Source organism: Solitalea lacus (assembly GCF_022014595.1).
Classification (GTDB): Bacteria; Bacteroidota; Bacteroidia; order Sphingobacteriales; family Sphingobacteriaceae; genus Solitalea; species Solitalea lacus.
In genome coordinates this window covers 3806087-3861900 of record NZ_CP091740.1, presented here as the reverse complement: position 1 = coordinate 3861900, position 55814 = coordinate 3806087, and the positions used below count along the sequence as shown (strand labels likewise).

Annotated in this window: 62 protein-coding genes, 1 tRNA gene and 1 pseudogene (1 of these 64 cut by a window edge); 52 read left to right on the top strand and 12 right to left on the bottom strand. The window is 38.4% G+C overall.

Going from position 1 to position 55814, the window contains the following annotated elements; genetic code table 11:
- The 3 genes from L2B55_RS16640 to L2B55_RS16630 form a co-directional block, all read left to right on the top strand.
- A protein-coding gene (locus L2B55_RS16640) for a hypothetical protein (protein ID WP_237847314.1) crosses the window boundary here: on the top strand, window positions 1-443 show its 3' portion. The gene continues 151 nt to the left of window position 1, outside the view; the window shows 443 of its 594 coding nt (coding positions 152-594); its start codon lies off the left edge, out of view; the stop codon is at window positions 441-443.
- A 23-nt stretch (window positions 444-466) separates the two neighbouring features.
- On the top strand, window positions 467-1825 hold the full coding sequence (locus L2B55_RS16635; protein WP_237847313.1) for a RagB/SusD family nutrient uptake outer membrane protein: 1359 nt from the start codon (window positions 467-469) through the stop codon (window positions 1823-1825).
- Between the two features lie 397 nt (window positions 1826-2222).
- A complete protein-coding gene (locus L2B55_RS16630) occupies window positions 2223-3335 on the top strand; it encodes a Fic family protein (RefSeq protein WP_237847312.1) in 1113 nt (370 codons plus the stop codon).
- A 113-nt stretch (window positions 3336-3448) separates the two neighbouring features.
- Here L2B55_RS16630 and L2B55_RS16625 read toward each other — a convergent pair whose 3' ends face one another.
- Window positions 3449-3889, bottom strand: a complete 441-nt coding sequence (locus L2B55_RS16625; protein WP_237847311.1) for a hypothetical protein — start codon at window positions 3887-3889, stop codon at window positions 3449-3451.
- A gap of 240 nt (window positions 3890-4129) precedes the next feature.
- Between L2B55_RS16625 and L2B55_RS16620 the strand changes: the two genes are divergently transcribed.
- Both L2B55_RS16620 and L2B55_RS16615 read left to right on the top strand, forming a co-directional pair.
- Complete coding sequence (locus tag L2B55_RS16620) at window positions 4130-4624, top strand: BON domain-containing protein (protein ID WP_237847310.1); 495 nt, start codon at window positions 4130-4132, stop codon at window positions 4622-4624.
- 14 nt (window positions 4625-4638) lie between these two features.
- Window positions 4639-5010, top strand: a complete 372-nt coding sequence (locus tag L2B55_RS16615; RefSeq protein WP_237847309.1) for a LysM peptidoglycan-binding domain-containing protein — start codon at window positions 4639-4641, stop codon at window positions 5008-5010.
- A 69-nt stretch (window positions 5011-5079) separates the two neighbouring features.
- Here L2B55_RS16615 and L2B55_RS16610 read toward each other — a convergent pair whose 3' ends face one another.
- Window positions 5080-6036: an acetyl-CoA carboxylase carboxyltransferase subunit alpha gene (locus L2B55_RS16610; RefSeq protein ID WP_237847308.1), complete on the bottom strand. Its 957-nt coding sequence runs from the start codon at window positions 6034-6036 to the stop codon at window positions 5080-5082.
- A 174-nt stretch (window positions 6037-6210) separates the two neighbouring features.
- A complete protein-coding gene (locus L2B55_RS16605) occupies window positions 6211-6597 on the bottom strand; it encodes a hypothetical protein (RefSeq protein WP_237847306.1) in 387 nt (128 codons plus the stop codon).
- A gap of 325 nt (window positions 6598-6922) precedes the next feature.
- Between L2B55_RS16605 and L2B55_RS16600 the strand changes: the two genes are divergently transcribed.
- Genes L2B55_RS16600 through L2B55_RS18945 form a run of 4 tightly spaced genes read left to right on the top strand, consistent with a single transcriptional unit; the run spans window position 6923 to window position 10707 of the window.
- Complete coding sequence (locus L2B55_RS16600; protein ID WP_237847305.1) at window positions 6923-7423, top strand: Riean_0653 family protein; 501 nt, start codon at window positions 6923-6925, stop codon at window positions 7421-7423.
- 50 nt (window positions 7424-7473) lie between these two features.
- Complete coding sequence (locus tag L2B55_RS16595; protein WP_237847304.1) at window positions 7474-8472, top strand: hypothetical protein; 999 nt, start codon at window positions 7474-7476, stop codon at window positions 8470-8472.
- Window positions 8435-10549, top strand: coding sequence for a T9SS type A sorting domain-containing protein (locus L2B55_RS16590; RefSeq protein ID WP_237847303.1), 2115 nt, complete (start codon window positions 8435-8437; stop codon window positions 10547-10549). Before L2B55_RS16595 ends, L2B55_RS16590 begins: the two co-directional genes overlap by 38 nt.
- A gap of 26 nt (window positions 10550-10575) precedes the next feature.
- On the top strand, window positions 10576-10707 hold the full coding sequence (locus L2B55_RS18945; RefSeq protein WP_255696498.1) for a hypothetical protein: 132 nt from the start codon (window positions 10576-10578) through the stop codon (window positions 10705-10707).
- Window positions 10708-11224: 517 nt separating this feature from the next.
- Here the strand turns inward: L2B55_RS18945 and L2B55_RS16585 are convergent.
- Together L2B55_RS16585 and L2B55_RS16580 are read right to left on the bottom strand one after the other, a co-directional pair.
- Entirely contained in the window at window positions 11225-14380 is a 3156-nt protein-coding gene (locus L2B55_RS16585; RefSeq protein WP_237847301.1) for a glycosyltransferase family 117 protein, read from the bottom strand.
- 113 nt (window positions 14381-14493) lie between these two features.
- The gene (locus tag L2B55_RS16580; RefSeq protein ID WP_237847300.1) at window positions 14494-17517 is read right to left on the bottom strand and encodes a protein O-mannosyl-transferase family; all 3024 of its coding nucleotides are present in this window, start codon (window positions 17515-17517) and stop codon (window positions 14494-14496) included.
- A gap of 363 nt (window positions 17518-17880) precedes the next feature.
- Here L2B55_RS16580 and L2B55_RS16575 point away from each other — a divergent pair.
- The 5 genes from L2B55_RS16575 to L2B55_RS16555 all read left to right on the top strand — a co-directional run bounded on the left by L2B55_RS16575 (window position 17881) and on the right by L2B55_RS16555 (window position 20798).
- Window positions 17881-17951, top strand: a tRNA-Gln gene (locus tag L2B55_RS16575).
- A gap of 85 nt (window positions 17952-18036) precedes the next feature.
- On the top strand, window positions 18037-19008 hold the full coding sequence (locus tag L2B55_RS16570) for a ribose-phosphate pyrophosphokinase (RefSeq protein WP_237847299.1): 972 nt from the start codon (window positions 18037-18039) through the stop codon (window positions 19006-19008).
- Between the two features lie 29 nt (window positions 19009-19037).
- A complete protein-coding gene (locus L2B55_RS16565) occupies window positions 19038-19634 on the top strand; it encodes a 50S ribosomal protein L25/general stress protein Ctc (RefSeq protein WP_237847298.1) in 597 nt (198 codons plus the stop codon).
- A gap of 120 nt (window positions 19635-19754) precedes the next feature.
- Window positions 19755-20315, top strand: coding sequence for an aminoacyl-tRNA hydrolase (gene pth / locus L2B55_RS16560; RefSeq protein WP_237847297.1), 561 nt, complete (start codon window positions 19755-19757; stop codon window positions 20313-20315).
- 129 nt (window positions 20316-20444) lie between these two features.
- The gene (locus tag L2B55_RS16555; RefSeq protein ID WP_237847295.1) at window positions 20445-20798 is read left to right on the top strand and encodes a hypothetical protein; all 354 of its coding nucleotides are present in this window, start codon (window positions 20445-20447) and stop codon (window positions 20796-20798) included.
- A gap of 498 nt (window positions 20799-21296) precedes the next feature.
- Here the strand turns inward: L2B55_RS16555 and L2B55_RS16550 are convergent, their stop codons facing one another.
- Window positions 21297-22913, bottom strand: coding sequence for an IS1634 family transposase (locus L2B55_RS16550; RefSeq protein ID WP_237847296.1), 1617 nt, complete (start codon window positions 22911-22913; stop codon window positions 21297-21299).
- A gap of 128 nt (window positions 22914-23041) precedes the next feature.
- On the opposite strand from L2B55_RS16550, the pseudogene pth (L2B55_RS16545) reads away from it, so the two are divergent.
- A pseudogene (gene pth, locus L2B55_RS16545) lies at window positions 23042-23509 on the top strand (aminoacyl-tRNA hydrolase); the annotation flags it as partial.
- Between the two features lie 129 nt (window positions 23510-23638).
- A complete protein-coding gene (locus L2B55_RS16540; RefSeq protein WP_237847295.1) occupies window positions 23639-23992 on the top strand; it encodes a hypothetical protein in 354 nt (117 codons plus the stop codon).
- Window positions 23993-24293: 301 nt separating this feature from the next.
- On the opposite strand, the gene L2B55_RS16535 is transcribed toward L2B55_RS16540, so the two are convergent.
- From L2B55_RS16535 to L2B55_RS16525, 3 genes are all read right to left on the bottom strand, one after another.
- Window positions 24294-25406, bottom strand: coding sequence for a Fic family protein (locus L2B55_RS16535; protein ID WP_237847294.1), 1113 nt, complete (start codon window positions 25404-25406; stop codon window positions 24294-24296).
- 753 nt (window positions 25407-26159) lie between these two features.
- Window positions 26160-27833 (bottom strand): glucose-6-phosphate isomerase, encoded by a 1674-nt coding sequence (gene pgi, locus L2B55_RS16530; RefSeq protein WP_237847293.1) that lies wholly within the window; start codon window positions 27831-27833, stop codon window positions 26160-26162.
- An 18-nt stretch (window positions 27834-27851) separates the two neighbouring features.
- Window positions 27852-28856 (bottom strand): alpha/beta hydrolase, encoded by a 1005-nt coding sequence (locus L2B55_RS16525; protein ID WP_237847292.1) that lies wholly within the window; start codon window positions 28854-28856, stop codon window positions 27852-27854.
- A gap of 341 nt (window positions 28857-29197) precedes the next feature.
- Here L2B55_RS16525 and L2B55_RS16520 point away from each other — a divergent pair, with 341 nt between their 5' ends.
- From L2B55_RS16520 to L2B55_RS16350, 35 genes are all read left to right on the top strand, one after another.
- Window positions 29198-31645 (top strand): outer membrane beta-barrel family protein, encoded by a 2448-nt coding sequence (locus tag L2B55_RS16520; protein WP_237847291.1) that lies wholly within the window; start codon window positions 29198-29200, stop codon window positions 31643-31645.
- Between the two features lie 295 nt (window positions 31646-31940).
- Entirely contained in the window at window positions 31941-32360 is a 420-nt protein-coding gene (rpsL, locus tag L2B55_RS16515) for a 30S ribosomal protein S12 (protein WP_237847289.1), read from the top strand.
- Window positions 32361-32392: 32 nt separating this feature from the next.
- A complete protein-coding gene (rpsG, locus tag L2B55_RS16510; protein WP_103790515.1) occupies window positions 32393-32860 on the top strand; it encodes a 30S ribosomal protein S7 in 468 nt (155 codons plus the stop codon).
- A gap of 78 nt (window positions 32861-32938) precedes the next feature.
- Window positions 32939-35047 carry an elongation factor G gene (fusA, locus tag L2B55_RS16505; RefSeq protein ID WP_237847288.1) on the top strand — a complete coding sequence of 703 codons (2109 nt, stop codon included), beginning with the start codon at window positions 32939-32941 and terminating at the stop codon, window positions 35045-35047.
- Window positions 35048-35177: 130 nt separating this feature from the next.
- Entirely contained in the window at window positions 35178-35483 is a 306-nt protein-coding gene (gene rpsJ / locus L2B55_RS16500; RefSeq protein ID WP_103790513.1) for a 30S ribosomal protein S10, read from the top strand.
- 335 nt (window positions 35484-35818) lie between these two features.
- Window positions 35819-36436, top strand: coding sequence for a 50S ribosomal protein L3 (rplC, locus tag L2B55_RS16495; RefSeq protein WP_237847287.1), 618 nt, complete (start codon window positions 35819-35821; stop codon window positions 36434-36436).
- A gap of 2 nt (window positions 36437-36438) precedes the next feature.
- Window positions 36439-37068, top strand: coding sequence for a 50S ribosomal protein L4 (rplD, locus tag L2B55_RS16490; protein ID WP_237847286.1), 630 nt, complete (start codon window positions 36439-36441; stop codon window positions 37066-37068).
- Window positions 37069-37076: 8 nt separating this feature from the next.
- Window positions 37077-37367, top strand: a complete 291-nt coding sequence (rplW, locus tag L2B55_RS16485; RefSeq protein ID WP_237847285.1) for a 50S ribosomal protein L23 — start codon at window positions 37077-37079, stop codon at window positions 37365-37367.
- A 12-nt stretch (window positions 37368-37379) separates the two neighbouring features.
- Window positions 37380-38204: a 50S ribosomal protein L2 gene (rplB, locus tag L2B55_RS16480; protein WP_237847284.1), complete on the top strand. Its 825-nt coding sequence runs from the start codon at window positions 37380-37382 to the stop codon at window positions 38202-38204.
- Window positions 38204-38473 carry a 30S ribosomal protein S19 gene (gene rpsS / locus L2B55_RS16475; RefSeq protein ID WP_237847283.1) on the top strand — a complete coding sequence of 90 codons (270 nt, stop codon included), beginning with the start codon at window positions 38204-38206 and terminating at the stop codon, window positions 38471-38473. Before rplB ends, rpsS begins: the two co-directional genes overlap by 1 nt.
- Before the next feature lie 6 nt (window positions 38474-38479).
- Window positions 38480-38833 carry a 50S ribosomal protein L22 gene (gene rplV, locus L2B55_RS16470; protein WP_237847282.1) on the top strand — a complete coding sequence of 118 codons (354 nt, stop codon included), beginning with the start codon at window positions 38480-38482 and terminating at the stop codon, window positions 38831-38833.
- A 19-nt stretch (window positions 38834-38852) separates the two neighbouring features.
- A complete protein-coding gene (gene rpsC, locus L2B55_RS16465) occupies window positions 38853-39683 on the top strand; it encodes a 30S ribosomal protein S3 (protein ID WP_237847281.1) in 831 nt (276 codons plus the stop codon).
- A gap of 35 nt (window positions 39684-39718) precedes the next feature.
- Window positions 39719-40141, top strand: a complete 423-nt coding sequence (gene rplP, locus L2B55_RS16460; RefSeq protein ID WP_014681266.1) for a 50S ribosomal protein L16 — start codon at window positions 39719-39721, stop codon at window positions 40139-40141.
- A 31-nt stretch (window positions 40142-40172) separates the two neighbouring features.
- A complete protein-coding gene (rpmC, locus tag L2B55_RS16455) occupies window positions 40173-40379 on the top strand; it encodes a 50S ribosomal protein L29 (RefSeq protein ID WP_237847280.1) in 207 nt (68 codons plus the stop codon).
- A gap of 15 nt (window positions 40380-40394) precedes the next feature.
- The gene (rpsQ, locus tag L2B55_RS16450) at window positions 40395-40649 is read left to right on the top strand and encodes a 30S ribosomal protein S17 (protein ID WP_237847279.1); all 255 of its coding nucleotides are present in this window, start codon (window positions 40395-40397) and stop codon (window positions 40647-40649) included.
- Window positions 40649-41017 carry a 50S ribosomal protein L14 gene (rplN, locus tag L2B55_RS16445; protein WP_237847278.1) on the top strand — a complete coding sequence of 123 codons (369 nt, stop codon included), beginning with the start codon at window positions 40649-40651 and terminating at the stop codon, window positions 41015-41017. The genes rpsQ and rplN overlap by 1 nt, the downstream gene beginning before the upstream one ends.
- A gap of 1 nt (window position 41018) precedes the next feature.
- Window positions 41019-41354: a 50S ribosomal protein L24 gene (gene rplX, locus L2B55_RS16440; RefSeq protein ID WP_237847277.1), complete on the top strand. Its 336-nt coding sequence runs from the start codon at window positions 41019-41021 to the stop codon at window positions 41352-41354.
- Window positions 41354-41902 carry a 50S ribosomal protein L5 gene (gene rplE, locus L2B55_RS16435; protein ID WP_237847276.1) on the top strand — a complete coding sequence of 183 codons (549 nt, stop codon included), beginning with the start codon at window positions 41354-41356 and terminating at the stop codon, window positions 41900-41902. The genes rplX and rplE overlap by 1 nt, the downstream gene beginning before the upstream one ends.
- A gap of 5 nt (window positions 41903-41907) precedes the next feature.
- Window positions 41908-42177 (top strand): 30S ribosomal protein S14, encoded by a 270-nt coding sequence (gene rpsN / locus L2B55_RS16430; RefSeq protein WP_237847275.1) that lies wholly within the window; start codon window positions 41908-41910, stop codon window positions 42175-42177.
- 87 nt (window positions 42178-42264) lie between these two features.
- Window positions 42265-42663: a 30S ribosomal protein S8 gene (gene rpsH, locus L2B55_RS16425; protein ID WP_237847274.1), complete on the top strand. Its 399-nt coding sequence runs from the start codon at window positions 42265-42267 to the stop codon at window positions 42661-42663.
- 18 nt (window positions 42664-42681) lie between these two features.
- A complete protein-coding gene (gene rplF, locus L2B55_RS16420) occupies window positions 42682-43239 on the top strand; it encodes a 50S ribosomal protein L6 (protein ID WP_237847272.1) in 558 nt (185 codons plus the stop codon).
- Between the two features lie 7 nt (window positions 43240-43246).
- Window positions 43247-43597, top strand: coding sequence for a 50S ribosomal protein L18 (gene rplR / locus L2B55_RS16415; protein ID WP_237847271.1), 351 nt, complete (start codon window positions 43247-43249; stop codon window positions 43595-43597).
- A 10-nt stretch (window positions 43598-43607) separates the two neighbouring features.
- A complete protein-coding gene (gene rpsE / locus L2B55_RS16410; protein ID WP_237847270.1) occupies window positions 43608-44126 on the top strand; it encodes a 30S ribosomal protein S5 in 519 nt (172 codons plus the stop codon).
- 4 nt (window positions 44127-44130) lie between these two features.
- The gene (gene rpmD, locus L2B55_RS16405; protein WP_237847269.1) at window positions 44131-44310 is read left to right on the top strand and encodes a 50S ribosomal protein L30; all 180 of its coding nucleotides are present in this window, start codon (window positions 44131-44133) and stop codon (window positions 44308-44310) included.
- A 4-nt stretch (window positions 44311-44314) separates the two neighbouring features.
- On the top strand, window positions 44315-44761 hold the full coding sequence (gene rplO, locus L2B55_RS16400; protein WP_237847268.1) for a 50S ribosomal protein L15: 447 nt from the start codon (window positions 44315-44317) through the stop codon (window positions 44759-44761).
- Window positions 44762-44771: 10 nt separating this feature from the next.
- Window positions 44772-46097: a preprotein translocase subunit SecY gene (gene secY / locus L2B55_RS16395; RefSeq protein WP_237847267.1), complete on the top strand. Its 1326-nt coding sequence runs from the start codon at window positions 44772-44774 to the stop codon at window positions 46095-46097.
- Window positions 46098-46120: 23 nt separating this feature from the next.
- Window positions 46121-46894 (top strand): type I methionyl aminopeptidase, encoded by a 774-nt coding sequence (gene map, locus L2B55_RS16390; RefSeq protein WP_237847266.1) that lies wholly within the window; start codon window positions 46121-46123, stop codon window positions 46892-46894.
- An 8-nt stretch (window positions 46895-46902) separates the two neighbouring features.
- The gene (gene infA / locus L2B55_RS16385; RefSeq protein ID WP_014681251.1) at window positions 46903-47121 is read left to right on the top strand and encodes a translation initiation factor IF-1; all 219 of its coding nucleotides are present in this window, start codon (window positions 46903-46905) and stop codon (window positions 47119-47121) included.
- Window position 47122: 1 nt separating this feature from the next.
- Window positions 47123-47239: a 50S ribosomal protein L36 gene (gene rpmJ, locus L2B55_RS16380; RefSeq protein WP_014681250.1), complete on the top strand. Its 117-nt coding sequence runs from the start codon at window positions 47123-47125 to the stop codon at window positions 47237-47239.
- 27 nt (window positions 47240-47266) lie between these two features.
- Window positions 47267-47644: a 30S ribosomal protein S13 gene (rpsM, locus tag L2B55_RS16375; protein WP_237847264.1), complete on the top strand. Its 378-nt coding sequence runs from the start codon at window positions 47267-47269 to the stop codon at window positions 47642-47644.
- A gap of 101 nt (window positions 47645-47745) precedes the next feature.
- Entirely contained in the window at window positions 47746-48138 is a 393-nt protein-coding gene (rpsK, locus tag L2B55_RS16370; protein WP_237847263.1) for a 30S ribosomal protein S11, read from the top strand.
- 63 nt (window positions 48139-48201) lie between these two features.
- Window positions 48202-48810 (top strand): 30S ribosomal protein S4, encoded by a 609-nt coding sequence (rpsD, locus tag L2B55_RS16365; protein ID WP_237847262.1) that lies wholly within the window; start codon window positions 48202-48204, stop codon window positions 48808-48810.
- Between the two features lie 106 nt (window positions 48811-48916).
- Complete coding sequence (locus tag L2B55_RS16360) at window positions 48917-49912, top strand: DNA-directed RNA polymerase subunit alpha (protein WP_237847261.1); 996 nt, start codon at window positions 48917-48919, stop codon at window positions 49910-49912.
- A gap of 105 nt (window positions 49913-50017) precedes the next feature.
- Entirely contained in the window at window positions 50018-50518 is a 501-nt protein-coding gene (gene rplQ, locus L2B55_RS16355) for a 50S ribosomal protein L17 (RefSeq protein WP_237847260.1), read from the top strand.
- Between the two features lie 95 nt (window positions 50519-50613).
- Window positions 50614-51357, top strand: a complete 744-nt coding sequence (locus tag L2B55_RS16350; RefSeq protein WP_237847259.1) for a tyrosine-protein phosphatase — start codon at window positions 50614-50616, stop codon at window positions 51355-51357.
- Here the strand turns inward: L2B55_RS16350 and L2B55_RS16345 are convergent.
- Entirely contained in the window at window positions 51354-52967 is a 1614-nt protein-coding gene (locus tag L2B55_RS16345) for a hypothetical protein (protein WP_237847257.1), read from the bottom strand. The two genes, L2B55_RS16350 and L2B55_RS16345, sit on opposite strands and share 4 nt — an antisense overlap.
- 7 nt (window positions 52968-52974) lie before the next feature.
- Window positions 52975-54369: an undecaprenyl-phosphate glucose phosphotransferase gene (locus L2B55_RS16340; RefSeq protein ID WP_237847256.1), complete on the bottom strand. Its 1395-nt coding sequence runs from the start codon at window positions 54367-54369 to the stop codon at window positions 52975-52977.
- Between the two features lie 297 nt (window positions 54370-54666).
- Between L2B55_RS16340 and L2B55_RS16335 the strand changes: the two genes are divergently transcribed.
- Complete coding sequence (locus L2B55_RS16335) at window positions 54667-55365, top strand: hypothetical protein (protein WP_237847255.1); 699 nt, start codon at window positions 54667-54669, stop codon at window positions 55363-55365.
- A 128-nt stretch (window positions 55366-55493) separates the two neighbouring features.
- Here L2B55_RS16335 and L2B55_RS16330 read toward each other — a convergent pair whose 3' ends face one another.
- On the bottom strand, window positions 55494-55736 hold the full coding sequence (locus L2B55_RS16330; protein ID WP_237847254.1) for a helix-turn-helix domain-containing protein: 243 nt from the start codon (window positions 55734-55736) through the stop codon (window positions 55494-55496).
- Window positions 55737-55814: the final 78 nt, after the last annotated feature.

Below are 55814 nucleotides of genomic sequence, written 5' to 3'. Positions count from 1 at the left end.
CCTGGAAGAATATCTCCCTGTCGGCTGGGCTGGCTTTTCGCCTGGGGTATTACTTTCACCAGCCTTCGGTGAACTACAGCACCCTGTTCAGCACCTGGAACGGCAATAAGGATTACGCCCAGCGCTGGCAGAAACCGGGCGATGAGCGAATCACCAACGTTCCCTCTCTGGTCTACCCAGCCAACCCCAACCGGGACGCTTTTTATGGCGGAGCGCAATCCTTGGTGGCCAAGGCCGATCATATTCGCCTGCAGGATTTGACGCTCTCCTGCGAGCTGAGTAAAAAGAACTGGACGGTTTTACCCCTGCAACAGCTCCGGCTGTACCTGTACGCCAATAACCTGGGCTTGTTATGGACGGCGAACCAGAAGGGAACCGATCCGGAAAGTCCCCTCTTGCCGGCTGCCCGAACGATCGCGATCGGTATCAATGCAACCTTTTAATGAAAATAGCTAAGCAACGAATCATGAAACATACAGTAAAAATAATGGTGCTGATCAGCCTCTTGCTGTGCAGCTGCACCAAAGAAATTATTGACAAGAAACCGGATAAAAGCCAGGTCGTACCCACCACCTTGTCGGATTTTCAGGCCCTTTTGGATAATGTGCTGGTCTTTGGCGTTCATTATTCCGGCATCGCAGAAGTGGCCAGTGGTGATTATTACCTCCATGCAGCCGACTTCCATGCCCTCAATGGGGTACCTGAAAAGAATGCCTTTCTTTGGCAGGGCCAGGTCTGGGACGGCGCACCGGTGGTGGCCGAATGGAATAGTTTCTATGAAAAGGTTTTCTATACCAATGTGGTGTTGGATGGCCTTCAGGCGGTAGCGGTGAGCAATTCCACGCAGGAAGCGTACAATCAGGTTAAAGGCATGGCCTTGTTTTACCGGGCCACCGCTTTTTTTCACCTGGCTCAGCTCTTTGCAGGCCCGTATGGCCCTACTGCCCCAACGGATTTGGGGATTCCGCTGCGCTTAAATTCAGACCTGAATGAACGATCGGTCCGGGCTACCCTGGAGCAAACCTATGCGCAGATTCTTACCGACTTACAGGAGGCACTTCGACTCCTGCCTGCCCAATTCCGCACGCCCTACAGGCCCTCAAAAGTGGCCGCCTATGCACTCTTAGCCCGAGTGGCCCTCGTGATGGGTGATTACGATAAGGCCCTGCAGTACGCAGATGAATCCCTGAAACTGCATGGGGTGCTGTTGGATTATAACTCGATTAATCGGGCCGCTACCTTTCCTGTTCCTAAGTTAAATGCAGAAGTGATTTTACAGGCTACCTGTGGCCGCTACGGAAGCTGGGAGCGGGCAAGAGGGAAGGTGGATTCCCTTTTGTATAAATCCTATGCGGCGAATGATATCCGACGAACGGCTTTCTTCATAGTTAACAGCGATGGCTCGGTAGCATTTAAAGGCATGTACTCAGGCTCCTTGAGTTTGTTTACAGGCCTTGCTACCGATGAACAGCTGTTGATCCGTGCCGAATGCTATGCCCGAAAGGGAAAAGCCCATGAAGCCGTCACTGATTTGAATACGCTGTTGGTGAATCGGTACAAGAAAGGCACCTTCGTTCCCCTTACAGCAACCGATCCAGACAACGTAGTGGAGCTGGTGCTAGCGGAACGAAGAAAGCAATTGCTCTTCCGGGGACTGCGCTGGATGGATTTGCGCAGGTTGAATCAAGAGGCCCGTTTTGCCATAACACTAAAGCGTACGATGGATGGCCTAGCCTACACCTTGCCGCCAAATGATAAGCGGTATGTATTTCCCATACCGGACTACATCCTTGCCGCCACGGGTATGCCCCAAAATGAGCGGTAGGATAGTCCTGCCGGTGCAAACGGATTAGTTAGGCAAATGAATCATTAATCAGTTAAACCAACCAAATTTAAACGGTAAGTAACCAGATGGTTTTTATAGAGCACAACCAGTAATCTTGTTTGCTGTATAGATTCTAGAGTCGACTCTTTTTAATCAAAGGTCGACTCTTTTTTTTGATGTCATGTAAGTTGATGAAGTAATAAAGGAAAGTGAAACTGTTGGATAGTTCAGAAGCCTGTAAAGCAACTAAAAACAAAGATATCCTGTCAATACTGAGGTGTTAATTTTTTCAACTTCAGATCTCAATGATCCTCAATAATTTTTTCTTGCGGTGAAAAAATGAATTATTCACCGCAAATTTGCGGTGAATAATTCATATGTTTACCGCAGAATAGTTATGGCAATGGCAAAATACATCTACGAGTATAAAAACTGGACAGCTTTTACCTGGCAAGACAAAGTCATAAATGCCGTTTTTGGAAATGTCCGCCTGATGCAGGGCAAAATAATTGGGCAAATGAACACCTTAGGTTTTTCTGCCAAAGAAGAAGCTACACTTACTGCCTTAACATTAGATGTAGTAAAATCATCGGAAATAGAGGGGGAAATGCTGAATTATAATCAGGTGCGTTCGTCTATTGCAAGGCGTTTGGGCATCAACACAGCAGGACTTGTTCCAAGCAGTCGCCATATAGAAGGAATAGTGGAAATGATGCTCGATGCTACCCAGCATTACAATATGCCATTAACTGAAAAACGATTGTTTGGTTGGCACGCAGCACTTTTCCCTACAGGATATAGCGGACCTTACAAGATTGAAGTGGGGCAATACAGAACGGGCGAAATGCAAGTGGTTTCAGGTGCAATGGGCAAAGAAAAAGTACATTACGAAGCCGTAAAGCCCGAGTTAGTAAAGACGGAAATGGACAAGTTTTTGGATTGGTTTAACAACGAAAACAGCCTTGACTTAGTGTTGAAAGCTGCTATCGCACACTTTTGGTTTGTCATTATTCATCCTTTTGATGACGGAAACGGTAGAATAGGAAGAGCTTTAACCGATATGCTTCTTTCCGGAGCAGAAGGAAGTGGAGAACGTTATTACAGTATGTCGAGTCAAATGTTGGCTGAACGTAAACGTTATTATGAAGTATTACAAAAAGTGCAGCACAGTTCAGGCGATATAACTGAATGGTTAGAATGGTTCTTGCACTGCCTCAAAAATGCAATTTTAGCCACAGAGCACACCGTACAAAAAATATTGCGCAAAGTTGAGTTTTGGAAACTACATGAACATACACCCTTCAATGAACGCCAACGCTTAATGCTTAATAAACTCTTTGAAGGTTTTGAGGGAAAACTACAAACTTCAAAATGGGCCAAAATCACCAAAACCTCTAATGATACCGCTTTACGGGATATAAAAGATCTAGTAGAAAAAGGTGTATTGCAACAAACAGTTGAAGGAGGACGAAACGTCAACTACGAATTAGTAAACTTTAATTTGGAATAACCACCCATTTCCGCCTTCCTTATTTGATTTTCAAGTGCAGTCTGGGGTTGGCCAGATATAAACAAAAAAACCGAGTTCTTTCGAACCCGGTTTCCCTTCTTCATATAACTAACCTATTTACTAGTAGCTTTGTAAACTTTCTCGTTTGTATTGCTGTTGCTTTGGCTAGCTTCTCGCTTAAATACAAACTGATGATCGTTTAATTCAATAATGTTGATTACTTCGCTGAAAATCTTATTATCAGGAATAGAGGATGATTCGGTAATTTTTACTTTGTTATCTTCAAGTATCCATGTTCCATAATAATCATACTTGGTTAATCCCTGAGTAACTGATTTTCTGCAAATCTGGCGGCCACTGGCATCCACCGAAAAATCATACGAAACATCGTATTTAATGAAATAACTGCTGTTAACAACCGGAAGTTCTTCACCTTTCCATAAATAGGTGGTAAGCTTCGTTGTGTCAATCAATTTTACAGTTTCATCTTTTTTGCATGCTACGGCAACAGTAAGGCCAATCAAAAGCAGGAGTGTGTGGTAAATTTTTTTCATTGAAAGAGTCGTAATTGTTTAATAATCAGATCCTGACCGTCAGAATCTGGATACAGCTTTATACGCCTTTCATTTAATTGAGTTTCAAAAAAAGTAAGAAAAATGGCAAAAAATATTGAATTTAACTGTTGGTAAGTGTTTGATTATTATTAGTTTATATTTTAAAATGATAAATAGTGGGTTAGAGTGGAAAATGTCTGAAATTCTTGCTAGATTGAAATAACTTAAATCTAAAAACGTATGCTCTCAAAAAAAATGAATTGGTTGTCATCAGTACTTTTACTGGTGATGATGGCCACAATAATGTATTCATGTGGCCCAAAAGATTCCGAAATTTCTACAGAAGTTGATAAGCAAATTGCTTCTTACGGCCCAGGAGTTAGCGCAACCGTAGAGAAAGGTGTAGTTACCATTTCCGGGGAACTGGGAGATGAAGCCAGCCGAAGCGCCATTGAGGCTTCTGTTAAATCTGTAAAGGGGGTAAAGTCGGTAGTGAACAATACTTCCGTGAAGATTGTAGCTCCTCCTGTTGAAATAAACCCTGATGCAGTATTAAGAACTACCATTGAAGAAGCATTAAAGCAGAAAGGGATTTCTGGAGTTACTTTGGCCATTATGAACGGTGAGGTTACATTAACGGGAGAAGTGAAAAAGGATGATTTGATGAAAGTTATGCAAGCTGCCAATGAGGCCAAGCCTAAAAAAGTAATCAATCAACTTAAAATCGTTAAATAAATAACACTACCATTATGGCCTTACAAGATAAATATCGGGAAGTGATAGATTTTGCCCGCGCTAATGGAGTGAACGATCTATCGGTGCAAGAACAAAACAATGTTTTATACTTAACCGGCACTGCTCCGGCTGATGCTGTTAAACAGCAGATTTGGGCTGTTTACGAGAAGTTGGACCCTGAAATGCGATCAGCTGATATGGTGCTAAATATTGGAGTTGCAGTCGGCGCAAGTACCACTTATACTGTACAAGCGGGCGATAGCCTAAGTAAAATAGCTGCTAAATATAGTGGAATAAGCTGGAAGGATATTTTTGAAGCCAATAGGGATCAAATATCTAATCCGGACTTAATACATCCGGGTCAGGTACTTAAAATCCCTCAATAGGCTTAAAAACAACAATGCCTTCCGAATTAATTCAGAAGGCATTGTTGCTTATATTATTTTACTTTGATTTTAGTGCTCGTTTACAACTCCCATTGAAGAGAATTTGTTGATACGTTCTGATATTACTGTCTCAATTTTCTTTTTGCCTAATTCGTTGAGATCAGTTAAAATTCGTTGCTTCAATGTTTCAGCCATTTGTGCAGGATCATTTTGCGCACCACCCAACGGTTCTTTTACAATACCATCGATCAGTTTGTTTTTAAACATGTCTTCGGCAGTAAGTTTAAGTGCATCAGCAGCTTTTTCTTTATGATCCCAGCTTCTCCATAAAATAGATGAACAAGACTCTGGAGAGATAACCGAATACCACGAATATTCAAGCATGTACACCTTATCGCCAATACCAATTCCTAACGCACCACCAGAAGCTCCTTCACCAACAATAAAGCACAGAACCGGAACTTTCAGTACCGACATTTCCAGAAGGTTGCGAGCAATGGCTTCACCTTGTCCACGCTCTTCAGCTTCCAAGCCCGGGTAAGCTCCCATTGTATCAATTAAGGTAACCACCGGTACATTGAACTTTTCAGCTAATCTCATTAAGCGTAAAGCCTTGCGGTAACCCTCAGGGTTAGCCATACCAAAGTTTCGGAATTGACGCTCTTTAGTGTTTTTCCCTTTCTGATGACCAATAATCATTACCGGTTTGCCATCAATAGTAGCAAATCCACCAACGATGGCTTTGTCATCTTTAACGGTACGGTCGCCATGAAGTTCGATAAAGTCTTCACACATCATCGCAATGTAGTCAAGCGTTTGTGGACGCTCTGGATGACGCGACATCTGTACTTTTTGCCAGCCGGTTAATTTTTTATACACGTCTTGTTGTGTTTGATCAATTTTAGCTTCAATTTCACGAATAGTTGCCGAAAAGTCTACCTTGGTTTTTTCCTGAGCCATTTTCACCTTTTCTAACTCTTCCATTAAAATGGTGATCGGCTTTTCGAAATCAAAAGTTGGTTTCATCAATTGTTTAAGTCTTTTTAATGTGAGCCAATTCTATTTATGGAATACACGATAGGAAAGCGCTTTAAACCAGCCTCACAATAGTTTAAAATGAGGGGTAAAAGTAAGAAACATTTTTAATTTCGAATATAGCCAATGCTATATGATTCAATTTGTTTTTTAAGTACCTTATTATTAGTTGCTTGAATCGTTAATGATTATTGCTCTGAATTTTGCTCCGCCTTTTGCGCTCTGAAATGAGTTGATCACATCTGTTAACCTGCCCGAGCTGATGGTTTTTGCGTCAAAAAGAATGCTGGCAGTAGCTAATTCATAGTTAAGGTTAACATTTAGTACTCCTTTCTGTTTTTTGAGTTCGTCAGAGAGTTGCTGAGCTTGTTTTTTATTGAGTCGTTCACCGGTGATTTTAACATAAAGCGAGTCTGAAATATAAAAACGATCACGCTTGGGTGGTGACATGATTATCACATTTTTACGACTTTGCCTAGGCGAAACGGCAAAGACTAATTGACCGATCAATGAAATAAGGATTATTACGGCCCAAATTCGATATGTTTTCATAAAGAAAGATTTCTCAAAATATTAAACTGATATTGTGTAGATATATTGTTTTCAGGTAACAATTTATTGGCAATTGTTGTCTGTAGGTAATTAATGTGTTAGATGTAGATGATTTTGCGGTTTAAAAATAACCCAAATTCGCAGGGTAAATATAAAAATAAAAACTTCTTATGCTTTTGTTTTCACAGTATTTATTTGTGTCTCATCAATATCTAAATTAATTTTCTTTGATAAAGTCTTGATTCATATATGAATTATATTCATATTGTTTGATTAAAAAACATCTATTATTCCCTATTTAATCTTAATAAAAACATTCGTCTTTATGAAAAACAACTTTAATAAAATTGTATGGCTAGTAGTACTTATCATTTTTTTTTACGCATGTAAGGATTTTGATGGAACTCGTGAAAAAGAATTTGGATGTAAGGTAAATGGACAAAAGTGGAATCCGTTTTCTGACGATTTTAAATTTAATCCTGTTGAGGCCCACAGCTATATTTATTCCGGGAGAAGAATATTCTATATTGATGGTTATAATTCTCCAAGCAATATAAAAATTGTAGGTTTTTTTATTTCAGATTTAACTACTGCTAAAGATTATCCACTGACATTATCCCCTTCTAATAATGTAGGGTCTATAAAAATTGGTGACAATGAATATAAAACAGACAATGTAAATATTGGCACTGTTTCTATTTATAAATTGGATACTGTACACCAAAAAATATCAGGCGTATTTTCATTTAAAGCAAAAATGGTTGATGGAAATATTACAGCTAATGTAACGGAGGGTTATTTTGATGTGAAGTACAAACCTTATTAATAATTAATACTAATCGATCTCCTACCACGCTACCTTAATCTACTAAACTTATGAATTTATTTAAACGTTTACCGAATGTTTCGGTATTGATCGCTGTGTTTTATTTTTTTTGCAGTTATTCTTATACATATGGTCAAATCAGTCCTTTTTCCGATGTAAGTGAAAGCACTTATTTACAGGAAACAGCCAACATACTTTTACCCATAGATAAAAGCAAAGTTCCTACAGGAATATTATATGACCGAGTATTTAATTTAGCAGGTCTTGAAAGATTTACAGGTGTTCTTGGTTCAGATACTTCGGATATAGACCATTTCCATCAGGCCTATTATGAATTGTATTCTTCAGCTTATAATACTTCAGGCTGGAAAACACCTGAACAATTAGATGCCGATTTATTAAGTTTATATCCTTCAACTACTCACCCCATTGGTATACTGTATTATAATTATAACAGTATTGATACTAATTCAGTCATTAATAACTTGTTTTATATTCAAAACGGTCAATTGTATGATGTTGCAAACCGTACAGTATCTCCTTATAACAGTAATATAACATTAATAGCCAGTCCTTTAGGAGAGGCAGAGGCGGAATGGGAAATAGGAATACATACATTTACGCTTGATTCAAGGTTTTTTCTTACCAATCAATCCTTAAATATCAATAATGTGAGTATCGACTTTGATGATGGAGCCGGTTATCGCTCACTTGCCCTTAATAGCAGTGTACAGATAAACTATGCTACAACCGGTTCGAAAATCATCAAGATGAACATAAATTTAGTTGGAGGGTCAGTGTTAAAAGCAATAGCAGGAATAAATATACGTACAGGTCGCCCTAATATAACCCCTTGTAATGGCTATGATAAAATAAATATAACTGGTTTGCCATTTAATGCCAGCCAATATGGAGGCGCAGCAACCACGCAGGCTACCGGCACAGCATATATTTATTATGCTGCTGCAAATTGCACCCCTAAAAGAATAACTAAACCGATTATATTTTTAGATGGATTTGATCCAAAGAAAAAAAAAGAAAGAGAATGAAAGAACACATCAGAGAATATGGGATGAATATATTAACAAAAAAGTAAGATTTCCCAACGGTACAGAATTGTTTTTAGGTGATAAGCTTCGAAACGATGGTTATGATATTATTATCTATGACTATGAAGATGGTGGAGATTTAATTGAGAAAAATGCATTAGCTGTGGTTCAATTGCTCCAAACGTTATATTCTCAATATCAAAATACTTTACAGGATGATTTTGTCGTAATTGGACCAAGTTATGGGTCGTTAGTGGCACAGTATGCATTAGCCTATTGTGAGAAAAACAATATAGGACATCACACCCGTTTGTACATTTCTTTTGACGGGCCACAACAAGGCGCTAATGTGCCAATTGGATTACAGCAAATGGTAGATTATTTTTTGCAGAAAGGATTAATAGGAGATATTTTTTCAAATGCAAAAAATGGTTTACACAGAACCAATGCCGCTCGACAAATGTTGGTACATCACTCTATTGCAAATTCAGAAACGCCGGCTCCAGATAATTTTAGAAACATTTTTAAATCTAATTTAACTGCAGTTGGGGAATATCCAACTATATGTAGAAAAATTGCAATTATCAATGGAAGTAACGACGCTCTTTCAAATACTCTCCTTGCTCCATGCGGGGAAATGGTACATTTTAGTATGAATAAGCTAATATCCTCCAATAAGAAGTTGAATTGGAATTGTTATGCTTCTGCAAAAACAAATAGATGTGAATCGTTAAATATGTTAACTGATGGGTGGTTATTAAGAAAAGTTATAGGTCAGCCTAAAGTTAAAATATTATATACGCAACCTGCCGCAAATAATAATAGTTATGATGCAGCTCCTGGCGGTTATTTTGAAGATACATTTAGCGAGTATGACGGTAAAGTTAGGTTTTGGGCTGCCATCGCTTTTGGCTGGATGAGAAAGAAGGAGTATCGGCATAATGTAAATGCTACTTTTATGCCTTCAGTGAGTGCTGCAGATATAAGACTGCCAAGTTTCAATCTTTCTTATAACTTTAAAAATATTAACCTTGCATGCGAAGGGCTTTCTCCATTTGACCGGGTATATGCTCCTCCTATAAATGAGCCTCACGTTTCAATAACTTCGAATAATGCCGGTTGGTTCGAAACAGAAATCAAGGGTAAACCAGGTCTAATACCCAATGGTTCAGTTTACGATGTAAATATAAGCACATCCGCTACTTGCATAGATTCAACACCTGTCACATTAACAGCTTCATCAAATGCAGGCACAGCAGTACAATATATATGGACCGTTGGTACAGAGTTAAAGATTGTGTCAGGTCAAGGAACTTCAAGTATTCAGGTCGTAAAAAATGTGCCCAATTCAACTATCTCAACTGTTACAGTTTCTGTAAATAGTCATTGTGGAAATGGTACTTTTTCAAAAAATATCACTGTAGGAGCTCCTACAATTTTAACATTATCGGGAACCTATACAACAGAAGGCTTTTCGGCCTATATTGATGAAAATCAAAGCCAGTTTTGCCTGAAAAGTTATATGTTTCCTGGTTTCTATAGTGGTGTGATAGCCCTAAACGACCAGGTGGCTACCAATTATAATTGGGAATTGGTAAGCAAATACCCAAGTACGGCTACTACCGGTATTGGCTTGGTACCAGGTACTACTAAAGATTACGAGGTGTATGTAAAGCCTCAAAACGGAATGGCCACTTACAGGTTAACTACCACCAATGCTTGCGGATCTTCTTCACGTGATTTTACGTTTGTGGCAGATGGAGATTGTCTTATTGCTTATGCAATGCAATCGCCTACCTCAGAGTCAATTACTATAGCTCCCAATCCTGCAGATAACTCTTTTACTGTTATACTGGAGGTAGGACTTCAATCTAATACCGAGACGAGCAATACAACTAAAACTGCAATGGATTATGATATTAAGCTTTATGATAAAAACATGCGGGAACTAAAGAAAGCCAAATCAAAAGGAGAAAACGTAACCATCACCATTGCCGATTTACCAAACGATATTTATTATCTAATCATTAAAGACGGTAAGAATACCGTAAACAAACAAATTCTTGTTCAACATTAACCCGAAAAACCATTAAAACAAATAACATGGAAAACAACGGATCATTAAACATCGATCCGGCTGATTTAACAGCTATTAAAGACACCTTACAGGTAATTCCGCATTTGCTGGAGCTAAAAATTGGCGAAAGCCCGCTAACAGCCCAAAATGAGGGATAAGTCGTTCGCTTTTGTGACCAAAGCATTTGAATATACCAAACAATATCCCGAGTTTGCTCGCTTTAAATATCGACGAGTTTGAGAAGGATATCAATACGCTGCAAACCCTGCGTGAGCTATTGATGTCTATGGCTCAGCTGAATATAAAGCTGGAAGGCTCCATACTGGTGGCCGGGTAGTGAAGACTATACTCTGCTTTAAACTATTACGGCTCGATAAAAGAAGGAGGCAAGGGCAATGTATCTAAATTCAAAAGTGATTTACAAGGAACTGAGCGTGCGTTTTCTGGGTAGAACTAAGTTAAGATCCATTCTTGCAAAGTTTCCTGTAATCTAAAGTGATTTTTCATTTCATCGAATGCATTCTGCATTCGGTATGGGTATATTGCTATGATGAAAAGGGAAGTTTCATTTAGAGAGGAAAGTTATGTGTATAATGAAGGCAATTTGAAAGAATTAAAACAAGAAAACTCCTGAGCGGTTAAATCAGGAGTTTTCTTGTTTACTATAAAAGTAATTTATTGCTGAAGCACTGCTCCAAACTTGCTTTCCAATGTTTTAAGTTCTGCGTGTAGTTTGTTGGCTACTGCGGTTTGCTTGTTTTGGCTAGCCATGTTGGCAAGCTCACTGATTAAGCTTAATCCTAAATTGATTTCTTCCCCAAAGCGGTTCATGCGCGGCATGCCTAAGGAATGGTAATAATCTAGCTGATTAATGATAAAGCCGTTCAGTACTTCAATTTGCTTGTTTGCTTTTTGAGGAGCCTTGCATTTGTAATATAAGTCGGCACACATCAATTCAGGAATCAGGTTGTAACCCACCTGGTTGCTGATGAATGGAATAGAGGCTGCCATTTTATCCAATGTTTTTACACATGAATCAACTTTGCCTTCGTTGTATAATGCTTGGGCTAAAATATTGAAGGTACTTTTGCAAGTGGTAGTCATGCGTGAACTTTCAGGATCAACATAGATCTTACCATCATTATAATTATCCCATTTAAATTTATTGTGCACATTGTTGTACAATACTTTGGTGTTAATACTGCCCTCACGACCTAAAATGGCATCGGTTGAGTCGCTCAGCATCGGAACCAAGCGGTAAGCAAAGCCTTCATTTTGGAAGTATTTCTGCAATCCATAGAAATTGCGATCAGGAACGGTAATTGCAAAATAGATAGGACGCTCCCAAAGGTTGTTAGCAATAATATCGAGTGCTAATAAATCATTTTTATATAAACCGTTTGATGCAATCGTCCAGTTTATACTAGGAACAATTTTAGCCTCCTCTGCAGCATCTACCACTTTATTCTTTAATACAGCGTTTTTATCAACCGTAATTTTAAAGTTTTTGGTAGGAAGATAATTAATCAACTCTCCACCTTGAGTTTGTGCTTTAGCATCTTGGCTGTCGCTGGCAATAAAGTCAACCACTTCCTTCAGCTCTGAATTTCCCTGAATGTTTTGCTCAAACAACGGTGTATAGTCGCGAATACCTGCGGCAAACTTTTCGTTCGGCAAAGAAATTTTAACTGGCGCAGATTCATTCATTTTTTCCTTCATCTGACGGCCATACCAGTCGGTACCTAATAAGCTTAGGTTAACAATACGCACATCCGGTCGAATATTTTCGACCTCCTGGCAATACCAAAGTGGATAGGTGTCGTTATCGCCATAAGTAAAGATGATCGCGTTTGGCTCACAACTGTTAAGATAGTTAGCTGCTAAGTCTCTCGAGGTGTAACGGTTAGAGCGATCGTGGTCATCCCATTCCTCTTTTGCCATTACATATGGTACTGCCACTAAGCATAGCACGGTTGCAACTCCTGCTGATGCCATCATGTTTATCCTTTTGCCTAAAAACTCATAAATAGCCAACACGCCTAAACCAATCCAAATTGCAAATGCATAAAACGATCCTACATAAGCATAGTCTCGCTCCCGAGGCTGCAATGGAGTCTGGTTAAGGTAAAGTACAATTGCTAAACCTGTCATGAAGAATAGCAAGAACACCACTGTGAAATCTTTAAGATTACGTTTATACTGGAAGAATAAACCAATTAAGCCTAAAATAAGCGGTAAGAAATATAAGCGGTTGTAAGCCTTATTTTCGGTAATGCTATTTGGTAAGTTATCCTGATTGCCCAAACGAACGGCATCTAATGGTTTAATGCCGCTGATCCAGTTGCCTTCATGGACAGCACCTGCTCCTTGCACATCATTCTGACGTCCTGCAAAGTTCCACATGAAGTAACGGAAATACATATAGTTCACCTGGTAGCCAATAAAGAAACCAAGGTTATCTGCATAGGTTGGCTCTCCTGTAATGCCCAGCCAGCTTTTGTAGAACTGAACGTGGTTAGGGTCATCACTGTAAATACGAGGGAAAGGGATTTTTTTAGAATATTGTGCAACAGGTTTAGGTCCGATTTCTTCGTATTTAGTTGCTCCTTTACGGTATTGCATTTCACCTTTTTCCTGACCGCTCATTTCTGAATTGTAATACGGGCCGAAGCCTAAAGGACGATCACCGTATTGTTCACGGTTAAGGTAGCTTAAGAAGCTATATGCATTTGAAGGATCGTTGTTATTCAGATTTGGGTTGGCTTTTGCTCTGATTACAATCATTGCAAAAGAGGCGTAACCAATCATGATAAACATTGTGCATAAAACAGAAACATTTAATACGTAATGATTGATTGCCGGTTTCCAATAAAATAAAACAAAGCCAACAATAATAAAGTACAATATACCTGCTAAAACTCCCCATCCGAAAATTAGCATTATGCCAAGTAATACAGCAGAAGCATATAGAAGGTTTTTGCTTTGATTAATACTGTAAAGCAATAAGCTTACTAATAATGCTATGAAAATAGCTCCAAACACAGCTACTCCACTGCCAAAGCTCATTCCTAAAGTGTTTACAAAGAATAAGTCAAATTTGGCTGCAAAGGCAATTGTTCCAGGAATTAAGCCGTACTGAACGAATACCAAAATTACACATGAAATAAGGAAGGTAATAATAGCGCCCTTGGTGGTTGCTTTATGCTTTTTGAAGTAATACACTAAACCTAAAGCAGGGATTGTTAATAAGTTTAATAAGTGCACTCCAATTGATAAGCCCATTAAATAGGCAATGAAAACCAACCAACGATCTGCATATTTTTCGTTAGCTTCGTTCTCCCATTTTAAAATGGCCCAAAATACAATTGCGGTACATAATGACGACAAGGCGTAAACCTCCGACTCAACAGCCGAAAACCAAAACGTATCAGAAAAAGTATAAGCCAATGCGCCAACCAAACCAGCTCCCATAATAGCAAAGGTTTGCGAGCCATTAACAGAGTCACCATTTTTTACCAATAATTTTTTAGCAAGGTGTGTTACGCTCCAAAACAAAAACATAATGGTTGCCCCACTTGAAAGGGCGGAGCCAAAGTTTGTCCACCAGGCAATTTGAGTTCTGTCACCAGCAAATAACGAAAGCACTTTGGAGATCATTAGAAACAAAGGTGCACCCGGTTGGTGACATACCTGTAGGCGGTAGGCTGATGAAATGAATTCTCCGCAGTCCCAAAAACTGCCGGTAGGTTCAAGAGTTAATGTGTAAACAGTAGTTGCAATAAGGAAGGTAACCCATCCCAAGAGGTTGTTTAACCTAGTGTAATTCGTCATAATATATGTTCGACTTCTGGTTTATTCTATATCAAATTCAAACCGCCGAATTTAGAAAATATTTTGGGCCTAAGTAAAAATAAATGAGCCGCAATTTTTTTGCGGCCCAAAACTCATGTTGTTATTTCAAATTTCTCGATAAACTCGCTTAGCCTAATCTCTATCTTTCGGCTTAGTTCAATTTGATTAAATGCTTTTGCCTGTTCTGCCAATGATTGCAATAAGTATAAGCCGGTCTGCACTTCGTTTACAGTTGACTGGCTGTATTTTGGTTTGATGGCATACAAGTGATTTAATTCTTTACTGATGTACTCACTAGTATCCTGTACGATTGCATTAGCTTTCTTAATGGCTTTGCAATTGTAATAAAGTCCCGAAGTATCTAAACGGGTGAATTGCATTAATCCAATTCCGGTATTGGTAATTGGTAAAATTTGCTCCATTTTATCTAGAACTTTTTCACAATCCTCCAGTTTGCTTTCTTTCAATAGTGCTTTTGCAAGTGTATTGTATGTGTCTCTGTACCAGCCGGCATTTCTTGCAAAAGTTGGGTCGATATAAGTAGTCTTATTGTTAATGTTGCCCCATTCATATTTGTTCATCAAATTGTCATATAACACATTGGTGTTAACCCGTCCTTTTTCGGCAATGCCATGTACCGAACCATCATCTTTTATAGGAACAACCCGGTATACCAATCCTTCCTTTTGGAAATAAGCATCGATACCACAGAATTCCTCCGAACCTAAAAATTGATGAAAATAGATAGGACGATCATTGATGTTATTAGCAATAATGTTTAGCATGAGGAGTTGATTTTTCATAAGTGGCACCTCTGGTAAACTCCACACCATCTGGTTTTCGATCTTTCCTTCATCGTCCTTACTTAGCGAAGCATTAGCCAGCATTTTTTCCTTGTTTATACTTAGTTTTATTTTTGTGGCAGGCAGATAATTAACTAAATCCCCTGAGTCTAGCTGAACTTTGGCCTGTATATCATCACTTCCAATAAAATCCAATAATTCTTTCAATTCAACCGCTTCAGAAATTTGTTGATTTAAGAAAGGTGTATAATCATGGGCACTGTTGGCAAACTGTTTATAGGTATAAGATAGTTTTACTTCCGCAGCCTTATTCACTGGTTTAAGTAATTGCTTTCCGTACCAACCCATGCCCAGCAATTGTAAATTAACAATGCGCACGTCGGAGCGATAGTGTTCTACTTCCTGCATATACCACAAAGGGAACGTATCGTTATCCCCGGCAACAAAAAGAATGGCGTTGGGTGCACAGGTATCAAGGGTGTTTTTGGCAATATCTCTTGCTATGGTACGCTGTGAGCGATCATGGTCGTCCCATTCCTGATTCAGCATCAAAACTGGAACCGCCAAAACACAAATCGTTGTGCTTAATGTGGCCGTGAAGGAGTTGTCCCAACGTTTGGTCAGGAATTCTTTTACCGCTAACACTCCTAATCCTATCCAAATAGTAAAGGCATAAAATGAGGCCGCATAGGCATAATCACGATCACGTACTTGGTTAGGTGTTTGGTTTAAATACACAATAATTGCAATACCAGTAAATACAAAAAGCAAACTGGTGGCTACAAAGTCTTTTGAATTTCTTTTAAGCTGATAGAAAAGGCCAAATAAACCTAGTAGAAGAGGCAGAAAATATAAACGGTTATAGGCTTCGTTTTGAGTTATGCTTGGCGGTAAACAAGACTGATCGCCCAGTCTTATGGCGTCAATCTGTTTAATGCCACTTAGCCAGTTGCCCTTAATTGGCTCTCCTTCTCCCTGGATGTTGTTTTGACGTCCGGCGAAATTCCACATAAAATAACGCCAATACATATGGCCCAGTTGATATGTGGTAAAGAATTCAATGTTGTCTGAGAAGGTAGGATTACCCGAAGTTCGATTTAACCATGATCGGTAAAAGCGTTCATGGTCAGGATTGGAAACTCTTGGAAATACCATGCCTTGCCCGGAGGCTACTTTGGCTTCCATTTTTTTACCAATAACCTCGTACTTAGAATCTCCTTTGGTATAAATGTTTGTTTTGGTTTGATTATAGTATTGTTTACTAGCGAAATGAGGGCCATACAAAAGTGCATCACCGGCGCCAAACTGTTCGCGATTTAAATAGCTTAAAAACGAGTACACATTATCAGGCGAAGTGTTGTTAAGGCTGGGGTCGGCTTTGGCTCTGATTATGATTAGACCGTAAGAAGTATACCCAATGTAAATAAAGCTCAAGCATAGTAGGGTAGTGTTTAACCATGCTTTCTGACGTTTTGTACTATAATAAAGCCCGAAAACAAGCAAACCTATAAGTAAAAGGATAAATGCAATAACACCGCTATTAAATGGCAGACTTAATGAATTCACAAAGAATAAATCGAATGAAGCTGCCAAGGAAACTGTGCCGGGAATAATACCATACTGAACAAGAATCAGAATTCCGCATGAAATCACAAAAGAAAGCAAAGCTCCTTTCCATCCCTTATTTATTTTTTTAAAGTAATACACCATGCCGATAGCAGGTATTGCCAACAGATTTAAAAGGTGAACCCCTATCGAAAGGCCAATTAAGTAGGCAATAAATAGCAGCCATCTGTCGACCCGAGGCTGGTCAGATTCGTTTTCCCACTTTAAAACAGCCCAAAAGGTTACCGCTGTGAAAAGTGATGAAAGGGCATATGCTTCTGCTTCCACAGCTGAAAACCAAAATGTGTCAGAAAATGCATATGCTAAAGCTCCGGTGATTCCAGCACCAAAAACGGTAATATAGGCTGATAGGGAAAGCTGTTGATCAACTTTAAGTAGTTTTTTAGCCAGATGAGTAATGGTCCAGAAAAGGAACATTACAGTTGCCCCACTTGCCAATGCAGAGCCAAAGTTCACCCACCAAGCAATTTGTGTATTATCTGAAGAGAATAAAGAAAGCAGTTTTGAAACCATAAGGAATAAAGGTGCTCCCGGCTGATGGCAAACCTGTAATCTATAAACTGATGCTATAAACTCGCCACAATCCCAAAAGCTAACAGTAGGTTCAAGGGTTAAGGTGTACACAGTAGTTGCAATAATAAAGCAAAGCCAACCAAATAGGTTGTTTAATTTAGAGTAGATAGCCATGCGTTATGTATCTGATAGTTAGTTTTTAGTAAATGCAGAGAGATTCTATTAAACGCTTTATAATGGCTAGTTCATATTGCTAAATCAAAATTTATTAAGAAATCAGGCTTAAGGGGTAAGAAATTTAGTGTTAACAATTTTTAAAATGAAGGTAAATTGTATTTTTGCAGCGCAATTTAAGCCGGATGGGCGTAGTTGAAAAATTGAGTTAATGTTCAGTAAAAATATTTTTCGCTGACTTTCAGAAAGTTTAATACAAACACTGAAAAAAATGAAAAAAGATTTTGGAGAAATAAAATTGATTTCTACTTTTGCAGTCCCAAACGACAGCGATCGGTAACACGAAAGAGGTTGCAAGGAGATAGCCCGATAGTATAAGGGTAGTACAAGTGATTTTGGTTCATTTAGTCTTGGTTCGAATCCAGGTCGGGCTACTTAAAAAAAGCAACATATTGCGAAATACGATTCTTAAAGATTTCGTATTTCGCAATTTTAGTTTTAAAGCTAAGCTTCAAAAAAATGCCTTCACAGTTTAATCCAGTTAAGTTATTTGCCGGCTCAGCATCAAGTGTGCTGGCAGAGCAAATTGCTCATGCAAGTGCTCGTGAGCTTGGTGATATCTCGGTTTCGCGTTTCAGCGATGGTGAGTTCCAACCAATTTATAACGAATCTGTTCGTGGTTGCGATGTGTTCCTGATTCAGTCAACATTCGCACCGTCTGATAATTTAATGGAATTGCTGCTCATGATTGATGCAGCTAAACGTGCTTCTGCACACTACATCACTGCGGTTATCCCTTATTTTGGGTTAGCTCGTCAGGATCGTAAAGACAAACCACGTGTTGCCATTGGCGCAAAATTGACGGCTAATTTATTGGCTGCTGCCGGTGCTCACCGTGTTATGACCATGGATTTGCACGCTGCTCAGATTCAGGGCTTCTTTGATATTCCGGTAGATCACCTTGATGCTTCGGTTATCATGGTTCCTTATATCAAATCGTTGAAATTACCTAACCTGGTAATTGCTTCTCCTGATATGGGTGGTACGGCTCGCGCTCGTGTATTTGCAAAAGCATTGAACGCCGAGGTGGTAATTTGTGATAAACAACGTAAGCGTGCCAACGAGATTGAATCAATGTCAGTAATCGGTGATGTTAAAGGTGCTGATATTGTTTTGGTAGATGATATTTGCGATACAGCCGGTACATTAACCAAGGCAGCTGCTTTATTAAAAGAGAAAGGAGCAAACAGCGTTCGTGCAGTTTGTACTCACGGAGTTCTTTCAGGTAAGGCTTACGATAATATTGAGAATTCAGTTTTAGAGGAATTGATTATTTGCGATACCATTCCTTTGAAAAAAGCATGCGACAAAATCAAGGTATTAACTGTTGCTGACTTATTCTCAAAAGCAATTTCCAATGTTTATGAACACGGTTCAATTTCAGACCTGTTCCGCATGGGTGATGGCGTTCAAACAAAAGTGAAATTTTAATTTTTTAATAATTTATATTTTTTAAACAAATGAAATCTATAGCTATTAGCGGTTCGAAAAGATCGAACGTAGGGAAACGTGATGCTAAGGAGTTACGCTATGAAGGTTTAGTTCCTGCTGTATTATACGGTGGTAAAGAACAAACTCACTTCTCAGTATCCGCTGCAGATTTACGCCCGGTATTATACACTCCGGATGCAATGTTCATCGAATTAACTATTGAAGGTGCTAAACACACTGCAATTGTTAAAGATGCTCAGTTCCACCCATTAACTGATGTTGTTACTCACGTCGACTTCTTAGAGTTGTTTGAAGACAAACCAGTTGTTATGGAATTGCCTATCCGTTTAGAAGGTACTTCTCCAGGTGTGCGTATTGGTGGTAAATTAAACCAGAAATACCGCAAATTGAAAGTTAAAGGTTTACCTAAAGACTTCGTTGACTTTGTTCCAGTTGATATCAGCAAATTGGAGTTAGGTAAAAACATTCGTGTTGGAGAAATCAAGTTAGAAAACCTTGAAATTTTGAATGCTAAAGTTGATACCATGGTATCAGTTCTTGCTTCACGTGCTACACGTCAGGCAGATGCTGAAGCAGCTGCAGCAACAAAAGGTGGTAAAAAATAATTTTTTCATCCTTGAAAATATAAAGCAGTCAGTTGAAAAATTGACTGCTTTTTTATTTTTGTGCAATTGTTTACGATTGAGTAAATCTAAACTCTAAAATCTCCATTCGTTTAACTGGAAATGAAATATTTAATCGCCGGGCTCGGAAACATTGGCCCTGAGTATGCCGACACGCGCCATAATATTGGATTTATGGTACTGGATCAATTTGCCAAAGAGGAAGGGGTGAAGTTTAACACTGAGCGCCATGCGTATTATACCGAGGTGAATTTTAAAGGCAGAACATTGCATTTGATCAAACCTACCACCTATATGAATTTAAGTGGCAAAGCCTTAAATTATTGGATGCAAACATTGAAGATTCCGGTGGAAAATGTATTGGTGATTGTTGATGAATTAGCACTGCCATTTGGACGAGTTCAACTAAAGCCCAAAGGAGGAAATGCGGGACATAATGGTTTGAAAAACATTGAAGCACTGTTAGGCACTCAGGCATACCCTCGTATCCGTTTCGGAATCGGAGATAATTTCCCTCGCGGACGGCAAGTTGATTATGTGTTAAGTGGATTCGACGATGATGAAATTCCGCAACTTCCTTTACTGATTGATAAAAGTATTGAGATGATAAAAGGTTTTTCAACCATAGGGATTGAACTGGCTATGACGAGATTGAATAAGTAATACTGCTACCACTGCTGATGGTTCTTGCCACAGGTAAGGAAAATTTTACCATTAAGTTTTGGGATTGTGAAGTTTTGCACAGACTTTAGGTTATTAAATTATTTATTTAATCAACCTAAATTAAAAAGAATGAATAAAACTTTACTGGTAATGTGTGTCATTGTGATGGCTGCATGTGGAACAAAGAAAGTATTAACCAAAGACGATGCGGATGTGGCTAGAGGTGCCTTGAAGTATCCCGGATATACATTAACTGAGTTTCATGCAGGAAAAACAGCAACTGAAAGCTATTGTGGCAGTTGTCACGCACTGAAAAATCCTGCTAATTTTAATGAGGCTCAATTAAGTACAACTGTGCCCAAGATGGTTAAAAAAGCTAATCGTAAAGCCGGAAGTGAAGTAATTGATGCAAAAACTCAGGAGTCGATATTGAAATATATGGTTACTATGAGTTCGGCGCCAGCAGTTGAAGCCAAAAATTAATGTAAATGAATTAACAAAATATTAAGCCCGGAGCGATTAGTAGTTGCTTCGGGCTTTTATTTGTGTGCTGTGCCTGCCATTTCTGTTTAGAGTTAAAGTCCTTTACTTGGAGGAATCTAAAAGATGCAAACTGTACAAGATAGGAACTTACGGACAGAAACAAGATAGAAGGCTTACCACACCGGAACGCCCTATAGCTAAACGTACAAGTGGGCCGAATTTTCACAACGGAACTATGCCCAATTCGCCTGCAATCATTCCGAACGAACAGAATTGACCAGGTTTTCGCATTACTGGTTATCTACCCTTCCAATATACTTATCAGGTCATTATTAATATAGAATAGTTCTTTACCGTCTTTAACATAGCTGAGTATTTTGGCCTTAACTAATTCATTGAAATATTTCTTGAGTTTGACAGCAAAATAACATAAAATATTTATAACCAAATAGATACGAAAAATCAGGCACACTACAAGAAATAGCTAAGTGGTTGATTTTAAAGATATTGATTCAAGGAGGCTACATTCAATACTGAAGGGAGCGATTTTAGGCCAAGTTTCTGCTGAAAGTCAGTTTCTTCCTCAGAGGCTGCAGATCGTAGGAAATAGTTTTTGTCCTGTTGCTCCACTAAACTCACCTGCATTTTATCGAGAAGTTTCCGCAGTTTTCCTTCGGTCGTCTTGAACCCGGCTTTTTCCAGTTTTAGCAAGGTGAAGTTCAGTAAGGTATAGGACAGGTAACAAAGGCAGATATGACCTTCTATCCGCTTATCTGTCCAATGAAACATTGGACGGGTTTCCAGATGGGATTTAAATGTGCGGAAGGTATGTTCAATTTTGTAAAGGTGTTTATACTGCTCCAGCGTTTCACTTACCGAGAGACTCTTATTGTTAGTGGCAATAGCCAGAAAGCCGTCAAAACGTTCATCGCGTTTTATTTTTTCCTGGTCCAGCTGATAGGTTTGTGAACCTTGTTTTTTCAAATAGAAACGACCCGCCTTTTTACTGAGGAGTTCGGGGCGGGATAATAAAGTTTCGGCTGTCTGCAGCTTTTCTGCCCGGTCGTGGGCATCTTTTTTTGCCCTTTTAGCCGAATAGGTCCCAATAATCACCCTTCCCTGATATTCGATCGTTGCATAGCGAACCATAACAAGCTGATCTTCATGATCGCTATAGCTCCATTCTCCATGGTAGTTCTTCAAGTCCAGCAGGAAATCCTGGAGGGAACCGGGAAGCTTCTTTAACCTTTCGCCTACAATAAATTCATACCCGCTTTCGGTGGTAACATCAAGATTGTTTTTGGAAAGCATCCCCCGGTCTGCCACTACAATCACCTGATTGATCTGATAGTCTTTCTTCAGGTCTTTTACCGCTTTTTCAAACGTATGACCTTCGAACGTGTCGCCTTTGAATACCTGATACCCTATAGGCTGTTTATCCCGGTCAATCAGCAGGCAAAACAAGATCTGGGTAGTACCAATCTTACCATCTTTACTAAAGCCCTTTTGTCGTAAAGCCCCCTCTTGTTCTAGTTCACTTTCAAAATAAAGTGTGGTGACATCATAGAAAACAACATCCAGTTGCTGATTGAATAAATCCCGGCCCGTTTGATAGATCTGCTTTTGGATCGCTTTGTTATAATCGGCCAGCTTATCTAAAGAACGGTAAAGATGTTGCAGCTCTACTTTCTCAATGCCCAGGTATTCGTTTTGGTTGAAATAGGAGCTTCGTTTGCTGCAGGGATCCTGCAAGCGCTCAAGAATCATTAACAGCACAGCATTCTGCAGGTCAAAGCCAAGTTTATGCTTGCTGCCGATCTGCCCGAATAAACGGGGGAGTTTATAATGGGACAGGGCTTTGGAGAAAACCTGAAAGTAACCATAATTGAAACGGGCTTTTTCGCCCGTGGTAATTTCCAGAAGATCTTTCAGGTCGCCTCCGCCAAGTTCGTAAAGTTTTGAGCCGATACGTTTTAGCTCTTCTGGTGTATAGTCTTCCAGTTTACCAAGGGTATATAAAATACGATGACGGCTTATTCCGCTCTCATCGCGATAGCTTTCAACGATGCGTAAATATTTTCCTGACTTCTTGTTTTCTACCCTTAGAAAGGCCATGGGCCAAATCTAAAGTCCCTATAGGGAAAAAACAAAAAGTTGGCACACTACACTTTTTTGAAAAATCAATCCAAAAATGGGCCCTGCATACCTAAAAATGAGGTTTTAGAAAATAGTGCTGTCAAACTCAAGAGGAAGGGGTGAAGTTTAACACTGAGCGCCATGCGTATTATACCGAGGTGAATTTTAAAGGCAGAACATTGCATTTGATCAAACCTACCACCTATATGAATTTAAGTGGCAAAGCCTTAAATTATTGGATGCAAACATTGAAGATTCCGGTGGAAAATGTATTGGTGATTGTTGATGAATTAGCACTGCCATTTGGACGAGTTCAACTAAAGCCCAAAGGAGGAAATGCGGGACATAATGGTTTGAAAAACATTGAAGCACTGTTAGGCACTCAGGCATACCCTCGTATCCGTTTCGGAATCGGAGATAATTTCCCTCGCGGACGGCAAGTTGATTATGTGTTAAGTGGATTCGACGATGATGAAATTCCGCAACTTCCTTTACTGATTGATAAAAGTATTGAGATGATAAAAGGTTTTTCAACCATAGGGATTGAACTGGCTATGACGAGATTGAATAAGTAATACTGCTACCACTGCTGATGGTTCTTGCCACAGGTAAGGAAAATTTTACCATTAAGTTTTGGGATTGTGAAGTTTTGCACAGACTTTAGGTTATTAAATTATTTATTTAATCAACCTAAATTAAAAAGAATGAATAAAACTTTACTGGTAATGTGTGTCATTGTGATGGCTGCATGTGGAACAAAGAAAGTATTAACCAAAGACGATGCGGATGTGGCTAGAGGTGCCTTGAAGTATCCCGGATATACATTAACTGAGTTTCATGCAGGAAAAACAGCAACTGAAAGCTATTGTGGCAGTTGTCACGCACTGAAAAATCCTGCTAATTTTAATGAGGCTCAATTAAGTACAACTGTGCCCAAGATGGTTAAAAAAGCTAATCGTAAAGCCGGAAGTGAAGTAATTGATGCAAAAACTCAGGAGTCGATATTGAAATATATGGTTACTATGAGTTCGGCGCCAGCAGTTGAAGCCAAAAATTAATGTAAATGAATTAACAAAATATTAAGCCCGGAGCGATTAGTAGTTGCTTCGGGCTTTTATTTGTGTGCTGTGCCTGCCATTTCTGTTTAGAGTTAAAGTCCTTTACTTGGAGGAATCTAAAAGATGCAAACTGTACAAGATAGGAACTTACGGACAGAAACAAGATAGAAGGCTTACCACACCGGAACGCCCTATAGCTAAACGTACAAGTGGGCCGAATTTTCACAACGGAACTATGCCCAATTCGCCTGCAATCATTCCGAACGAACAGAATTGACCAGGTTTTCGCATTACTGGTTATCTACCCTTCCAATATACTTATCAGGTCATTATTAATATAGAATAGTTCTTTACCGTCTTTAACATAGCTGAGTATTTTGGCCTTAACTAATTCATTGAAATATTTTGTTAAAGTAGTTCTTGAGGTTATATTTAGTTTATCTCCTATTAATTTGGGCTTAATGTAGGGCTGGCTAAAAATTAATTCATTTACCTCTTTATTGTACCATTTAATTTGTGGTTTAGCGTATGTGAATGTTGCTTCCATCTGGGCTAATATTCTATCAATAAGTTGGCTGGTCAATTGCGCGGTTTTTTCTACTGCTTCCAACATGTATAATATCCAGGGCTTCCATGAACCTCTTTGTGTGACAATCCCTAAGTTATAGTAATAATCGTCCTTATTAAGAATAATGTATTTTGACAAGTATAATACAGGTTGTCCTAACAATCCTTTATTGACTAAGTAAAGGAGGTTTAAAATTCGACCGGTTCGGCCGTTTCCATCTTGGAAAGGGTGAATGGCTTCAAACTGATAATGAGCAATACACATTTTCAATAAGGGATCTGCTGGAAATTTGTCATCATCATTCAGGTACTCTAATAGATTTTCCATTAACGCTTCTATTATACCATTACCCCTGGGAGGAGTGTAAACAATCTCTCCGGCTCGAAACGCACTTTGGCCCCTTTGAATTACAGTTAGTGAAGCTGGGGATCTTACGCCGGCAGTTGAATTTTTTATTTGTCTGAAAATACCAATTATACTATCCAAATCAATTAGGCCATTTTCTTTCATTAATTTATAGCCGGCCCACATTGCCTCCCTATAACGTAATACTTCTTTAGTTCCAATATTGATCTTAGACTCTTGTAAAGAGTTGGAAACAGCCTTATAGAGCTCGTCTTCTGTGGTAAATATGTTTTCAATTGCTGTTGATGCTTGAGCTTCCTGGAGTGCAATTGTATTTACCAACATGTATGGATTGGGTAACCTTAAAACGCTGGCATTAACCGTTGCAAGGGCTCTTGAGGCGGTAACCAACTTTTTTAAGATTTCCACATCATTTTCAATACTAGGATTAGGAGGTAATAATGGTAAATTGTTAAATGGTACTAATCTATCGTAAGGCATAATTTGTGTTCATATTTTTTAATAAAGTGAACATGATGCAATGTAAGTGTTTTTTTTGAGGTTATAAAAGAAATGTGTTCACTTTTTATTAAAAAATGAACATTTGTTGTTGTTTGTAAAAAGAAGTGAACAAAAAGAAATAATATGTTCATTTTTTTTGTTTTAAAATGAACATGTATTATTTCGTCAAGGTTCTTTTGCTCAAAAGTGTACCCGTAGAATAAATGGGCTCAACAAGGGCCCTCGACTTCGCTAAGGCCCGAAGTTTCTAACGTGGACATCGAATAATTAACTTAAATGCATTATGCGCATTGTATGAAAAAGGTATTGGCATGTACAGGGGAATATCGGACTAAACAGGCAAAGTGAAGTGCGACTGAAAACCCGACCCAAAACGATCACCGGTCGTAAACGGGGACTTTCCCTAGCCTTGATACTCGAGGAACTGCAAGCCTTCCTACAAGGCTGGATAAACTAAAAGGTAAAATGCAGCAACTGGAGGACTGGTTAGGAAGGTGATTAAAATGTTTTCGATTAAAACAAAGCAAACACAGAATCGGTATCGTCAGATTCCTCAGGAAACTTAGGATGGGTGAACGTTTATGTCAGAATGAACAATCAAGGTTGACCTCGGGTACTACAACTTAACCGTGTAAAGTGCCTTAAGGAAACCGCACACGTAAGTACATACGGTTGTGAGAGGACTAAGAAACAATGCAGAGCCATTGTTTCTTATCCTACTTTAAACAATGTTTATCTCATCTCTTTCCACACATTAATTAATCCATTCGTAGAAGAATCATGTGAGGTGATTTTATCTGAAGATTTTAATTCAGGTAAGATAACATTGGCCAATTGCTTTCCTAGTTCAACCCCCCATTGATCGAAGCTGAAAATATTCCAGATTATGCCTTGCACATAAATTTTCTGCTCGTACATGGCTATCAAATTGCCCAGGTTAAATGGTGTTAATCGTTTATAAATAATAGAGTTGGTTGGTCTATTGCCTTCGAAAACTTTATAAGGAGTGATAAAATCTATTTCTTCTTTTGATTTACCTGAACCTAAAAACTCCTCTTTAACATCTTCCTGTGTTTTCCCGAAAGCTAATGCTTCAGTTTGAGCAAAGAAATTTGATAATAACTTTTCATGATGGTCGCCCATATTGTTTAATGGTTGGGCAGCAGCAAGAAAATCGGCAGGAATTAACTTAGTGCCCTGATGGATAAGCTGATAAAAGGCATGTTGACCATTAGTACCGGGCTCTCCCCAAATTATTGGTCCGGTTTGGTAATTCACCACCTCGCCTGAGCGATCAATGTATTTACCATTGCTTTCCATATCACCTTGTTGGAAATAAGCGGCAAAACGGTGCAAATATTGATCGTACGGTAATAAGACATGGCTTTCAGCACCGAAGAAGTTGTTATACCAAATACCCAGTAATGCCAGTATTACCGGAATGTTTTTGTTAAAGTCTTCATAGCGGAAATGCTCATCCATAGCATGAGCGCCCTCCAGCAATTCTTCAAACTTATCGTAACCAACACCTAAACAAATGGAAAGACCGATTGCACTCCAAAGTGAGTAACGGCCTCCAACCCAATCCCAAAAACCAAACATGTTTGCTTCATCAATACCAAACTCAGTTACTTTGGTTTTATTGGTTGAAAGGGCCACAAAATGTTTTGCTACCTCTTTGTCATCATTTGCCGTTTTCAAAAACCAGTCACGTGCTGATAGTGCATTGGTCATGGTTTCCTGAGTAGTAAATGTTTTTGAAGCAATGATGAATAGGGTGGTTTCAGCATTCAGGTTTTTTAAGGTTTCTGCCAGGTGGGCACCGTCAACATTTGAAACAAAGTGCATGTTCAATCGCGTTTTGTAATGCTTTAACGCTTCACAAACCATGTACGGCCCTAAATCTGAACCGCCGATGCCAATATTCACCACATCGGTAATTTGTTTGCCTGAAAAACCTTTCCACTCGCCCGAAATTACTTTGGCCGAAAATGTTTTCATTTGAGCAAGTACGGCATTCACATCAGGCATTACATCTTTGCCATCAACTAAAACAGGAGTGTTTTTTCTATTGCGTAATGCAGTATGCAATACGGCACGATTTTCAGTTTCGTTAATTATAGCACCGGTAAACTGCTTTTCAATGGCATCTTTCAAACCGCATTCATTTGCCAATTCTAAAAGCAATTGCATCGTGATATTGTTGATCCTGTTTTTTGAATAATCAACTAAAATATCATTGAACCTTATATGGTGAGTTTGAAAACGGTTGGAGTCATTTGCGAAAAAATCGCGTAAATGCGCATTGCTAATCTCATTATAATGTTGTTCTAGCTTTTTCCAAGCGTTGGTTGTAGTTGGGTTTATGCTTTTGAGTGCCATTTTTAATAAGTCTGTGGTTTGCATAGTGTCAAATGTACACAATTAAATATTTCGTAAGGGTGTTAGTTTTAAAACCTTTTCTGCAAAATTGAAGCAGGTGTTTTCTACACTTTTCACATCCTTGCTTTTTAAAGGATTGCCTAAAACATGATTCTCTGGAGTGGTTAAAGGAATGAATTCTTTAAGATTTGCAGGAGTGCCAAGCTCTTGCATCATGGTGCGCATTGCAGAGACTTTTACAACAGGATCTTGATTGTGTTCATCTTTAAAATAACAAACGGTTAAAACCGGGCATTTAACTTTTTCAAAGGTTTCCTTATTCATAGAAGTTTCAATTAACTCTTCCAGTGCTGGAATTGCCTCAACTCTATATTTATAATACCAATATTTAGGCCCTTCAGCAGTGTCAATTTTAGTTATTCTATAATTACCACCTGTTACCCATTTAGTAAGTTGTAAACCCCAATGATTATTAGTTATGAAAGCAGCCGGATCATTAATAGCGATATTTGGTGAAAGGTTAATAAGTGCGAAGATCTCCGGAAATTCAGCAGCAAGTTTTAATGCAAGTGTTCCCCCTGTTGATGTGCTTAAAATAATCACCTTTCGGCCCAGTTTTTTAGCAACTGCATAAGCCTGAACAGCGCTGCGCCAATATTTTTCAGCAGTAAGATTAGCCATAGCATCGCTTGTATCAATGCCATGTTCTGCTAAGCGGGTTAAATATAAATTGCAACCGTATCGTTTGGCAAAATTAATGTGTACCGGATTGCCTTCTTCATGGCTGGCAGAAAAACCATGTAAGTAAAGAATCGCATATTCAGTTTTTTCTTTAGTTGAATCAGCCCATATGATTTTGGACTCATTTTCAGGTTTTATCTTATGGGGGGCATCAATGCTTCTAACATATTGCTCTAAGCCTTTAGTATCTGAAGGAACAAATGGGAGCTTGGTGTTGTAAATTGGTTTTTCTGGTGTAGGACCGGCTATATAAATTATAAATAATGATGCTAATAAGATTCCGATAAATGTTAAAGTTCTTTTCATTCCTTAAATCAAAGCAGTAATGGTTAATGTTTGTTGTGTTTTGCAAAATGTTAAAAATATACAATAATACTATACGTGTTCAGGTAAGTAATAAATGATCAGCAGAACTGTTTTAATACATTTTCAATGAGACTTAGCTTAATAAAAATTGAATTAAAATTATAATAAAAGGCAATACAATGTCGTTTGGAGTAAATAAAATAATCTTAAATTAATTTAATGTTGCTATAGGAATTTTTGTTAGCAATACATTTCTTTGATAAATAAATACAATGTCTATAGACTAAGAAAAACAATGCCATGATTGGCAATTTAACATTCAACCTTCAAATCTACTTTTAATGAAAAAAATCCTTCTATTCTTTTGCTTGCTAGCATTATGCCAGCAGCTTTTTGCACAGAATAATTCTAAACTGGAAGTTACCGGTACGTTGATTGATTCATTAACTGGTAAGCCAGTTTCGTTTGCCAATGTTACCTTGCAGTTTTCCAAGAGTTCAAAGCAGGTAGCTGCTATCCAAACTGATGACATGGGATTGTTTAAGTTCGCTAACCTAAAAGCTGATGAGTTTAAATTGATTATTTCCTCAGTAGAATATGAAACAAAAATTATCAATCCTCTTAAAGTTGATTCAGCTAAGTCTGTAATTGATTTAGGAAAAATTTTGCTTAAATCTTCAGCGCGGCAATTGAATGAGGTTACCGTAGTGAGCCAAAAAGATTTGATAAAGCGGGATTTAGATAAAATAAGCTATGATGTGGAGCGGGATCCCGATAGTAAAACGAATAACACCCTTGAAATGCTGCGTAAAGTGCCTATGGTTACTGTTGATGGGGAAGATAATATTAAAGTTAAAGGTTCTGGCAGTTTCAAAATTCACATTAATGGCAAGCCATCAACGTTATTTGCCAATAACCCTAAAGAAGCATTAAAAAGTTTACCTGCAACTACAGTAAAAAAAATTGAACTGATAACAAATCCATCTGCTAAATATGATGCCGAGGGATTGGGAGGAATTATCAATATTATTACCACAAAGAATCTGAATGGTTATAATGGATCCGTATATATCGGTTATGATACGCGTGGTAATTTATACGGAGGGCCATCTGCTACTATAAAACTTGGGAAATTAGGTTTTAGTGGTGGGGTCGGTTTCAGTGGTTATAATAATCCCGCGAGTTTAAGTAATTCCTTTCGTAAAAACTTTAGCAATCAATCTCAGTTAATGCAAAATGGCTCATCGGAATACGATGGTAAATCCCATCATGGTATGGGCGAGTTGAGCTATGATATTGATAAATACAATTTAATTACCGGTTCCTTTTGGTTAAATGGAAGTAATGGAGAGTCGGGTTTAGAGCAAACTGCAAGTAATTATAATGCAGAACAGCAAATGATTGAAAAGTATATCCGAAGAAATGTTGATAGATATGGTTGGAGTGGAGGGGACGTGGGTATTGATTATCAGAAAACTTTTAAAGACAGTAGTGATCATATACTCACTATTTCCTATAAACTGAGCAATCAAGGAAATGAAAGCAACTCAAGTTTTGGAAATGAAAGCATTCTAAATTCAATAAACAATGCTCAACGTACAAGTAATAATGCCGATAATAATGAGCATACCTTTCAGTTGGATTATGTTCATCCGTTAAAGAATAAACATAGTATTGAAGGAGGCTTAAAATCAATACTTCGTCGTAATGGGAGTGACTACTCAAGTTTCATAATGGAGGATGATAGTTATGTTCCTGATTTGACTAATTCAAACAGTTTCCAGTACAATCAGAATGTTTATTCGGTTTATACCACTTATGCCTATAAATTTAAAAAGGTAGGAATTAAATTGGGTGGTCGGATTGAAAAGACGGTTACCGATGCAAGTTTCTCTCGTACCAAAGAGAATATGGATATTGGTAATAATTATTTGAATTTTATACCATCTTTAACTATTAATTGGCAATTAGGTGAAATGCAATCCCTGGGCTTATCCTACACTAAACGGATAGAGCGTCCGGGAATTTGGTATCTTAATCCATTTATTAATAATAGTGATAAAACGAGTATCTCAAAAGGAAATCCTAACGTTGAACCGGCATTAAGTCATTCGTTTGAATTAAGCAGTAATAATTTTATAAAAGGTTCCTCAATCAATACTACTGTTTACTATCGTTTTTCAAACAATGAAATAGAATCGTATTCAACGTTAATGGAAAACGGTGTGTTATTGAATACTTTTGGTAACATTGGTAAACGTAAATATTTAGGTCTCTCCTTAAATGCTTCAGCTCAAGCAGGTAAGAATTTAAATTTCAATTTTGATGCCTCATTTGAGTACACAAATGCCACTTCAACAGGCAATGCAATTAAACTCCATAATGAGGGTTTCAATTTTAATATTTGGTCGTACGGTAGTTATAAAATTACGAAGACCCTACGCTTTAATATGAATTTAGGCTACTCAGCTCCTCAGGTAACTTTACAGGGTAAAAATGGAGGATGGATGCATTCTAGTTTTGGTTTTAGCCAACAGTTGTTGAAGGATAAAATGTCGATTAATCTATCTGTGTCTCAACCATGGCAGCAAAAACGAAGATTCTTCTCAGAGATGCACACTGACAGTTTTTATCAATCAAGTGAAAATTATAATGTAATGCGTTCTGTTCGTTTAGGGGTGAGTTATCGTTTTGGAAAAACCAACATAAATATAACTCGCAAGAAGCGCGGCATTAGTAATGATGATGTAAAAGGAGGTGGTGGTGGAAACTCAGGCGGGGGGCAATAAATTATAGATTATAGTTTGAAGTGATGAGGGGAATACTATTATAATATGGGTGCTTATTATCTTTATTTATCATAGTAATTCATCTCATCATTTCATTTTCAGGCTTCAGCTTGTTCATCAAACTCGCCTGGGATTTCATTCCTATTTGTTCATTTACTGCATAAATCTTTCTCGCTACAGCAATTCTAATTAACTGAATATTAAATTACTATCAAGTGTTGTTAAATAGGAAATTTGTTTCTACTTTTGCAATCCCCAAAATGGGGGTATAGTATTTAAAAAATTTAAAGCAAAAATGCCTACTATTCAACAATTAGTAAGAAAAGGTAGAGTAGCTCTGGTGGAAAAGAGTAAGTCACCAGCGTTGGATTCATGTCCACAGCGAAGAGGCGTGTGTACCCGTGTATACACTACTACCCCTAAAAAACCTAACTCTGCAATGCGTAAAGTTGCCCGTGTGCGTTTAACCAACGGTAAAGAGGTGAACGCGTACATCCCAGGAGAGGGTCACAACTTACAAGAGCACTCGATCGTATTGATTCGTGGTGGTCGTGTGAAAGACTTACCAGGTGTACGTTACCACATCGTTCGTGGCGCATTGGATACTTCAGGTGTTGATGGCCGTAACCAGCGTCGTTCTAAGTATGGTACTAAACGTCCTAAACCAGGTCAAGCACCAGCTGCTGCCAAAGGAAAAGGTGGCAAGAAGAAGTAATTAATTCAAGGCAACAAAGACATTAAAACAAAATGAGAAAGGCAACCCCTAAGAAGCGCATCATTTTGCCAGATCCTAAATTTAACGATGTAATGGTAACTCGTTTCGTTAATCACATGATGTGGGATGGTAAAAAAAGTATTGCGTACGATATTTTCTACAAAGCAGTAGAATTAGTTGAGAAAAAAACCAGTGAAAATGGTTTAGACGCTTGGAAAAAAGCATTGGCTAACATTATGCCAGCTGTTGAAGTAAAGAGCCGCCGTGTAGGTGGTGCTAACTTCCAGGTTCCTACTGAAGTTCGTCCTGACCGTAAATTAGCGTTAGGTATGAAATGGATGATCCTTTACGCTCGTCGTCGTGGTGAAAAAACTATGAATGAGCGTTTAGCAGGTGAGATCATCGCAGCAGCTAAAGGTGAAGGTGCGGCAGTTAAGAAAAAAGAGGATACTCACAAAATGGCTGAGGCTAACAAAGCATTCTCACACTTCCGTTTCTAAGATAAGATTTTGGATTACACTGAAACTTTTAACGTTTCAGTGTAATTTATTTTCAATAATCAGTGTAATCGAATTACAATGTCAAGAGATTTAAAATTCACAAGAAATATTGGTATTGCTGCTCACATTGATGCGGGTAAGACCACTACCACCGAGCGTATTCTTTATTATGCAGGTGTGAGCCATAAAATTGGTGAGGTACACGAAGGTGCCGCAACAATGGACTGGATGGCACAAGAGCAAGAACGTGGTATCACCATTACTTCGGCTGCTACTACTGTTTTCTGGCCATACAGAGGCAATAAATTCCAAGTGAACATCATCGATACCCCTGGTCACGTTGACTTTACCGTAGAGGTAAACCGTTCATTACGTGTATTAGATGGTTTGGTGTTCTTGTTCTCAGCGGTTGATGGTGTTGAGCCTCAATCAGAAACTAACTGGCGCTTAGCTAACAATTATAACGTATCTCGTATCGGTTTCGTTAACAAAATGGACCGTTCAGGTGCTGACTTCTTAAAAGTTGTTAAGCAGGTTAAAGACATGTTAGGTTCTAATGCAGTTCCTTTGCAATTACCTATCGGTTCTGAAGATCAGTTTAAAGGTGTAGTTGACTTGATCAACAATCGTGGTATCGTTTGGAATGAGCACGATAAAGGTATGACCTTTACCGAAGTTCCAATTCCTGCTGATATGATTGATGAAGTTGCAGAGTGGAGAGAGAAATTGCTAGAATCAGTAGCTGAATACGATGAGTCTTTGATGGAGAAATTCTTCGAAAACCCTGATTCAATTACTGAGCGTGAGGTATTAGACGCATTACGTCAAGCCGTGTTAGATGGAGCTATTGTTCCTATGGTTTGTGGTTCATCTTTCAAAAACAAAGGTGTACAAACTATGCTTGACCTTGTAATGGAGTTATTACCTTCTCCATTAGATCAGGAAGCTGTTAAAGGTACTAACCCTGATACTGGCGAAGAACTTGTTCGTAAACCAGATGTGAAAGAGCCATTTGCTGCTTTAGCATTTAAAATTGCTACTGACCCATTTGTTGGCCGTTTATGCTTTATCCGTGTTTACTCGGGTAACTTAGAAGCGGGTTCATATGTATATAATGCTCGTTCAGAAAATAAAGAGCGTATCTCTCGTATCTTCCAAATGCACGCTAACAAGCAAAACCCAATCCCTAACGTAGGTGCTGGTGATATTGCTGCGATCGTAGGATTTAAAGATATCAAAACCGGAGATACCCTTTGTGATGAGAAGAACCCTATCGTTCTTGAAGCGATGGAATTCCCTGAACCAGTTATCGGTTTGGCTATTGAGCCTAAAACTCAGGCAGACGTTGATAAATTAGGTATGGCTTTAGCTAAATTGGCTGAAGAAGATCCAACGTTCCGCGTTAAAACTGACGAAGATACCGGCCAAACAATTATCTCAGGTATGGGTGAGCTTCACTTAGAGATCATCGTTGACCGTTTGAAACGTGAGTTTAAAGTAGAGTGTAACCAAGGAGCTCCTCAAGTATCATACAAAGAGGCATTCACTGGTACAGTTACTCACCGCGAGGTTTACAAAAAACAATCAGGTGGTCGTGGTAAATTCGCTGATATTCAGGTTGAAATTTCTCCAATTACTGAAGAAGGTAAAACCGGTTTACAATTCGTTAACGAAATTGTGGGTGGTTCAATTCCTCGTGAGTTTATCCCTTCAATTGAGAAAGGTTTCAAATCAGCGATGGCAAACGGTGTATTAGCTGGTTACGAAGTTACCGACATGAAAGTTCGCTTGTTCGACGGTTCATTCCACGCAGTTGACTCGGATGCACTTTCATTCGAAATCTGTGCTCGTTCTGCCTTCCGTGAAGCGTTACCTAAAGCTAAACCAGTGTTAATGGAGCCTATCATGAAGGTAGAAGTTCTTACTCCAGAGGAGAACATGGGTGATGTTATGGGTGACTTGAACAAACGTCGTGGTCAACTTGAAGGTATGGATACTCGTGCCGGTGCACAAGTAATCAAAGCTAAAGTTCCATTGAGCGAAATGTTCGGTTACGTAACTATCTTACGTACTATCACTTCTGGTCGTGCTACTTCAACAATGGAGTTCTCTCACTATGCTGAAGCTCCTAAAAACATTGCTGAAGAAGTAATTGCTAAAGTAAAAGGCAAAAAAGCCAACGCATAATTGACGTTTCTGTGAAATGTAAAAGTGAACAGAGTTGAATTTGTTCACTTTTACGGATCACATTTAACAATAATCTTTTCAAACCGTAGTAAATAGCTCTTACGGTGCGAAACTTTAATAAAACAAAAAGATGAGCCAAAGAATTCGTATTAAATTAAAATCTTACGATTACAACCTGGTTGACAAATCAGCTGATAAAATCGTAAAAACTGTTAAGCCTACTGGCGCAGTAGTTAGCGGACCTCTTCCGTTACCAACCGAGAAAAAAGTATTTACTGTACTTCGTTCTCCGCACGTTAACAAAAAAGCTCGTGAGCAGTTCCAATTATGTTCTTACAAACGTTTGTTGGATATCTACAGCTCAAACGCTAAAACTGTTGACGCGTTGATGAAACTTGAATTACCTTCAGGTGTTGAAGTAGAAATCAAAGTGTGATAGGTTGCACTTAAAATATAAAAGGAGATAGGCCGAAAGACTTATCTCCTTTTTTAATGTCTGATAGTTAAATAAATGCATTATTTACGGTCTAATAAAATCTAAACCCACTCTTTAATTCTGCCTGTTTTTTTGGTGGGCCGCTTAGTTGAAATTAATTAGAAAATCATTTGAAAAAAATACTTTCGTAACTCTTTGATTTTTAGTATTAGTTTTCTACCTTTGCGGTCCCTTATCGCATATTGTGTAACAATCTAAGAGCCAAAGTGTTTGCAGGTTGCAAAGCGAAGACGGTAGGGGAGAGAGAAAAATTAATTAATTAATCAATTTTTAGAATGTCTGGTATTATAGGTAAAAAAGTTGGAATGACCAGCATCTTCGGTGCCGATGGAAAGAATATTCCATGCACAGTTATCGAAGCTGGTCCTTGCGTAGTTACGCAAGTAAAAACTTTAGAGAAAGACGGATACACAGCGATCCAGTTGGCCTACGACGAGAAGAAGGAGAAAAACACTTCGAAACAGTTGTTAGGTCACTTCAAAAAGGCGAATACCTCTCCTAAACGTAAGTTGGTGGAGTTCAAGCACTTTGAAGCGGAAAAAGCGTTGGGTGAAACCGTAACCGTAGACCTTTTTGCAGAAGGCGACTACGTAGAGGTAGTAGGTACCTCAAAAGGTAAAGGTTTCCAGGGTGTTGTTAAACGCCATGGTTTCTCTGGAGTTGGAGGACAAACTCACGGTCAGCACAACCGTTTGAGAGCTCCGGGTTCATTAGGTGCATCATCTTGGCCTTCACGTGTATTTAAAGGTATGCGTATGGCTGGCCGTATGGGTGGTAACCGCGTGAAAATTCAAAACTTACAAGTTTTAAAAGTATTCACTGAACAGAATTTATTAGTTATCAGCGGGTCAGTTCCTGGTGCTAAAGGTTCTTATGTAATTTTGGAGAAATAGCCATGGAAGTAAAAGTAGTAGATATTACAGGAAAAGAAACAGGCAAGACCGTTACTCTTGCTGACGCTATATTTGGCATTGAACCGAATGACCACGCTATTTACTTAGACGTTAAACAGTTTTTAGCTAACCAACGTCAAGGTACTCACAAATCGAAACAACGTAACGAAATCTCAGGTTCTACCCGCAAGCTGCACAAGCAAAAAGGTACTGGAGGTTCTCGTAAAGGTAGCATCAAAAACCCGTTGTTCCGTGGTGGAGGTCGTATTTTTGGTCCACAGCCTCGTGACTACAGCTTCAAGCTGAATAAAAAATTGAAAACTTTAGCTCGTCAGTCAGCATTGACTTACAAAGCTAAAGAAAGTAACATCGTAGTTTTAGAAGATTTTTCTTTCGATACTGCTAAAACTAAAAATTACACCAACTTGGTAAACGGTTTAAAATTGAACAATACTAAAACTTTATTGGTTTTAGCAGAAGGCAACAAAAACGTGTACCTATCAAGCCGTAATTTGCCGAAAGCAAAAGTTATCACTGCTTCTGAATTGAGCACTTACGCGTTATTGAACGCTTCGACACTTTTGCTTACTACGAGTTCAGTTAAAACTATCGAAGAGTCATTTGCTAAGTAACAGTAACAATGGAAATCTTAAAAAAACCGGTATTGACTGAGAAAGTAGCTGCGTTAACTGAAAAGTTAAACCGCTTCGTTTTCATCGTCGACAAAAATGCCAACAAAATACAGATTAAAGACGCCATTCAGAAAATGTACGGTGTTACTGTTGAGTCAGTAAACACAATGCGTTATAGCGGTAAAGTTAAATCGCGCGGTACAAAACGTGGCTTTGTAACGGGTAGAACCCCTTCATACAAGAAAGCGGTGGTAACAGTAGCCAAAGGCGAAACCATCGATTTTTACGGAACAGTTTAATTGATTTGAGAAATGGCAGTTAAAAGATATAAACCAATCACTCCGGGTACCCGTTTCAGAATTGGCGCTGATTACTCTGAAATCACAACCAACATCCCTGAAAAATCGCTGGTAACCTCTATTAAAAAAAGCGGTGGTCGTAACCATGATGGTAAAATGACCATGCGTTATATTGGTGGTGGTCACAAAAAAGCATACCGTATCATTGATTTCAAACGTAATAAACCTGAAATCCCTGCAACAGTAGCTTCTATTGAGTATGACCCTAACCGTACAGCATTCATCGCATTATTGCACTATGCTGACGGTGAAAAACGCTACATTATTGCTCCTGCTGGCCTAAAAGTTGGTCAAAAAGTTCAATCAGGCGAGAATGCAGCTCCAGAAGTAGGTAATGCATTACCATTAAAAAATATTCCTTTAGGTTCAGTAATTCACAACATTGAGTTGAACCCAGGCCAAGGTGGTACATTAGCCCGTTCAGCTGGTGCTTATGGACAATTAGCGGCTCGTGATGGTAAATATGCGGTAGTTAAAATGCCTTCAGGCGAAACCCGTATGATCTTATTATCATGTTTAGCAACTATCGGTGCGGTATCTAACTCAGATCATCAGTTAGAGCGTAAAGGTAAAGCTGGTCGTAACCGTTGGATCGGTATCCGTCCACGCGTTCGTGGTGTTGCAATGAACCCTGTTGATCACCCAATGGGTGGTGGTGAAGGTAGAGCCTCTGGAGGTCACCCTCGTTCACGCAAAGGTTTATTAGCGAAAGGTTTCAAAACCCGCTCGAAGAAAAAAGCATCGAATCGTCACATTATTGAAAGAAGGAAAAAATAATGGCTCGTTCAATTAAAAAAGGTCCTTATATCGCTCATCACTTAGAGAGCAAAGTACTTGCTCAGAATGAAGCGGGTAAAAAATCGGTTATCAAAACCTGGTCTCGTAGATCAATGATCTCTCCGGATTTCGTAGGTCATACATTCGCAGTACACAACGGGAATAAATTTATCCCTGTTTATGTAACCGAAAACATGGTTGGACACAAATTAGGTGAATTTGCTCCTACACGCACATTCCGTGGTCATGGTAGCGACAAAAAGAAATAATAAAAAATGGAAGCAGTAGCAAAATTAAATGATTGCCCTACCTCGCCTCGTAAGATGCGTTTGGTAGTTGACCTGATCAGAGGTCAAAAGGTAGAACATGCTTTACACATTTTGAAATATAACACCAAGGAAGCTTCAGTACGAGTTGAGAAACTCTTGTTATCAGCTGTAGCTAACTGGCAAGCAAAAAATGAAGGTGTTCGCATTGAAGATGCTGAATTATACGTAAAAACTGTTTTTGTTGACGGTGGCCGTCAATTAAAGCGTTTACGTCCGGCTCCTCAAGGTCGCGGTTACCGTATCAGAAAGCGTTCAAACCACGTAACGTTAGTTGTAGACAGTAAAAATAGTGCTAACTAAAAACTAATTAGAACAAAACATGGGACAAAAAATTAATCCGATTAGTGCTCGTTTGGGCATCATCCGTGGATGGGATTCTAATTGGTTTGGTGGCAATAACTACGCTGATAAACTGGTTGAAGACGATAAAATCCGCAAATACTTAAAAGCACGTATCGCTAAAGGCGGTGTTGCTAAAGTGGTAATTGAGCGTACTTTAAAACGCATCACCATTACTATTCACACTGCCCGTCCGGGAATCGTGATCGGTAAAGGAGGTCAGGAAGTTGACAAGATCAAAGAAGAGTTGAAGAAAATCACTAAAAAAGATGTTCAAATCAACATTTTCGAGATCAAACGTCCTGAGTTAGATGCAACTTTAGTTGCTGAAGGCGTTGCTAAGCAATTAGAAGCTCGTATTTCCTTCCGTCGTGCTATGAAAACTTCAATCGCTGCTACAATGCGTATGGGCGCTGAAGGTATCAAAATCATGGTGTCTGGTCGTGTTGGTGGTGCTGAGATGGCGCGTACTGAACAATATCGTGATGGTCGTGTGCCTTTGCATACATTCCGTGCTGATATTGACTACGCATTAGCTGAAGCACAAACTACTTACGGTAAAATTGGAGTAAAAGTATGGATCTGTAAAGGTGAAGTATTTGGAAAGCGTGATCTTTCTCCAAACGTAGGTGCACAACAAGCTGCTGGTAAAGGTCGCGAAGGTGCTGCTTCTTTCGGCGAAAGAGGTGGTCGTGACAGCAAAGGCGGTGGCCGTGGACGTGATAACCGTGGTGGACGCGATAACCGTGGTGGTAACCGTGGTGGCGATAACCGTGGTAAAGGCGGTCAACACCGTGGTGGCAAACGATAATTTATTTTTAGAGAACATTATTAAAGTATAATAATATGTTACAGCCAAAGAGAACTAAGTTTAGAAAAGCGCACAAAGGCAAAATGAAAGGAAATGCCAAGCGTGGTTTCGAACTTGAATTCGGCTCATTCGGAATTAAATCTCTTGAAGAATGCTGGATTACTGCACGTCAAATTGAGGCTGCCCGTATCGCGGTAACCCGTTCAATGAAACGTGAGGGTCAGGTGTGGATCCGTATTTTCCCTGATAAGCCGATTACTAAAAAGCCTGCAGAGGTACGTATGGGTAAAGGTAAAGGTGCTCCTGAGTATTGGGTAGCTCCTGTTAAACCAGGTCGTATTATGTTTGAGGCAGAAGGTGTATCACTGGAAACAGCGAAAGAAGCGTTGCGCTTAGCAGCTCAGAAACTTCCGGTAAAAACTAAGTTCGTAGTACGTAGAGATTACGTAGAAGCTTAATCTATTGTTGAACCGGTAAAAAATTAAAACAATGAAATACGCAGAAATTAAAGAGTTAACTACAGAAGAAATCAAAGCTCGTATTGCGGAAGAAAAATCCAACTTAACTAAAGCTAAGTTTGGTCACGCAGTTTCAGCACTTGAAAATCCTCTGAAAATCAAGGCTCTTCGTAAGGACATTGCTCGTTTAAACACTGAGTTGACTCAGCGCGCTAAAGCTGCTGCCAACCAGCAATAATACATTTTAAGTAAAATGGAAAGAAACTTAAGAAAAGTTAGGATCGGGAAAGTAGTTAGCAACAAGATGGACAAATCTGTTGTTGTAGCTGTTGAACGTAAAGTTAAGCACCCGATTTATGGTAAGTTTATTAAGAAAACTACCAAATTTATGGCTCATGACGAGAAAAACGAGTGTGGTATCGGTGATACTATTTCCATCATGGAAACTCGTCCGCTGAGTAAGAATAAAAACTGGAGATTAATCGAAATTATTGAGAGGGCTAAATAATGATACAACAAGAAAGCAGGCTTACTGTTGCCGATAACAGTGGTGCCAAAGAAGTATTATGTATTAGAGTTCTGGGCGGTACCGGTAAACGTTACGCGTCTGTAGGTGACAAAATCGTTGTTACCGTAAAACACGCTATTCCTTCAGGAAACGTAAAAAAAGGTGCCGTTTCTAAAGCCGTAGTAGTTCGTACCAAAAAAGAAGTACGTCGTAAAGATGGTTCATACATCCGTTTCGATGATAACGCTGCTGTGTTGTTAAACAACCAGGACGAGCCACGTGGTACTCGTATCTTTGGCCCTGTTGCCAGAGAGTTGAGAGAGAAACAATTCATGAAAATTGTATCATTAGCTCCGGAGGTGTTATAAAATGAAGAAAACTGTAAAACAGCCTAAGCTAAAGATCCGTACCGGTGACTTAGTGAAAGTTATCGCAGGTGATGCGAAAGGTACTCAAGGTAAAGTACTAGCTGTAGATATCGCTAAAAACCGTGCAACTGTTGAAGGTGCAAATTTGGTTTCTAAACACACTAAGCCTAATGCTAAAAATCCTAACGGTGGTATCGTTAAGATTGAAGCGCCTATTAATATCTCTAACTTGAAATTAGTTGATCCTAAATCAGGTAAACTAACTCGCGTTGGACGTAAATTGGTTGATGGCAAATTAGTGCGTTACGCTAAAATTTCAGGGGAGGTAATCAAGTAATGTCATACGTACCTAGATTAAAAGCAAAATACACTGCAGATGTAGTGCCTGCTTTGAAAGAGAAGTTTGAATACAAAAGTAGCATGCAAGTTCCTAAGTTATTAAAGATCTGCTTAAGCCAAGGTGTTGGTGCAGCGGTATCTGATAAAAAACTTATCGACAATGCTATTGACGAAATGACAATCATTTCAGGTCAGAAAGCGGTAGCTTCAAAATCGAAAAAAGATATTTCGAACTTTAAGTTACGTAAAAACGTTCCTGTAGGTGTTCGCGTTACTTTACGTGACAACAACATGTACGAGTTTTTGGATCGTTTGATCGCTGTGGCTTTACCTCGTATCCGTGATTTCAAAGGTATTAACGATAAAGGTTTTGATGGCAAAGGTAACTACACGTTAGGTGTTACCGAGCAAATCATCTTCCCAGAGATCAACATTGACAAAATCAATAAGATCATGGGTATGGATATTACCTTCGTTACTTCAGCTGAAACTGATGCTGAAGCGTTTGAATTGTTAAAATCATTCGGAATTCCATTTAAAAAATAAGGATAATGGCTAAAGAATCAGTAAAAGCCCGTGAGGTAAAACGCCAGAAATTGGTTGACAAATACGCTGAGAAACGTGCTGCTTTAAAAGCAGCAGGTGACTATGCAGCGTTAGATAAATTACCAAAAAATGCTTCTCCGGTTCGTTTACATAACCGTTGCAAAATCACCGGACGTCCACGCGGTTACATGCGTCAGTTTGGTATTTCAAGGGTGTTGTTCCGCGAGATGGCTTCACACGGTAAAATTCCAGGTGTAACCAAATCTAGCTGGTAATCAAGAAAAAAATATAAAAATATTTTCAAGGCACAAGGATACTTTGTATCTTTGCGCCTCGTTTTTTATGAATTAATTATTATAAAAATGTTAGGTGATCCAATAGCAGACTATTTAACCAGAGTAAGGAATGCCATTAAGGCCAACCATCGGGTTGTTGAAATTCCTGCATCTAATATCAAAAAGGAAATCACGAAAGTGCTTTTTGATAAAGGATACATCGCAAACTTTAAGTTTGAAGAAGCTGGACCTCAGGGAGTTATCAAAATCGCGTTAAAGTATAACCCGATTAATAATCTTTCTGCAATTACGAAAATTGAAAGAATTAGTAAACCTGGCCACCGTCAGTACGTGGGTGTTGATGAACTACCGCGTGTATTGAACGGCTTAGGTGTTGCCATTCTTTCTACTTCAAAAGGTGTTATGACCGACAAAGAGGCTCGTACTCAGAAAATTGGCGGTGAAGTATTATGTTACGTTTATTAATAGGAGGAAGTAGAAGAAATGTCACGTATAGGTAAATTACCAATCGCACTAGCTTCGAACGTTCAGGTAACTGTATCTCCTGAGAACGTAGTAACTGTAAAAGGTCCTAAAGGCGAGTTAAATCAAGCCATAGATACTGATATTACAGTTAAAGTTGAAGACGGAAAATTACTGGTTGAACGCCCAACTGACCAAAAACGTCACAAAGCATTACACGGTTTATACCGCGCTTTGTTGAACAACATGGTTAAAGGTGTTACCGAAGGATATAAAATCACACAAGAATTAGTAGGTGTTGGTTACCGTGCATCAAACCAAGGTAACACGCTTGATCTTGTGTTAGGATACTCTCACCACTATGTATTCCAATTACCTGCTGAAGTTAAAGTTTCTACCACTGCAGAAAAAGGTAAAAACCCAACTATCGTACTTGAAAGTATCGATAAGCAGTTAATCGGTCAAGTGGCAGCAAAGATTCGTTCATTGCGTGCTCCTGAGCCATACAAAGGTAAAGGTGTGAAATTTGAAGGTGAAGTTTTACGTAGAAAAGCTGGTAAATCAGCTGGTAAGAAATAATTGAACCATGGCAAGTAAATTAAGTCGTAGAGACAGAATTAAAAAAGGTATCAGAAAAAATATTGCCGGAAGTACTGAGCGTCCACGTTTAACTGTATTCCGTAGCAATAAAGGTATCTATGCTCAAATCATTGATGATGTAGCTGGTAAAACAATAGTATCGGCTTCAACTTTAGCTGATAAATTAGCTACCAATGTGAACAAAACAGAGCAATCAAAATTAGTAGGTAAATTAATCGCTGAAAAAGCTGTAGCGGCAGGTATTACTACGGTAGTATTTGATCGTAATGGTTACCTGTACCACGGTCGTGTTAAATCATTGGCTGAAGGCGCGAGAGAAGGCGGATTAAACTTTTAATTGAACTAGGATGTCAACTGCAAATATTAAAAGAGTTAAATCTAGTGAAATCGAGTTGAAAGATCGCTTGGTTTCTATTCAACGTGTTGCCAAAGTAACTAAAGGTGGTCGTACCTTCAGTTTCTCAGCTATCGTAGTGGTAGGTGATGAGCACGGTGTTGTTGGTTATGGTTTAGGTAAAGCAAAAGAGGTTACCGAAGCTATTTCAAAAGGTGTTGACGATGCTAAAAAATCGTTAGTAAAAGTTCCTGTATTAAAAGGTACTGTACCTCATGAAGCGTACGGTAAGTTTTCAGGCGGTTATGTATTCATTAAGCCTGCGGCTCACGGTACTGGTGTAATTGCCGGTGGTGCGATGCGTGCGGTTCTTGAATCAGCTGGTATTACTGACGTATTAGCAAAATCAAAAGGATCATCAAACCCTCATAACGTAGTTAAAGCTACTATCGATGCATTAACCAAAATGCGTGATGCAGTATCTGTAGCTCAGCAACGTGGAGTATCTTTGGACAAAGTATTTAACGGTTAAGGAAATGGCTAAGATCAAAATTACTCAAATTAGGAGCGTTATCGACCGTCCAGAGCGCCAAAAGAAAACGATGGTGGCTTTAGGGTTGACCAAGATTAATAAAAGTGTAGAGGTTGAAGCTACTCCGGCTATTATCGGAATGGTGAAACAAGTATCACATTTGGTAGCAATTGAAAATATTTAATAGTATGAACTTAAGTAGTTTAAAACCTGCAGAAGGTTCTGTAAAACATGGCAAGCGCATCGGTCGCGGTACTGGATCTGGTAAAGGCGGAACCTCTACTCGTGGTCATAAAGGTGCCGGATCTCGTTCAGGAACTTCAACTAAAATTGGTTTCGAAGGTGGTCAGATGCCATTACAGCGTCGTTTGCCAAAAGTTGGCTTTAAAAACATTAACCGTGTAGAATATGTAGGCATCAACTTAGATGTTTTACAAGGTTTAGCTGAGAAATTTAACTTATCAGTAATTGATAATGAAGCTATGAGAACTCATGGTTTAGTATCTAAATCTGATTTAGTAAAAATCTTAGGTCGCGGTGAGCTGAAAGCTAAATTGGAAGTGAAAGCTCATGCTTTCTCGACTAAAGCTGCTCAGGCTATTGAGGCTCTAGGTGGTGTTGTTGTAAAGCTGTAATTTTCAATACATGAAACGACTGGTAAGCACTCTTAAAAACATCTGGCATATCGAGGATCTTAGGACTCGTATTCTAAATACTCTCTTGTTCCTGTTGATTTACCGTATTGGTTCTTATATCGTATTACCGGGAGTTGACCCAACGCATTTAAAACAAAGCGCCCAAGAAGGTATTCTTGGGTTGCTTAATATGTTTGCGGGTGGTTCATTTTCTCGCGCTTCAGTGTTCGCATTGGGCGTAATGCCATATATCTCTGCTTCAATCGTTATTCAGTTATTAACTATAGCGGTTCCATCTTTCCAGAAAATGCAGAAAGAAGGAGAAAGTGGACGTCGTCAAATCAACAAAATTACTCGTATTCTGACAGTTGTTATTACTGCTGCGCAGGCTATCGGTTATTTAAAAACCATGGTTCCTGCTGAAGCTGTATTAGTGAACACTACTTTGTTCACCTTGTCATCAGTATTAGTTCTTACCGCAGGTACCATGTTTGTAATGTGGTTAGGTGAGAAAATTACTGATAAAGGTATTGGTAACGGTATATCAATCATTATCATGGTTGGTATCATTGCTCGCTTGCCGCTGTCGTTATTTCAAGAATTAACAACTCGTTTAAATGGTGCTGGTGGTGTTATCACTTTCATCATTGAAAACCTCATTCTGTTAGGTATCGTGATGTTTGCTATCCTGATTGTTCAGGGTACTCGCAAAATTCCGGTACAGTATGCTAAACGTATTGTAGGTGATAAGCAATATGGCGGTGTTCGTCAGTACATTCCTTTAAAAGTGAATGCGGCTGGTGTAATGCCAATCATCTTTGCTCAAGCAATCATGTTTATTCCGTCAACCATCGGTCAGTTCTTCCCTGAAGCAGCTAACCAAGGTATTTTGGCGTCATTCCGTGATTACACTTCTGTGACTTACAATGCTTCTTTTGCGATTTTAATTATCCTATTTACCTTCTTATACACAGCTATTTCAGTTAACCCTGTTCAAATGGCTGATGATATGAAACGTAACGGAGGGTTTGTTCCTGGTGTTAAACCTGGTAGACCTACAGCTGAATTTATCGACCAGATTGTATCTCGTATTACTTTCCCTGGATCAGTATTTCTAGCAATTATTGCAATTTTACCTTCTTTAGCAATGAAGGCTGAGGTTACAGCAGGATTTGCTCACTTCTTTGGTGGCACTTCTTTATTGATAACTGTAGGTGTTGTTCTTGATACATTACAACAAATCGAAAGTCATTTATTAATGCGTCATTACGATGGATTAATGAAGACTGGCAGAATTCAGGGCCGCACTCCGGTTCAGACTACTGCTGTTCAATAATTTCGTATTGAGGGAAAGCCGGGATGGTACATTACAAATCAGCAGAAGAGATTGAACTCATTCGCGAAAGTTCTTTACTAGTTTCAAAAACGTTAGCAGAGGTTGCTAAGTATATTAAGCCTGGAGTAACTTCCTTAAAGCTTGATCAAATTGCCGAGGAGTTCATCCGCGACAATAATGCAATACCTGCTTTTAAAGGATATGGAGGATTCCCTGCATCACTTTGTATTTCGGTAAACGAAGTAGTGGTGCATGGATTCCCTTCTAAAACTGAGTTGAAGGAGGGAGATGTTATCTCTGTGGATTGTGGTGTACTGAAAAACAAGTTTTACGGTGATTCGGCCTACACATTTGCGGTTGGTGAAATTGCCCCTGAAGTGCAACAATTACTTACTGTTACCAAGGAGTGTCTAGCATTAGCAATTGAAAAAGCTGTTGTTGGAATGCGCTTAGGAGACATTGGTTTTGCAGTTCAAGAGCATGCTGAAAAGCATGGATACGGAGTGGTAAGAGAACTTGTTGGCCATGGGGTTGGAAAGCGATTGCATGAAGATCCTCAGGTACCTAACTACGGTAAACGTGGTTCTGGTATTAAATTACAACAAGGCTTGGTTATAGCGATAGAGCCAATGATCAACTTGGGTACCCATCGTGTCAAACAAGCAAATGACGGTTGGACTATCTACACACATGATCGTCAGCCTTCAGCGCACTTTGAGCACACTGTATCAGTTTCAAACGGGAAAGCCGATGTTTTATCTACTTTCTCTTACATTGAAGAAGTATTAAAAAAATAATATACTAAATGGCAAAACAATCCTCAATTGAGCAGGACGGAATCATTAGAGAAGCATTATCAAATGCAATGTTTCGTGTAGAACTAGAAAACGGCCACGAAATTATTGCACATATCTCGGGTAAAATGAGAATGAATTACATCAAAATTTTACCTGGCGATAAAGTTAAATTAGAAATGTCGCCTTACGATTTAACCAAGGGGCGTATCACTTATAGGTATAAATAAAATGAAAGTTAAAGCATCAATTAAGAAGCGTAGCGTTGATTGCAAAATCATTCGCAGAAACGGGAAACTTTATGTTATTAACAAAAAGAATCCTAAGTACAAACAGCGTCAAGGGTAATTTAGAACTTAATAGATTGAATTAAATATGGCAAGGATAGCAGGTATTGATTTACCAAGAAACAAACGAGGAGAAATCGGCCTAACTTACATTTTTGGTATCGGTCGTAAATCAGCTCAAGAAATTTTGACTGAAGCTGGTATTGATTGGAATACTAAAGTGCAAGATTGGAATGATGATCAACTAGGTGCAATTCGTACAATTATCGATCAGAAATTTAAAGTTGAAGGTGCTCTTCGTTCAGAAGTGCAATTAAACATTAAACGTTTGATGGATATTGGTTGCTACCGTGGTGTTCGTCACCGTAAAGGTCTTCCACTTCGTGGTCAACGTACTAAGAACAACTCACGTACCCGTAAAGGTAAACGTAAGACTGTTGCTGGTAAGAAAAAAGCTACTAGATAATAGTAGATAAGCAAGTTTAGGGTTATTGAAGTGATTTTGATAACTGATTACCTCCCTTAGAAAGGATTACTAAGGGTATACTTTTAAGTTTAACTATAAGAATGGCTAAGTCAACAAAAAAAGTTACTAAGAAGCGTATTGTAGTGGTTGAGGCTCAAGGCCAAGCTCACATCAACGCAACTTTTAACAACATTATTATCACCCTTACCAACAATCAAGGACAAACTATTTCTTGGTCTTCAGCTGGTAAAATGGGTTTTAAAGGTTCTAAGAAAAATACCCCTTACGCTGCTGCACAAGCTGCTACTGATTGCGGTAAAGTTGCACACGACCTTGGTTTACGTAAAATTGAAGTATTTGTTAAAGGCCCAGGTGCTGGACGTGAGTCGGCAATGCGTACTTTACAAATCGTAGGTTTGGAGATCAGTTCTATTAAGGATATTACCCCGCTTCCTCACAACGGTTGCCGTCCTCCAAAACGCAGAAGAGTTTAATTAATTAGAGTTTTAAAGCTAAGATTTAGTGCCTAAAGGGTACTAATACTTTAACACAAAAAAATGGCTAGATATATAGGACCAAAATCAAAGATTGCTCGTAAATTTAATGAGCCTATCTTTGGACCTGACAAAGTTTTAGAAAAGAAAAACTATCCTCCAGGTCAGCATGGCGCTTCAAAAAGACGTGCTAAAAAATCAGAATACGCAGTTCAGTTAGCTGAAAAACAAAAAGCTAAGTATACTTATGGCGTATTAGAAAAACAGTTTGCTTTAATTTTTGACAAAGCTTCTCGTAAACAAGGTGTTACCGGTGAGTTATTGTTAAAATTCTTGGAAGCTCGTTTAGACAATACTGTTTACCGTTTAGGTATTGCATCTTCTCGTGCTGCTGCACGTCAGTTGATCGGCCATAAACACGTTACTGTAAATGGTAAGATTGTAAATATTCCTTCGTACTCATTGAAAGCTGGTGATGTTATTGGTGTACGTGAAAAATCTAAATCTTTAGAGGCTATCACTACTTCATTATCTGCTAACAGAGTATCTAAATACAACTGGTTAGAGTGGAATAAATCAGAAATGCAAGGTACGTTCCTTGCAATGCCTGAGCGCGATCAGATTCCTGAAAACATTAAGGAGCACTTGATCGTAGAGTTGTACTCTAAATAGTAGTTAATAATTGATGGTTATTTGTAAAGAAATATTCTATATTAGCAAATAACCATCAATACTGTAAATTAACGCTTAACTAATTTAATAAGTTTAAAAATCTCAAATGGCAATTTTAGCGTTTCAAAGACCTGACAAAGTAATCATGCAAAAAGCGACCGATTTTCAAGGTCTCTTTGAATTCCGTCCGTTAGAGCCTGGCTTTGGCGTAACAATCGGAAATGCTTTGCGCAGGATTTTATTATCATCTTTAGAAGGTTACGCAATTACCAGTGTTAAAATTGCAGGTGTTTCGCACGAGTTCTCTACCATTAAAGGTGTAGTAGAAGACGTTACCGAAATCATCCTCAATTTGAAGCAGGTACGTTTCAAAAAAACAGGCGAAAGTGGCGACTCAGAAAAAATCTTCGTTGTAATCAGCGGGCAAGACGCTTTTACTGCTGGTGATATTACCAAGTTCTCAAGTAACTTTACGGTATTAAATACTGATTTTATCATCTGCAACATGAACAGTGATGTAACTCTAGAGTTAGAATTAACTGTAAATAAAGGCAGAGGATATGTTTCAGCAGAAGAAAATAAATCAGCTGATGCGAATGTAGGTGTTATTGCAATCGATTCAATTTATACTCCGATTAAAAACGTAAAGTATACAATTGAAAACTATCGTGTAGAACAAAAAACAGACTATGAAAAATTAGTTCTGGATATTGCTACCGACGGTTCAATTCACCCTGAAGACGCACTTAAAGAAGCTGCTAAAATCTTGATTCAGCACTTTATGCTGTTCTCTGACGAACGTATTATGCTTGAAACTCAGGCTAAAGAAGAATCAAAAGAAGTTGATGAGGAAGTTCTGCACATGCGTAAAATCCTTAAAACTGAACTTCAGGATCTTGATCTTTCTGTTCGTGCATTGAATTGTTTAAAAGCGGCTGATATCAGAACTCTTGCCGAGTTGGTAACTTACGATGTAGCTGATATGTTAAAATTCAGAAACTTCGGTAAGAAATCACTTACAGAGATTCAGGAATTGGTTAAGTCGAAAGGTTTAACCTTCGGCATGAACCTTTCTAAATTTAAATTAGACGAGGATTTATAAAATTATCCGATGTACGAAGTAGGAGGTCGGGGGTCAGAAGTGCTGACTTCAAAGAAAGATCAGGCTTCTTAAACTTCAGGCGTCAGACTTCAATAGAATACAGAAATGAGACACGGTAAAAAAGTTAATCACTTAGGAAGAACCGACGCACACCGCAAGGCGATGTTGTCAAATATGGCTTCTTCTTTGATTCTAAATAAACGAATCACTACTACATTAGCCAAAGCTAAAGCTTTGCGTACTTATGTAGAGCCTTTAATGACTAAGGCTAAAACTGATACTACACACAATCGTCGTACGGTATTCAGCTACTTACAAAATAAAGACTCTGTTTCAGAGTTATTCCGTGAAATTGCAACTAAAATTGCAACTCGTAACGGAGGTTACACCCGCATTATCAAAACTGGTAATCGTATGGGTGATAACGCTGAAATGTGCTTTATTGAATTAGTTGACTACAATGCTACTTACACTGCAGGTAAAGCTGAAGTTAAGAAAGCTAAAGCAACTCGTCGTCGTGGTGGTAGCACTACTAAAGCTAAGAAAGCTGAAACTGCAACTGAAGCTCCAGCTACAGAAGCACCAGCAGCTGAATCAGCAGAATAATTTGCAAAGATTCAATCTTTAAATATTAAAGGGAATGCCGTAGGTATTCCCTTTTCTCGTTCATAAGCTCGTTATTGTTTGCTAAATTTGCGGTTATGTTAAGCTTATTTAAGAAACAAGTAGCGACGCAAGCATCTGTTCCGTTTCAGTACCCAGTTGTCGATTTGCATTCCCATCTTATTCCTGGAATCGATGACGGATCTCCCTCAATGGATATTACTATTTCTTTCTTAAAAGAGCTTCAAAAATTAGGGTATAAAAATATAATTACCACTCCGCATATTATGATTGATCATTATCCCAATACTAAGGATGGTATTTTACGTGGATGTGATAAAGTGCGTAATGCAGTTGTAAAAGAAGGATTGCAGATAGAAGTTGATGCTGCTGCAGAATATTTTTTAGATGAGCATTTTCTTTCCCTGATTGAAAAGGATGAATTGTTGTGTTTCGGGCGAGAGAACTATGTTTTGTTCGAAATGTCCTTCATGCAGGAGTCAATGATGATTGAACATGTCATCTTTGAACTTAAGGCAAGAGGGTATACTCCTTTATTAGCACATCCAGAACGTTATAACTATTACCTGACAGATTATAGCCGTTTACATAAATTTAAAGAGCTTGGTTGCTCCCTGCAGCTGAATATTAATTCCGTTACCGGGTATTACGGTAACAGGCATAAGACTATGGCCCTTAATCTTTTGAAAGATGGTTTGATTGATTTTGTGGGGTCTGATTTACACCATGACCGGCACTTAAATGCTTTAAAATCGCTTAAAAACAGTGGGTATTATCCGTTATTAGAAGCCGCTATACAGCGTAATAATGGATTAATTTAAAAGTCATAATAGAAATTGTTTATAGCCGTTTTGATTCCAAAGGAAAACATGGAAGTCTTTGAAGATTTTAAATGGCTATTTTCCGACCTTGTATTAAAGCCTGCCTCTATTTTTAAGTTCGTTTTAGGGTTAAGCAAATAAGCCACTTTCGCTTGAATATTGGTAAGGTTGGTCATAATTCCTTGTCCGGTTGTATTTCCGAAAGAAAACTCTCCTTTTTCAGATGCATAATCAGAAAGGAATATATTTTTTCCCCAGTGTGTTCCTGTTGAATCAGCTCCGTAATTGGCTTTATTTAGCTGTGCTGAAAACGAAAATCTATTAATCTTATAATTTCCGATAAGAATGAATTCATTAAAGTTTGCACCCAAAGGATGTGCAATTGGTTCATTTAAGTGTGAATAGCTAAGTTTAGGTACTTTATGTGCATATACGTATGGCCTCGAACGGTTGAATTCAGCTTGGAAATATAAATTAGGGATACTTAACACATCAAAGTATTTCCAACCAAGCTGATAAGCATATTTTTCCTGGAAATAGGTAGCTTGTTGAGAGGCTAACTTACTCAGGTTGAAATCGTCAATTATCAATTGTCCATAAAGTTTATGACTTTTCATCAACTTGTAATTAAAGCCGATACCCATTAATGAGTTGTCGGGTGAGCCCATGTTAAAGTTGAGTGTATTGAAGTAAATAATGGGGTTAATATAAGCCCATTCTATACCTCTTTTCCCTGCTGAATCAGCTGACCAAACAATAGATTGAAATAAATTAATGTTTAACCGTTTGGTAGCTTGCAAGGACAGGAATTGATACGAAGCGTATTTCTTCGGAAAAGTAGTGGTATTGTTGAACTTAAATCCTTCGCTAGAATCAAGGAACTGAGCCCAAAGATTTGTGTACTGAATTTTCCAGAAGTTTGTAGTTATTTTAAAATAAGGGTAGGTATAAATTCCGTCAGAAAGAAACATTGATCGGTAACCATCTCCAAAAAAGTTTTTTCCCTGACCCAGCTGAAAATTAAAATATTGGTTAGGAGTATAGCTTATGTAACCATATGGAACACCAAAATCAATAGCTCCTGAAGGATTTATGCGCGCTATACTTTGACCTGGGACAACTTTTCTGTTTTTTATATATTGATGTACATAACCAGGAAACTTTGCCCAGTTTTCATAAAAAGCTGTATAAAAAGAGAACTTAGGCCCAATATCTCCTCCAAGTTGAATACCACGGGTGTTTGTGTAAATGTTTCCTGCACTTAATTCCTTCCCAAAAGAGAAATCAAATAATGGGTCAACAAATAATCTTATACCAGCTTGGTTAACACTAAATAAATGTTCCTGAGTAAGTTTTCTTAAAAACAAATTACCGGCAGGATGGGGAGCTGTATTAAAATATGATTTTACAACTGAGTCTATATGAATTATACTGTCAAGAGTTGAAAATAAATAAGGCTTAGCTGCAGTATGTACAGGTTTATTTGCCTTTTGAATTTCCCGTTCTAAAATCAGGTTATAGTCTTTGTTAAGATATAAGGTGTTTTGTTGTGCATTAGTGCCAATAAAGGCAATGCATAAAACAAAAAGAAGAAAGTAAAACTTACGCATGGAAAAATTAATAAGCGTTTTTATCGCCAAAAATAGATTTGTAAACAGTCATGAAGATGATTTTGCAGTCGAGTAGGAGCGACCAATTCTCCAGGTACCAAATATCAGCTTCCACCCGGTTTTCCATATCTTCATGCGTTTGGGTTTCTCCTCTTAAACCGTTTACCTGGGCCCAGCCGGTAATGCCTGGTGTCAGAAAATGACGAACCATAAACTTGTCGATAATTTCTGAGTACTCTTTAGTATGTTTAAGCATATGAGGGCGCGGTCCTACAACGGACATATTCCCTTTCAATACATTGATAAACTGAGGAAGTTCATCCATGCTTGATTTGCGTAAAAAGCGACCGATTTTGGTTATTCGAGCATCATTTTTAGTTGCTTGTTTACGGTTAGCATCATTGTTTACCGTCATACTTCTGAATTTAAGGCAGTAAAACGGCTTGTTGTTTTTACCTGAACGTATTTGTTGGAATAATGCAGGTCCTTTAGATTCAAGCTTAATCAACATACTTAAAATAGGATAGAGCCAACTAAGTATAAAAACAATAACAAAGAGAGAAAACACAATGTCAAAGGCACGTTTAAGAATTTGGTTACCCTTACTTTCCAACGGTTCTGACCGAGGGCTTAATACCGGTAAGTGTCCGTATAGTTCCACCATTACATTTTTGCGGAAGTAATCTTTAACATCAGGTACCAGTTTAAAGCGGATTAAATGTTTGTCTGCATCCAGCATCAACTGGTTAATTTTTTCATTTTCCGATTCAGGTAAGGCACAGAAAATTTCCTCAACATTTCTTCTTCTGGCAAAGCTGACACATTCGTCAAGCTTTCCTATAATGGTCACACCTTTTTTATTAACTGTTATTCTATCTTCAAAAAAACCAACTACCTGATAACCTAAGCGAGAATTTTTACTGAGGTAGTTGTAAAGTTCGATGCCGTTTTTTGATGCTCCCGCAATTACTACAGGCTTGTATTCAATTAAGCGGTTTTTATGTGGAATGCGTTGAAGGAGGAAAAATAGTTTCCAGTTGAAAATAAGAACAGTGAAAAAAATTAAACCGGTAACAAGAATTCGGTGCGAAAGGGTATACTCTTTTATTCCATCAGTAAGTAATAGCATACAGAGGCCAAAAACGATAACCGATTTTAAAGTTACTTTAATAGTAGGAATAGACTCTTTGGAAAAAACATTTACATAAAGCTTGCAGATACCGGTTACCAGATACCAGATGAGATTAATGGTTAACATATGCAGAGGGTTGAACTCTCTGGAATGTTTGACAATCCAATGTTCAAATGTACTTGCATAAGCAAGGTAAAAGCTAAGATTTAGCAGTAAAAAATCCACGCCTATGTTAAGCCCCTTTAAATAAGAGGAATATCTGTAAGTCATTGGTTAAGTTGGTTGAGTAGGGATGCGTAAAGGTGCCTGTTTTTTAATAGGCGGGGCAAAGTTAGCGATTATTAGGCAAATAACATTAAGCAGTAGTTATTTTAGTATCAATATGTTATTAATATTTGTAATAACTGAGTTGTAGATTAATAAAATATAGTATGAATTGAATATTTTAATTTTTTTTAAAATAATATGTTAATAAGTAGAACCTAAATTGTAATTATGCAGTATAAAGGTCAAGGTGAAATAGCACCAAAAAGAAATTTTATTACAATCAGACCAATTATTCCAAAAATGAAAAAATATTTACTCTCGCTTAGTTTGCTATTTATTGGCATGTTTTCGGCAAGTGCACAGTTTAAGTATAATATGTTTGCAGCAACCCTAAATGTCGGTGCAAATCGTGCTAACATGGATGCCGGTTACGGAGATGTTAATTTTAGTATCGGATTTTCAGGAGACGTTCACATTACTCCATTTACCTTTTTAAGTTTAAACGTAAATGACGGTAAGTTTTCAAAAAATAAGCCCGATCAATATGGAAGAGGTTTTGAAGCTGATTTTACAAGTTTTAATAGTACAGTAAACATGAGTTTGGGTGAAATTCTTCGCCCTTGGTGGAAAGAAACTTATGGTTTTTGGAATAATCTCTACCTAGGAGCGGGTATAGGTGTTGTAAAAAGCAAGATGAATGACTTTAATTACATTACAAATGATGGGGGAGGGAAATTTCCATCTATCGGTGGCGTAAAATATTCTGGGACAAACGTTATCATTCCTTTAAATGCTGGACTGAATATCAAATTTGTGGAATATGGAGATGAAACACCTATTGAGTTGAATGTGAACTATCAACATAATATTGCCTTAACTGATAATATTGATGGGTACAATCCTCGTTATGATAATAAATATTCAGATTCCTTTGGCCTACTTACCTTAGGTTTGCGGGTAAATTTCGGCCCCCAACGTACTTATTATAGCTGGAGATAATTTAGATATTAATTAATATCCAGGCGGGATAACTCACTTAAAGGGTTATCCCGTTTTATTTTAGTCGAAGTTTCTTTAACTTAAACTTTCTCTGCGGTGGGGCGGACCGAATGTATGAGGAGGGGACTTTAGATAGGTTCGACTGGTAAAAAATCTCGAGGAGAACACTTCAATATTTTAGCAATCATATTCAAATGCTTGAGGTTGTATTTAGCTCTATATTTAGGATTTTCAATATTGCCAATAAAACCTTCTGAGTAATTTAATTGACGAGCAAGTTCTGCTTGAGAAATTTTAAGCAATTCACGCCTTTCTCTAACTGCATCGATTACATACTGTTCAATAGGATCAATATTATTTTTAGTCTCCATTGAGCTAAAAAAGAAATATTACAAAAAGAAAACACACATACTTGTATGTGTGTTTTCTTTTTGGTAAGTTTGAAAAAT

What these genes read in the sequence shown, in the direction of transcription:
- L2B55_RS16635 (WP_237847313.1), top strand. Translation starts at nt 467, where the DNA reads ATGAAACATACAGTAAAAATAATGGTGCTGATCAGCCTCTTGCTGTGC.
- L2B55_RS16630 (WP_237847312.1), top strand. Translation starts at nt 2,223, where the DNA reads ATGGCAATGGCAAAATACATCTACGAGTATAAAAACTGGACAGCTTTT.
- L2B55_RS16625 (WP_237847311.1), bottom strand. Translation starts at nt 3,889, where the DNA reads ATGAAAAAAATTTACCACACACTCCTGCTTTTGATTGGCCTTACTGTT.
- L2B55_RS16620 (WP_237847310.1), top strand. Translation starts at nt 4,130, where the DNA reads ATGCTCTCAAAAAAAATGAATTGGTTGTCATCAGTACTTTTACTGGTG.
- L2B55_RS16615 (WP_237847309.1), top strand. Translation starts at nt 4,639, where the DNA reads ATGGCCTTACAAGATAAATATCGGGAAGTGATAGATTTTGCCCGCGCT.
- L2B55_RS16610 (WP_237847308.1), bottom strand. Translation starts at nt 6,036, where the DNA reads ATGAAACCAACTTTTGATTTCGAAAAGCCGATCACCATTTTAATGGAA.
- L2B55_RS16605 (WP_237847306.1), bottom strand. Translation starts at nt 6,597, where the DNA reads ATGAAAACATATCGAATTTGGGCCGTAATAATCCTTATTTCATTGATC.
- L2B55_RS16600 (WP_237847305.1), top strand. Translation starts at nt 6,923, where the DNA reads ATGAAAAACAACTTTAATAAAATTGTATGGCTAGTAGTACTTATCATT.
- L2B55_RS16595 (WP_237847304.1), top strand. Translation starts at nt 7,474, where the DNA reads ATGAATTTATTTAAACGTTTACCGAATGTTTCGGTATTGATCGCTGTG.
- L2B55_RS16590 (WP_237847303.1), top strand. Translation starts at nt 8,435, where the DNA reads ATGGATTTGATCCAAAGAAAAAAAAAGAAAGAGAATGAAAGAACACAT.
- L2B55_RS18945 (WP_255696498.1), top strand. Translation starts at nt 10,576, where the DNA reads ATGGAAAACAACGGATCATTAAACATCGATCCGGCTGATTTAACAGCT.
- L2B55_RS16585 (WP_237847301.1), bottom strand. Translation starts at nt 14,380, where the DNA reads ATGACGAATTACACTAGGTTAAACAACCTCTTGGGATGGGTTACCTTC.
- L2B55_RS16580 (WP_237847300.1), bottom strand. Translation starts at nt 17,517, where the DNA reads ATGGCTATCTACTCTAAATTAAACAACCTATTTGGTTGGCTTTGCTTT.
- L2B55_RS16570 (WP_237847299.1), top strand. Translation starts at nt 18,037, where the DNA reads ATGCCTTCACAGTTTAATCCAGTTAAGTTATTTGCCGGCTCAGCATCA.
- L2B55_RS16565 (WP_237847298.1), top strand. Translation starts at nt 19,038, where the DNA reads ATGAAATCTATAGCTATTAGCGGTTCGAAAAGATCGAACGTAGGGAAA.
- pth (WP_237847297.1), top strand. Translation starts at nt 19,755, where the DNA reads ATGAAATATTTAATCGCCGGGCTCGGAAACATTGGCCCTGAGTATGCC.
- L2B55_RS16555 (WP_237847295.1), top strand. Translation starts at nt 20,445, where the DNA reads ATGAATAAAACTTTACTGGTAATGTGTGTCATTGTGATGGCTGCATGT.
- L2B55_RS16550 (WP_237847296.1), bottom strand. Translation starts at nt 22,913, where the DNA reads ATGGCCTTTCTAAGGGTAGAAAACAAGAAGTCAGGAAAATATTTACGC.
- L2B55_RS16540 (WP_237847295.1), top strand. Translation starts at nt 23,639, where the DNA reads ATGAATAAAACTTTACTGGTAATGTGTGTCATTGTGATGGCTGCATGT.
- L2B55_RS16535 (WP_237847294.1), bottom strand. Translation starts at nt 25,406, where the DNA reads ATGCCTTACGATAGATTAGTACCATTTAACAATTTACCATTATTACCT.
- pgi (WP_237847293.1), bottom strand. Translation starts at nt 27,833, where the DNA reads ATGCAAACCACAGACTTATTAAAAATGGCACTCAAAAGCATAAACCCA.
- L2B55_RS16525 (WP_237847292.1), bottom strand. Translation starts at nt 28,856, where the DNA reads ATGAAAAGAACTTTAACATTTATCGGAATCTTATTAGCATCATTATTT.
- L2B55_RS16520 (WP_237847291.1), top strand. Translation starts at nt 29,198, where the DNA reads ATGAAAAAAATCCTTCTATTCTTTTGCTTGCTAGCATTATGCCAGCAG.
- rpsL (WP_237847289.1), top strand. Translation starts at nt 31,941, where the DNA reads ATGCCTACTATTCAACAATTAGTAAGAAAAGGTAGAGTAGCTCTGGTG.
- rpsG (WP_103790515.1), top strand. Translation starts at nt 32,393, where the DNA reads ATGAGAAAGGCAACCCCTAAGAAGCGCATCATTTTGCCAGATCCTAAA.
- fusA (WP_237847288.1), top strand. Translation starts at nt 32,939, where the DNA reads ATGTCAAGAGATTTAAAATTCACAAGAAATATTGGTATTGCTGCTCAC.
- rpsJ (WP_103790513.1), top strand. Translation starts at nt 35,178, where the DNA reads ATGAGCCAAAGAATTCGTATTAAATTAAAATCTTACGATTACAACCTG.
- rplC (WP_237847287.1), top strand. Translation starts at nt 35,819, where the DNA reads ATGTCTGGTATTATAGGTAAAAAAGTTGGAATGACCAGCATCTTCGGT.
- rplD (WP_237847286.1), top strand. Translation starts at nt 36,439, where the DNA reads ATGGAAGTAAAAGTAGTAGATATTACAGGAAAAGAAACAGGCAAGACC.
- rplW (WP_237847285.1), top strand. Translation starts at nt 37,077, where the DNA reads ATGGAAATCTTAAAAAAACCGGTATTGACTGAGAAAGTAGCTGCGTTA.
- rplB (WP_237847284.1), top strand. Translation starts at nt 37,380, where the DNA reads ATGGCAGTTAAAAGATATAAACCAATCACTCCGGGTACCCGTTTCAGA.
- rpsS (WP_237847283.1), top strand. Translation starts at nt 38,204, where the DNA reads ATGGCTCGTTCAATTAAAAAAGGTCCTTATATCGCTCATCACTTAGAG.
- rplV (WP_237847282.1), top strand. Translation starts at nt 38,480, where the DNA reads ATGGAAGCAGTAGCAAAATTAAATGATTGCCCTACCTCGCCTCGTAAG.
- rpsC (WP_237847281.1), top strand. Translation starts at nt 38,853, where the DNA reads ATGGGACAAAAAATTAATCCGATTAGTGCTCGTTTGGGCATCATCCGT.
- rplP (WP_014681266.1), top strand. Translation starts at nt 39,719, where the DNA reads ATGTTACAGCCAAAGAGAACTAAGTTTAGAAAAGCGCACAAAGGCAAA.
- rpmC (WP_237847280.1), top strand. Translation starts at nt 40,173, where the DNA reads ATGAAATACGCAGAAATTAAAGAGTTAACTACAGAAGAAATCAAAGCT.
- rpsQ (WP_237847279.1), top strand. Translation starts at nt 40,395, where the DNA reads ATGGAAAGAAACTTAAGAAAAGTTAGGATCGGGAAAGTAGTTAGCAAC.
- rplN (WP_237847278.1), top strand. Translation starts at nt 40,649, where the DNA reads ATGATACAACAAGAAAGCAGGCTTACTGTTGCCGATAACAGTGGTGCC.
- rplX (WP_237847277.1), top strand. Translation starts at nt 41,019, where the DNA reads ATGAAGAAAACTGTAAAACAGCCTAAGCTAAAGATCCGTACCGGTGAC.
- rplE (WP_237847276.1), top strand. Translation starts at nt 41,354, where the DNA reads ATGTCATACGTACCTAGATTAAAAGCAAAATACACTGCAGATGTAGTG.
- rpsN (WP_237847275.1), top strand. Translation starts at nt 41,908, where the DNA reads ATGGCTAAAGAATCAGTAAAAGCCCGTGAGGTAAAACGCCAGAAATTG.
- rpsH (WP_237847274.1), top strand. Translation starts at nt 42,265, where the DNA reads ATGTTAGGTGATCCAATAGCAGACTATTTAACCAGAGTAAGGAATGCC.
- rplF (WP_237847272.1), top strand. Translation starts at nt 42,682, where the DNA reads ATGTCACGTATAGGTAAATTACCAATCGCACTAGCTTCGAACGTTCAG.
- rplR (WP_237847271.1), top strand. Translation starts at nt 43,247, where the DNA reads ATGGCAAGTAAATTAAGTCGTAGAGACAGAATTAAAAAAGGTATCAGA.
- rpsE (WP_237847270.1), top strand. Translation starts at nt 43,608, where the DNA reads ATGTCAACTGCAAATATTAAAAGAGTTAAATCTAGTGAAATCGAGTTG.
- rpmD (WP_237847269.1), top strand. Translation starts at nt 44,131, where the DNA reads ATGGCTAAGATCAAAATTACTCAAATTAGGAGCGTTATCGACCGTCCA.
- rplO (WP_237847268.1), top strand. Translation starts at nt 44,315, where the DNA reads ATGAACTTAAGTAGTTTAAAACCTGCAGAAGGTTCTGTAAAACATGGC.
- secY (WP_237847267.1), top strand. Translation starts at nt 44,772, where the DNA reads ATGAAACGACTGGTAAGCACTCTTAAAAACATCTGGCATATCGAGGAT.
- map (WP_237847266.1), top strand. Translation starts at nt 46,121, where the DNA reads ATGGTACATTACAAATCAGCAGAAGAGATTGAACTCATTCGCGAAAGT.
- infA (WP_014681251.1), top strand. Translation starts at nt 46,903, where the DNA reads ATGGCAAAACAATCCTCAATTGAGCAGGACGGAATCATTAGAGAAGCA.
- rpmJ (WP_014681250.1), top strand. Translation starts at nt 47,123, where the DNA reads ATGAAAGTTAAAGCATCAATTAAGAAGCGTAGCGTTGATTGCAAAATC.
- rpsM (WP_237847264.1), top strand. Translation starts at nt 47,267, where the DNA reads ATGGCAAGGATAGCAGGTATTGATTTACCAAGAAACAAACGAGGAGAA.
- rpsK (WP_237847263.1), top strand. Translation starts at nt 47,746, where the DNA reads ATGGCTAAGTCAACAAAAAAAGTTACTAAGAAGCGTATTGTAGTGGTT.
- rpsD (WP_237847262.1), top strand. Translation starts at nt 48,202, where the DNA reads ATGGCTAGATATATAGGACCAAAATCAAAGATTGCTCGTAAATTTAAT.
- L2B55_RS16360 (WP_237847261.1), top strand. Translation starts at nt 48,917, where the DNA reads ATGGCAATTTTAGCGTTTCAAAGACCTGACAAAGTAATCATGCAAAAA.
- rplQ (WP_237847260.1), top strand. Translation starts at nt 50,018, where the DNA reads ATGAGACACGGTAAAAAAGTTAATCACTTAGGAAGAACCGACGCACAC.
- L2B55_RS16350 (WP_237847259.1), top strand. Translation starts at nt 50,614, where the DNA reads ATGTTAAGCTTATTTAAGAAACAAGTAGCGACGCAAGCATCTGTTCCG.
- L2B55_RS16345 (WP_237847257.1), bottom strand. Translation starts at nt 52,967, where the DNA reads ATGCGTAAGTTTTACTTTCTTCTTTTTGTTTTATGCATTGCCTTTATT.
- L2B55_RS16340 (WP_237847256.1), bottom strand. Translation starts at nt 54,369, where the DNA reads ATGACTTACAGATATTCCTCTTATTTAAAGGGGCTTAACATAGGCGTG.
- L2B55_RS16335 (WP_237847255.1), top strand. Translation starts at nt 54,667, where the DNA reads ATGAAAAAATATTTACTCTCGCTTAGTTTGCTATTTATTGGCATGTTT.
- L2B55_RS16330 (WP_237847254.1), bottom strand. Translation starts at nt 55,736, where the DNA reads ATGGAGACTAAAAATAATATTGATCCTATTGAACAGTATGTAATCGAT.